Origin of the sequence: Shimia sediminis (assembly GCF_003990645.1) — a bacterium.
GTDB lineage: Bacteria > Pseudomonadota > Alphaproteobacteria > Rhodobacterales > Rhodobacteraceae > Shimia > Shimia sediminis.
This window is the reverse complement of the sequence record NZ_RYZK01000005.1, coordinates 223,861-277,558: the sequence shown is the minus strand read 5'-3', so window position 1 is coordinate 277,558 and position 53,698 is coordinate 223,861. Positions and strand designations below refer to the sequence as shown.

Here is a 53,698-nt window from a genome sequence, read left to right as displayed (position 1 = left end):
CCGGAGAAGGGTTCCCCCGGTTCGATGATTTCTTCGCCAAACTGGCGCGCAGGTCGACCGTCAGGCCGATAGAGCCCTGGGGCTTTGGCCATCGTGAATTTTCCTTGTGTGTGCGGGACAGGGCGCATGTCGCCCTGTTCCCGGCCCCCTTAACCACGAAGGCCCCGTATTTGGCAGCCCGGGTGACTTCGCGATTCGCGCCAGTGGCGCAAAAGGCAATTTTGCGGAAAATTCAGGTCATTTCTGGACGGAAATGTGGCGGGATTGGGGCGTGGTTAATCGCGCTGTGCCACCATCCGTTGTCGTGCCCTGCGGAACAGTTTGCGTGCCACGACCAGCTCGACCTTCCAATAGCGCAGGAACCGCCGCCACAGGAAGAAGCTGCCGTCGCGGGCGCGCTCGGGGCCTGTGGTCACGGCGGCAACAAGGAACAGCAGAACCGCGCAAACAAACAGGCGGACCGTGCTGAGGGGATGCAGCCACATGACCAACCCCACGAGGACCAGCGCGGCAAGGCGCGGGCGCGGCCACCTGGCGTCGAGATGGGCAGCATTTCTGGCCTGGGCGGCGCGGACCTCGGCCTCGGAAGCACCGGCGAGGTCGGGGGCGTTTTTGCGCATCACTTTCTCGACTCGCGAAAGTGCTGGCTGGGGCGCGGCGGCCTCGGCGATCTCTTCAAAGCGCTGGGCCACCTCGGCGTCCAGCCGCGCCTTTTCCGCAGGCGACTTGCGCACGGCAACGCGCTTGGCGCTGGCCTTGAAAGGTGTCAGTTCAGCCTGTTGCTTCAGGCGCTCTTCGTAAAAGTTCCAATTCTGTCCCATACATTTAACCCACAGATATGTGGCCCCCAAAAAACTAGTTACTCAGAAGGCGACAGGGCGGACGCAACATGCGCCTGCCGAATTGTCGCCACACTGGTTACGAAAGTGTAAATGGCAGGGAATCCGGAATATCGAAGGGCGGAAATAAGGTCATTTCATGCCGCGTCAGGCCACTTGGGCACAGGCCTGGTCAGTCAGCTTTTGTCTTGACGGAAAGGACCACCGGCAGGCCGGGACGCAGCACGCCCTTGGGATTGGGGAAAGAGATCAGCGCCGAGCCTTCGCCCGTCTCCGGGTCCAGTTCGAAGCCGACGGCCACGACGGTGCCGGTCAAAGGATAGTCGATGCCGTTCTTGAGCGAGAGCGCGAATGCGAGCTTTTCCACGTCTTGCAGGGTGAACTCGCCCTTTTGCAGGCGCATCAGCACGGCCTCGGGGCGCAGCGTGATGCGGACGTTGATCGGGTCGAGCTGGTGTACGGTCGCGACAGAGCCGCTTTCGGCCACGTCAAAATAGCTGCCCTTGTTGAGGCGCGGGGCCGAGATCACGCCCGAGATCGCGGCGTGGATGTCATGGGCGGCAAGGGTTTCCTGAGCCATCTGCAATTGCAGTTCGGCCAGACGCAGGTCGGACTCGGCGAGGTCGACGTCATGTTTGGCCTCGGAAAAGGCGGCCACCGAGACCGCCTCGCGTTCGATCAGCTCGCTTTGGCGCTGTAGCACCTCGCGGCGCTGTATCAGCTCGGATTGCGCGCGTGCAACGCTGGCCTGGGCAATCTCGACCTCGATCTTCTTGAAACGGCTTTCGAGAGACATCAGCAGGCCGCCCTTGGTCACGATCATGCCTTCGCTAAAGGTGATCTGCGCGATCTTGCCATCCACCGGCGCGGCGACATCCCAGCTTTCGGCCGGGACCACGACGCCCTCGGTTGACTGGGCCACGGCGGCAAGCGGTGCAAGGCCAAGTATGAGCGCGGTGAGGTGATGTCTGAGGCGCAAGGGCGTCTCCTGCGGGTCAATGGTGGAGGCTTGAGGTTCACTATACCCCTGCGCGCGGCGCTGTCCAAGAAAAGCGGCCTCGGGTGTGCTGGGGTGTCTGGACCTATGGCGTGATGCGATTGGCCCTAACCGGACTCGGGCAGGGCCCATAAGCGTTGCGCCAGGGTCCTGTCCCGCATCGGGCAGGCGGATTACGCGGAACATGGCAGGTCAACGGATGCAGGCGACATCTCATTCATACTATTCCCTGGCGGGCCTCAGGGCCTTTGTGCAGAAAAACGGGCAGGGGTTTCTGGTGTCGGCGGTGATCGCGGCAGCGGCGCAGTTCCTGTCCGAGCATCATGGCGCGCCGGCGATGCTGATGGCGTTGCTCTTGGGCATTGCCTTTCATTTCCTGGCGGAAGAGGACGGCGGCGTTTGCAAGCCGGGGATCGAGTTCACCGCCCGCACGGTGTTGCGGTTTGGGGTGGCGCTGTTGGGGGCGCGGATCTCGGTCGAGTTGATGATCGGACTGGGGCCTGAGTTGATCGCGGTGGTGATCCTGGGCGTGATCGTAACCATCCTGTTTGGCCTGGCGGGGGCGCGGGTTTTGGGGCGCGGCTGGCGGTTTGGCCTGCTCACCGGCGGCTCGGTGGCGATTTGCGGCGCCTCGGCGGCGATGGCGATTTCGGCCGTTTTGCCGCGCAACGAGCATTCCGAGCGCAACCTGATTTTCACAGTGTTGGCGGTGACGGTGATGTCGACCATCGCCATGATCGCCTATCCGATCCTGACCGAGGTGTTCGCGTTCAACGACGAGGTGTCGGGCGTGTTCCTGGGCGGTACGATCCATGACGTCGCTCAGGTGGTGGGCGCGGGGTTCTCGGTGTCCAACGAGACCGGCGAGGTGGCGACATTGGTCAAGCTGATCCGGGTGGCGATGCTGGCGCCGGTGGTGCTGGTGATCTCGGTGCTGGTGCGCCGTCACGCCGAGGGTGCCACCGAGGGCAAACGCCCGCCGATCCTGCCGGTGTTCGTGGTGGGGTTCCTGATCTTTGCCACGCTGAATTCGCTGGGGCTGATCCCGGCGGTGATGGTCGAGATGATGTCGTCAACCAGCCGCTGGGCGCTGCTGATCTCGATCGCGGCGGTGGGCATGAAAACCTCGCTCAAGCGCATTCTGGACGTGGGCGGTCAGGCCATCGCCCTGATCGTGGCCGAGACGGTGTTCATTGCGCTGGTGGTGCTGGGCGGCGTGATGCTTCTGGGGCATTAGCGCCTAGCAGCCGGGGCGGCGGTAGATCGCGAAATGCGCGATCTCGCCCACTTTTTCATAGGCGTTCCAGGCCTCGGCATAGGCCGGAACCTGGGTGAAGTGATCCAGGTAATCAAAGGGTGCCTCTTTGAAATAGAGCTTGGAGTCGGCGGTATCGACAACCACGATCTGCGGACGCACGCGCAGAAAATCGTTCACGACTTCGGTGCGGGCAAAGTCGAGGATCGCGTTGTATTTGGCGCGGGCTTCGGGGGTTGTCGCGTGGTGCAGGTTGTAGACTGCACCGGGGAAGATCCAGAGCGTTGGCGCACGGTTGGCGGGGGTGGCTTCGGCATAGTTGGCAAGCGGAAAACCGGTGGAGACGGCAGAGCTGTAGACCTGCATGGTGCGCTCGCCACGCGGGCAGGTGAAATAGGTTTCGGCCTGCTGGTAGAAACCGTTCTGGTAGGGGCCGTGGCGGAGGGCGGGCACCAGCATGGCCGCGACAGCAATCAGCGTGACAATGCCAATCAGCCGATTGTCGCGGGCCCGCGCCAGACCCAGGCCGATCCAGCCGAGGGCTAGCATGGTGTAGGACAGGGCGGGGACAAGGTGATAGCTCCAGCCCTTGGACTGCACAAAAAAGGCCACGAACCCGCCGGTTGCTGTCAGCAAAAGCACCGTGTCAGAGGCGCGTGTGGGGCGGATCAGGCGGGCCAGACCCAGGCCGAGCAGCAGGACCGCCAGCACCGGCAAGGCGACCTGGAGGACGGGGCCAAAGGGTTGCGTCGAGGTGCCATAGACGGCGATGGTCAGCGGGATCACCTTGTCAAAATAGGCCGGGTGCAGCAGCCAGCTGGTAATGACATAGCCCACCAGCAAGAGCGACGGCAGCACCACCTCGATGCGCAGAAGGCGGCGCAGGCTGCGGTCGCTGGCCATTTGCCAGAGCAGGACCAGCAGCGGCAGCACGACAAAATAGTGTTTCAGCGCGATACCGCAGGTGGCCCAGAGGCTGACCCAGCCGCGCTGGCGGCGGCTTGGTTCTGCGTTGGTCATGGACAGAACCACGTAAGGCAGGAAGAAGATCGCAAAGAGATGTTCGCGTTCGCCAAAATCCTTGAGCGGCAGCAGCACCAGCGCAAGGGCGGCAAGGGCAACAAAGATGCGGCGCGTGAGCGGCGGGATGGTGGCGTCACGCCCGAGCAGATGGTTACTGAGCACCAGCGATACGGCGGTGATCAGCAGGGTGTAGACCTGAAACGCGGTGGTGGACGAGAACCCAAAGGTCTCGGCCACCCAGACCGGCGGCACGGCGAGATAAAAGGCCCAGGGCGGGTTCAGCTCAAGCAGCTTGTCGTAAATCTCAACCCCGTCCAGCCACCAGGCGGTGGAGATCAAGTACCAGCTGGTGTCGTGATTGAGCGCGGTGCCGTACAAAACGGCAAACCCGGCCATCAGGATCAAAAGCGGCGCAAAGGCGTCACGTGTCATGGGCGGAATACAAAGAACTTCATCATCAGGAATGAACAGGAGGGGACAATCAGAAGCACCGTCATGAACGACAGCGCAGGGGTATAATTCCCCAGAACCCACGGAACCGCAATCGAGATGGTCAGGCCAAGGACGGTGACCATGAAAAAGCGCAGCGCCTCGCCGCTGATGGCGCTGTTGCTGGCAAAGGTAAAGCGGCGGTGGGCGTGGTAGCCGAACACCGCCGACAGCGCATAGGCCACGAACGAGGCGGAGATCGCTGCGAGGCCAGCAAAGCTGTGAAAGGCACTGGCGAGCAGAAAGTACATCACGGAACAGGTCACACCGACCCCGGCGAACCGGAAAATCTGGGCAAAATCTGCAAGTCTGTGCATCGGTCTGGCCTGCTGGGTTCTGCTGTCCGGTTTACCCGGCCAGCGCATTGTGCGTTTGGAACAGGCGGCGTTGGTCGGGCAGGCGGACCACTTCGTTCAGGCCAATGCTTTCCGACACGAAGTAGAGCGGACGCTGTTTGGCCTCATTATGGATACGGCCAACAAAGAGACCTATCACGCCGCTGATCAACAGGTTCATACCCGACAGGAACGACAGGATCACAACGGTCGAGGCCCAGCCATCGACAAAACGGTCGGTAAAGAGCGCCATCGAAAAGATGTAGGCCCCATAAAGCATGGCCCCCAACGACACGAGCGCACCCAGCCAGAGCGCCAGACGCAGAGGCGCGTCGGAAAAGCCGATCACGCCGTCCATTGCCAGTTTGAGCATCTTTTTCAGGGGGTATTTGGTTTCTCCGGCCTGACGTTCAGGGCGGTCGAACTGTACCAGGCACTGGCGGAAGCCGACCCAGGCGAACATGCCGCGCAGGAAGCGGTCGCGTTCTGGCATGGCGCGGATGGCGCGCACAACGCGGGCGTCCACCAGGCGGAAATCGCCGACGTCCCGCGGGATATCCACCGACGAGAGGCGCGCGAGGCCGCGATAAAACAGGTTGGCGGTGACCTTTTTGAACAGGGTTTCGCCTTCGCGGCGGCGGCGCTGGGCGTGCACGATCTCGTAGCCCTCGTGCCACTTGGCGATCAGGTCATGGGCCACTTCGGGCGGGTCCTGCAGGTCAGCGTCCATGATGATCACGGCGTCACCATTGGCCTCGTTCAGGCCTGCGGTCACGGCAATCTGGTGGCCAAAATTGCGCGACAGGCGGATCATCTTGAAGCGGGCGTCCTGACGGGCGCGCTCGGCCACGAGGGCGGCGCTGTTGTCGCGGCTGCCATCGTCGATGAACATCACTTCGGCAGGCCCGTCGAGATCGGCCATGAAGCCCTCAAGCCGGTCCATCAGCATCGGCAGGACCTCTTCTTCGTTCATGAAGGGGATGACCAGGCTGTATGTTACGTTCTTATGCATTTTTCGCCCACCTCTGTTTCACTCAGACGCGTTACAATCATGTTGATGCGGGCAAATTGATCCCGCAGCATGAGAAATGCCGGGATATTGAGGCAAGAATGGGACAAGGCGGGGGCGAGACCGTGGAAATTACCTCAACCAGAAGGAGTGTCGCGAGCTTGTCGGGATATTGGGGGGAGATGGTGCTGTGAGGGAGGATTGAACTCCCGACCTCACCCTTACCAAGGGTGCGCTCTACCACTGAGCTACCACAGCATCTGTCGTGGCGCGGGATTTAGACTCAAAGTGAGACCCATGCAACCCCAATCTGGACCCTTTTTTACAGCTCATGTAAGGAAAGGTCATGCAAAGCAATTCGCACCCCAATAAACAAAAGCCGAAACCCTCGTCGCGAGAAGACCGTCTGAAGGCGGCGCTCAAGGCAAATATGGGCCGTCGCAAGGCCCAGGCACGTGCGCGTGCCACGTCAGACGAGGACACCGGCAGCACCGAGCAGGACAAAGGGCAGAGCTGATGGATTCGATTATTGTACGCGGGAATGGTCCGCTGAGCGGGCAAATCCCGATTGCAGGTGCAAAAAATGCCTGTCTGACACTGATGCCGGCCACCCTGCTGAGCGAAGAACCGCTGACGCTGACCAATGCGCCACGGCTGTCGGATATCAAGACGATGACCGAGTTGTTGTCGTCATTGGGGGCCGAGGTCAGTGACTTGCAGGATGGCAAGGTGCAGGCGATGTCGTCGCACAACATCGACAACCACATCGCCGACTATGACATCGTGCGCAAGATGCGGGCGTCGAATCTGGTGCTGGGGCCGATGCTGGCGCGGCTGGGTCATGCGGTGGTGTCACTGCCGGGGGGCTGTGCGATTGGCGCGCGGCCCATGGATCTGCACATTCACGGGCTGGAGGCGCTGGGCGCCGAGATTGAGCTGAAAGAAGGTTACCTGCACGCCAAGGCGCCGGGCGGGCTGAAAGGCGCCGAGATCACCTTGAGCTTTGCCTCGGTCGGGGCGACGGAAAACATTCTGATGGCGGCGACACTAGCCAAGGGCACAACCGTGCTGCACAACGCCGCGCGCGAGCCGGAGATTGTCGACCTTGCCAAGTGCCTCAGCGCCATGGGCGCGCAGATTGAGGGCGCGGGCACCAGCCGGATTGAAATTCAGGGTGTCGACCGGTTGCACGGGGCGACTCATCAGGTTGTCACGGACCGGATCGAGCTGGGCACCTATATGCTGGCCCCTGCGATTTGCGGCGGCGAAGTGGAATGTCTGGGCGGGTCGATCGAGCTGGTCGGGGCCTTTTGTGAAAAGCTGGACGAGGCGGGCATACAAGTGGAAGAGACCAAGACCGGTCTCAAGGTCGCGCGCAAGAACGGGCGGGTCAAGGCTGTGAATGTCACGACCGAACCCTTCCCCGGCTTTCCAACCGATCTGCAGGCGCAGATGATGGCGCTGATGTGCACGGCCGAGGGGACCTCGGTGCTGGAAGAGAAGATTTTCGAGAACCGTTTCATGCACGCGCCGGAGCTGATGCGCATGGGGGCCGAGATCGAGGTGCATGGTGGCACGGCCACGGTGACCGGGGTGGAGCGCCTGAAGGGCGCGCCGGTGATGGCAACGGACCTGCGGGCCAGCGTGTCACTGATCCTTGCCGCGATGGCCGCCGAAGGCGAGACCGTGGTGAACCGGGTGTACCATCTGGATCGCGGCTATGAGCGGGTGGAAGAGAAACTGGGCAATCTGGGCGCCCATATTGAACGGGTCAAAGAGACATGAGCCAAGACGCACGTTTTGAGGATGCAGGCGACCGCCCCTTGAACCTAGGGGCCATGGACGGCGAGGACCTGCAAGTGATCTCGGCGCTGGCGCAGGATGCGATTTTCCCGGTGACCGAGATGCAGTGGCTGGCGGGCGAGCACCGCTTTGCGCTGTTGGTGAACCGCTTTCGCTGGGAGGATGCGCCCGCCGCGGCGCAACGTGGCCGCCCGGTGGAACGGGTGCAGTCGGTGCTGGTGGTGGACAACGTGTTGCGCGTGGCCTCGCAAGGGGTGGAGCGCGGCGACAAGGACGTGATCCTGTCGCTGTTGTCGATTGCCTTTGAGCCGGGCGAAGACGCGGCGGGCGAGGTGATCCTGACGCTGGCAGGCGACGGTGCGATCCGGCTGTCGGTGGAGGCGCTGGAAGTGACGTTGAAGGACGTGACCCGGCCCTATGTCGCGCCTTCGGGGCATACGCCGACGCACGAGGGGTAGCTGGCCAAGGCTTTCGCGAGGGTAAGCCGTTTCGAAACGGCTTGGCTAAGCGCCTTGAAAGGCGCTTGTTGAAGCAAATTCGAATTTGCTTGTCCAAAGGGTTTCGAAACCCTTTGTTGCGAGCCGTTCGAAACGCGCTGCGGCGGTGCTTTAGGCCGCGGTGCGGTCCTGTGGTCTCAGGACGAGGTTTTCAACGATGCGCGCGACAAAAGGCGCGAGGCCATCGGGGCCCGAGCTGCGGTCCTTGAGATACAGGCAGAGATCGGGGCGCATCTGGGCAATCACGCCAACAAGGTCGCCGCGGATTTTGTCATCCAGGCCAGCGCCCATAATGACACAGGAGATGCGCGGCTCGGTATCCAGCTGGCGTACCACCTCGCCATGGTCATGGGCGCCAAGCCATTGGATCGGCAGGTGGCTGAGCTCATTGGTGACGCGGCCAATGTGGGGCATCTGACCCACGATCAGGACTATAGGTTGCAAGGTTTGGCCCTCCCCTAGGTGCTTCGTAATCCGGGGAACCGGCAAGGCCGGTGTTCCGGCGGTGCAGGCAGTATATCACATTTTCACAGGCTCTGCCTGATCGGGCTGCGGGAAGCGCTTTTCACTGACGCCGAGACAGGCTAGTTAAAACCTCATGAGATGGACAATCCCCAATATCCTGTCGGTTCTGCGCCTGATCGCGGCCCCGATGGTCGCCGTGATGTTCCTGTATTTCACCCGCCCCTGGGCGGATTGGTTCGCGCTGTGCCTGTTCCTGGTGGCGTCGGTCACCGACTGGTTTGACGGCTATCTTGCCCGCGCCTGGGGGCAGGAGACCAAGATGGGGGCGATGATCGACCCGATTGCCGACAAGGCGATGGTGGTGATCGCGCTGATGGTGCTGGTGGGCTATTCCGGCGCGCATTGGACGCCCTGGCTGGTGTTGCCGGCCACGGTGATCCTGTTCCGCGAGGTGTTTGTCTCGGGGTTGCGCGAATTCCTTGGCGATGTGGCGGGGACGCTGAAGGTCACGAAACTGGCCAAGTGGAAGACCGCAACGCAGATGGTCGCCATTGCTTTCCTGTTTGGGCAGGGGGTGTTCGAGCACTATCTGGGCATGTCGGTGATCGGCATGGATCAGGAGATTGTCGACGCGGTCATGACCGGCGAGACCGAGGACCTGCTGGGCCTGCGCTGGAAGTTCGAGGGCATGGTCTGGACCGGGCGTACCGGGCTGGTGTTGTTGTGGATCGCGGCGGCGCTGACGGCGGTGACCGGGTTTGACTATTTCAAGAAGTCACTGCCGCATCTGAAGGACTGATGAGATGGCTTTGAACGTTCTCTACTTTGCATGGGTCCGCGAGCGGATCGGCGAGCCGCGCGAGAAGGTTGAGACCCAGGCCGCGACGGTGATGGAACTGATCGAAGAGCTGCGGGCGCGTGAAGAGCGTTATGCCATGGCGTTCAGCGATCTCAGCGCGCTGCGTGTGGCCGTCGATCAGGAACTGACCGAGTTTGACGCCGCGCTGGATGGCGCGCGCGAAGTGGCGTTTTTTCCGCCGATGACAGGGGGTTAACCCATGCGCATCGTGGTGCAGGCCGAGCCGTTTGATTTTGGCGCAGAGGCCAATGCCTTTGCCAGCGGGCACACCGATATGGGGGCGATTGTCACCTTTACCGGCGTGGTTCGCGACCTGCCCGGAGACCCGCTGGATCGCATGGTGATCGAACATTATCCCGGCATGACCGAGAAGGCGCTGGAGAGCATCGCGGCCGAGGCGCGGGAGCGTTGGAGCCTGGGCGATGTGCTGGTCATTCACCGTCATGGCGAGATGCGTCCGGGCGACATGATCATGATGGTCGCCACGGCTGCGCCGCACCGGGTGGATGCCTTTGCGGCGGCAGAATTCCTGATGGATTACCTCAAATCCCGCGCGCCGTTCTGGAAGCAGGAATTCACCGCAGATGGCGCGGAATGGGTGGCCTCGAAAGACGAGGACGAGGACGCGCTGAAACGCTGGTAAAGGGTTTCTTTCGCGGGCGGGCGCCGCGCCCGGTGATCCGAGCCGCGACTCGACCAGAAAACACAAGGGTTAAAGGCCAAAACCGGGGTCTGTACTGCGTCGGTATCACGTCGGTATTGCGTCGGTGCCGTCTCTGTTGTGCGGCATGGGTTAATGCAGCGCACGGTGGGGGGGTTACCCGGCAAACGCGCGGCCCCGGCATGGGTGGTCTTTCTATTGATTGCCCTGTGCGTTGCCGCCAAGGTGGGCGTCATGGACATTCTGGGAAACATCTTTTTCTGGCTCACCATGGTCGCGACAGCGGTCATGGCGGCCTCGGCAGCGATTCAGGCGCGGCGCTTTCAGCTGGACCTGTTTGGCGCGACGGTGCTGGGCGTGGTGACGGCGGTGGGTGGCGGCACGCTGCGCGACCTGTTGATCGGACGCGTGCCGGTGTTTTGGGTGGGCGACACAACCTATTTGCTGGTGGCGGTGCCAGTGGCGATTGCGAGCTATTTCGTGGCCCGCGCCATGCCGACAGGCAATGGGCAGCGGCTGCGGTTGTTGATGTATCTCGATGCCATCGGGCTGAGCCTGTTCACGCTGACCGGGGTGCAGGTGGCGATGGACGCAGGGCTGTCACCGGTGATCGCGGTGGTGGTCGGCTGTGTCACGGGCACGGCCGGAGGCATGATCCGCGATCTGTTGTGCAACATCACGCCAAGTGTCTTGCGAGAAGACCTCTATGCCACGCTGTCGCTGGCCGGGGGGGCGGTGTACCTGTTGTTGGTTGGATGGCTGGGCGATCCTGCGGCAACGCTTGTGGTCTTTGCACTGATCCTTGTGGCGCGGGTCGGGTTGTTGCTGAGGACCCCGCCGGAGGGAGGGGAAGAGAATTCGACGTGATGTGTTAACACTTGTGGCACTCCCGTCAGGGTTGCGCGTGAAAATGTGCGGGAAGGGACAGAATTCCGCCTGATTCACGGTTCATGAAGAGGCATGACCCAATCTTCTCCCTGGCAGCGGCGCCCGACTCCGATTTCAAACGCATTTTCCGCCTTGAGCTATGTTTTTTGGCGTGTCCCCAAAAGGGGCACGATGGGAGGACCAGTGGATGTGCTGGTGGCCTTGGCGATCCTGTTTGGAGTACAGCTCGGCATAAGCCGATACTGGATTGAGGGCCCGGTGGATTTCTCACTTTACGGGTTTCAACTGTGGCTTGGCGGGATGACCGCTTGGTTTGTGACACAGATGGTGGCAGCACTATGCCTGCAGCGCGGTGATCGTATTGGGCGGATGTTGGTCGTCAGTTCCATGAGCATGGCTGCGGGTTCGGTTTTGGTGGTCGTGTTGTTCGTGCAGTTGCTGTCGCACTTATCCGACCCCTACCTTGCCTATTGGTCTTATGTTTTGATTGGATTGCTGCCGGTCTACGTGGCGTTGTCCAAGTTCTTTGCGGTCCCAAAACTGCGCCATGGTCTCATCGGCCTGTGTGTTGCAGCGGCAGGGACGTTGCAAGTCCTGCTGACCGAATACCAGTTTGAGAGCGGCCAACTGTTGGTCGAAGCTGAAACCGCGACAGACGGGGAAGAGGCGCGGCGTTGGTCGCTGCCCGATCCCGAAGTTGTCTATCCTGTGCAGGAGAAACTTGTTAACGCGCAGGTTGCCGCGCTTAAGGAACAGGACTCTGAACAAGTCGACCTTTATGCGGTACTGGGTGCCGGCTATCCAACGCAGAAGATATTTCAACGGGAAGTCGTAGCTTTGTACGGGCTCTTGGAACAGCGATTTGGCGCTGAAGGGCGTATTCTGCGTTTGGGTTCGACGGTTCAGGGGCCGTTGGACATGCCACTGTTGAATCGTACCAATCTGAGAGCGGCGCTTATGGGGCTGTCCGAGCAAATGGACGTATCGCAGGACGTTGCGCTGATTTTTCTGACGTCACACGGTTTTGAAGATCATTTGTCGACATCATTTCCAGGGCTGTCTCGCAAGGAGTTGAGCGCAGCGGAAGTGGCTGCGGCGCTGGATCACTCCGGCATTCAGAACGCGGTCGTGGTTGTGTCGGCGTGTTACTCGGGGTCGTTTGTGGATGAGCTGGCAGGATCTGGTCGACTAATTGTTACGGCATCGGCGGCGGACCGCAACTCGTTCGGATGTGACGACAGTAATGAATTCACGGATTGGGGTGAGGCGTTTTTTGGTCAAGCGCTGCAGGAAACGCTGCATTTTGGCCACGCCGCAGAACGCGCGCGGTCACTAGTGACAAAACGGGAAAAAGACTCAGGTCTCACGCAATCGCTGCCTCAGATCTCGGAAGGCGAGGGGATTGGCGATGTGTTGAATAGGCTGGCGGAGCAGCTGAAACATCCGCAGGAAGCTGCCGAGGTCAAACAAACCCGCGCAAACTTGGCCGTTGACACTAACACTGTGCAACAGCTTTTGGATCGTTTGCAACGGTTGTCGGGCGACTGAAATCGGGCCCGCTACCCCGCGTTCACACGCTCGATGTAGGCGCGGAGTTCTTCGGCTTCGTGGCGGGCGTCGCGCAGGCCTTCCATGGCGGCGGAGAGCTCGGCTTCGGTCTGGGCCAGCTGGTTGGTCAGCTCGGCCTCGCGTTGTTGCAGGTAGGTGATCGCCTGATCGCGGGTTTCTTCGGCCTCGTGCAGTTCCTGGCTCATGCTTTCGAGTTGGTCGACGTCGGCCTGGGAGACGCGGGAAAAGCGGTGCACCAGCCAGTTGGCGAACCAGCCCATGCAGAAGGCCACGAAGAGAATGATTGCCGTGGTGATGATGAAATCAGTTCTGGTCATCGGTCGTCTCCTGCTGGGTCTCGGTCCCGGCGTTGTCGGGGGTTTCCGCCTCGGTCTCATCGGTCGCTTGCGCGGCCTCTTCGACGGCGGTGTCCTCGGCGGTGGCGGATGTGTCTGCGTCGCCGTCGCCTTCATCCGTGGCCTCGGGGTCGGCCTCGGGGCGCACCAGCACGAACTCGATCCGGCGGTTGGCTTCGCGGCCTTCTTCGGTGCCGTTGTCGGCAATTGGCGTGGCTTCGCCATAGCCCTGGGCGACAAAGCTGCCGGTCAGGATGCGGCGATCATGCAGGGCGTTCAGAACCGACTGGGCGCGGGTCTGGCTGAGGGCGAGATTCATTTCCTCGCGGCCCTGGCTGTCGGTGTGGCCCTGGATTTCAATCGCGACGCCGGAACACTCGGCCAGAACGGTGGCGATTTCGTCGATGATCGGTTCGGCGCTGGCGTCGAGCGTGCCGGAGCCGGGTTCAAAGCTGATTTTCTTGTCTTTCAGGACCGCGCGCACGGCCAGTTCGCAGTCTTCGGGCGTGGGCAGCTGTGCCACCGGGTCGAGCGCCTCTTGGTATGTGACGTCGATCGAGAAGGTGTCGGTCTGGGACAGGCGGTCGGCGAGCATCTGCGAGATGCGGGCGTTGACCTCGGCATCCCCCGTGGTGCCGCGCACCGAGAGGCTGTCGGGGGTGACGGTGAGCGCGCCATTGTGCAGTTGCGCCAGCGCATCCAGCCCGGCCATCACGCGCAGCGACCAGGTCATCGGCAGGCCATCGTCGAGCCGCGCGGCCATGTGCACCGCGTCACTGCCAAAGCGGGCGCGGGCATAGTTGGTGGTGGTGTCGCGGCTGAGATCGTCGCGCAGGCGGCCACGCAGTTGCAACAGCCCTTCGGGGCTGAGCGTGGCGGTGAAGTCGGGGATGGTGCCCTCTTCGTCCTCGACCTCGGGTTGTGGCAGGGTGGAGTGCAGGGCAAAGACGTCCGGCAGCGAGGTTTCCAGCTCGCCGACCACGCGGTCGAACAGGGCCTGATTGGTGCCCATGAGCGCGATCAGCGTGATGTCGGCATCCGAAAAGGTCACGGTGCCGCCGCCCAGTGCCGCAACACCGTCCAGCGCGATTTTCACCGCTTCGCCCCAGGAAGGTGTCGGCACACCAAGGCCGATGGTGCAGGTGGCCGACCCGGTGAGGCCTGCGGTGCCCGCGGCGGCGAGGATCAGGTTGCGGGCCTCTTCGGTGTCGGCGGAGCAGGCGTCAAAGCGCGCGCCGCTTTCGTCACTGACAAAGCGCAGGGTAAAGGGGGTGATGACCGGGCGCGGCGCGGAAATCGCCAGCGTCAGGTCGAGCGAGGCAGGGGCCTTGCGGCGCAGCTTGCTCTCAAGCTCTTTGCGTTCTTCGATGCTGTCGCTCATGGCGGTGACCGAGACCCGGCCTGCCTCCATCGAGATCTTGGCGCGGGGCAGGTGTTCCAGCGCGTATTGCGCAAAACTCGCCGCCTTTTGCCAGCCTTCGGGCATGTCGTAGGCGGCGGTTTCGAGGAAATCGGTGACCTCGGGGCTGCCGTCCAGGTCGCGCAGGGCCCGCAGCATGGCATTGCGGTCGGCGCTTTCGGGGATCAGGCCGATCAGCTGGATGCCGGAATCATTGCGCAGGATTTCCACGGAAAACCGCGGCGGGGCAAGGTCGGCGGTGGCCACGACCTGCATGTTGTCGATGACGCGGGCGGCGTCCACGATGCCCCCTGCGGTCGAGATGGCACGGAAGCGGTCGGCCTCGGTCGGGGCGACGCCGGTGAGGAAGACCTGAAGCCCTTCGGCATGGACTTTGGTCCACATCAGGTTCTTGTCCATCAGGGCCTGTTTGACGCTGCGTTTGGAGGTGTCCTCGATCAGGTCAGCCGAGAACATGGCCGCGACAACGCTGACAACCGCAGCAGCGGCAAAGGTTGAGGCAAGGATGGCAAGTGAGGAAAGGCGCATGCTGGGGAGCGTCTCGGAGGTGAGTTTGTGGTTATCGACGTCTTGTTACGATGTGGGGGCGGGGCATGCAATCACAGGAACCACGCAACGGCGAAAAACAGCAGAGGGATCAGGCCGGTATCGCGGTTCGAGCGGAACAGATGCATGCAGATCGTCGGGTTGTCGGTATCAAGGCGGCGCATTTGCCACTGCATGTGCCAGCCCATGGCCCAGGGACCGGCCAGCGCCACCACCAGCGACAGCGGGCTGCGGTCACTTGCGGCGAGGTAAACCGCGACAGCAAACAGCGCCACGGTGAGGATCAGGAAGCCCTGCAGCCACTTGGGCGAGTTCTCGGCAAAGAGCCGGGCGGTGGATTTCACGCCGATCAGGGCGTCGTCTTCGGTGTCCTGATGGGCATAGATGGTGTCATAGAACAGCGTCCACGAGATCCCCGCAACATACAGCACCACGGCGGGCCAGTTGAGCGTGCCGGTATGGGCGGTCCAGGCCAGAAGGGCCCCCCAGTTGAAGGCGATGCCCAGAAAGACCTGCGGCCACCAGGTAAAGCGTTTGGCAAAGGGGTAGACCACAACGGGCAAGAGCGACAGAAACCCGAGCAGGATGGCGTTGGTATGGAAGGTTAGCAGGATGGCAAAGGCAATCAGCGCCTGCAGGATCATCCAGGCGGCGGCCTGTTTGGCGCTGACCTGTCCCGAGGGGATGGGGCGCGAACGGGTGCGCTCTACCTTGGCGTCGAACTCGCGGTCTGTGATGTCGTTCCATGTGCAGCCCGCACCGCGCATCAGAAAGGCCCCGGCGCCACAGCCGAGGAAAATCCACGCGTCATGGAGGCTGGCCTGCCCGTCCCAGAGCATCGCCAGCGCAAGGCCGAACCAGCAGGGCAGCAACAAGAGCCACGTGCCGATGGGCCGATCCGCGCGGCTGAGCCGCAGGTAGGGGCGGCTGAAGGCCGGGGCGAGGTGATCGACCCAGTTGCCGGTCACGGCGTCGGAAACTTGGCCGTCTGGCTCTGGCGTTGTGGGCGTGTCGGCCATATGTAGGTTTCCATGAAACAGGCAAAAGTCAGGTTGTATGTAGAACATCCCCTTGGGGCAGGGCAATCGGTTCCTCTGGAGCGCGATTCCGCGCACTACCTTTTTGGGGTGATGCGGATGGGCGTGGGCGATCCGGTTCTGTTGTTCAATGGCAAGGATGGAGAGTGGCGGTGCACAGTCGCCGAGGCGGGCAAGCGCAAGGGTGTGTTGGTTTGCGAGGAACAGACCAAGCCGTTGCAGATGCCGCCCGATCTGTGGCTGCTGTTTGCCCCGATCAAGAAGGCGCGCACCGATTTCATCGTGGAAAAGGCCGCCGAGATGGGGGCCGCGCGGATCATGCCGGTTCAGACGGATTTCACCAATTCCGAGCGTATCCGGCAGGACCGGTTGCAGGCGCACGCGGTTGAGGCCGCTGAGCAATGTGGCGGGACGTTTGTGCCCGAGGTGACGGATTTGCAGCGGCTGGACCGGGTGTTGTCGGAGTGGCCCGAGGGGCGGCAGTTGATGTTTTGTGACGAGGCCGAGGTGGGCAGCTCTTCAGCCCTTGCGGGCTTCCTCGCGAAAAGCGAGGCGGCCGGTCACGGCCAAGGAGCGGGACCCTGGGCCATTCTGATCGGCCCCGAGGGTGGGTTTTCCGAGGCGGAACGCGCCAGGCTCAAGGCCTTGTCGTTTTCGCATGTGGTCAGCTTGGGGCCGCGTGTGTTGCGCGCCGATACCGCGGCGGTGGCGGCGATGACACTGTGGCAGCAGGCGCTGGGGGACTGGTAGGGATGTTGCTGGGCTCGCTCCTGACCAGTGCTGCCTCGGCGCGTAAGATCGAGGCCGAGCTGCGTGACGTTTATGGACCAGAGAGCGGCGCGGTGGATGAGGTTCTGAAATCCGGCGACGAGGCGCATGTTTTTGCGGGCCAATTTCAGGGGCAGGCGGCGGTTTACAAGCGGTTGATGACACCGGATGCGGCGCAAAAACTGGCAGAAACCGAGCTGGAGCTGAGGTTTCTGAGTGCGGCCCTGGCCGAGGGGCCGGCGCGGGTGGCGCCGTTTCTTGGGGTTCTGCCGGACACAGGCTGTCTGATCCTCGGACGGGCGCCGGGGGCACGGGTGAGCCTGGCGCTAAAGACCGAGGACCGCGCCGAGCGGTCGCGGGTGATGGCGCTGTGCGGGCAATGGTTGGCGGATGTCGCGGCTCTGCGGCAGGAAATACGCCCGTTCTGGTCGCGCAAGATGGTGCGCAAACTGTCCGGGGGCCTGCCGGAGACCTCGCCGCAGGCCGCGCTGTTGATCGGCGACACGCTGGCGCGGATGGAGGCGCTGGGCCTGCCGCATCGGCGCAAGCCCCTGACCCATGCCATGGCGCACGGCGATTTTGCGCCGGTGAACCTGAGCGTCGAGGGCGACACGGTCTGGGCCTATGACATTCAGGGGGGACATGTGTTGCCGCTGGCGCGCATGGCGGCGCGGTTTCTGACGGCGGCTTGTCTTTATTGGCCGGGCTTGCCGGGGCCCCTGGGGCTGGACGCCGAGGATCTGGCGGCGTTCGATATCACGCGCATCCTGCCGCCCGAAGAACAGGGCGAGATCTTTGCCTTTTTTGTTGCCGAGCAGATGCTGAGGCGGATCAGCAGCGAGAACCGCAAGGGCGAGGCGCGCGAGACCGCGCTGACGCGTTTGCAGGCGCTGCACGATCAATTGCCACCTGTGGAGGGTGTCACATGAGTTTTATCCGACCCGAGGCGCAGGCCGCGCTTTGGCGCTGGCGCGAAGTGCTGGCGGGTCTGCCGGTGCTGGCGTTGGGGCTGTTTTGGGCGACGGGCTATGGCCTGTTGCAATGGATTGGCTTTGCCGTGGGACTGGTGGGCGTGGCGCTGGTGTTGGCCGGTGTGCAGCGGGCGCGGTTTCGCTCGGCCCAAGGGGGGCCGGGGGTGGTGCAGGTGGACGAGCGGCAGATCACTTATTTCGGCCCGCTGGACGGTGGCGCGGTGGCGATCGACGAGCTGTCCGGCGTCAGCCTGGACGCGCGCAGCACGCCGCCGGTCTGGGTGTTGCGCCAGCCGGGACAGCCGGAATTGCACATTCCGGTCAATGCCGAAGGGACGGACGCGCTGTTTGATGCCTTTGCCGCCCTGCCGGGGATTCGCACCGAACACATGCTGGCGCAGCTGGCCAAGAAACCGGATCACCCTGTCGTGATCTGGTCCAAACCTGCCGCCCGGCTGCATTGACACCGGTGGCGTTTGGCTTCACCACTGGCCAGATCGAAATTCACTACCTGCGGAGATTTCGCCCATGTCCATTCCTCAGTCCGGCGGCGGTCCGATCGAACATCACGCGCAACTGGCCGAATACCTGGAGTCGGGCTGCAAGCCCAAGGACCAGTGGCGTATCGGCACCGAGCACGAGAAGTTCGGCTATTGCAAGGACACGCTGAAGGCTCTGCCTTACGAGGGCAAACGGTCGATTCTGGCGGTGCTGGAGGGGCTGCGCGATGGCCATGGCTGGTCCCCGGTAGAAGAAGGCGGCAAGCTGATCGGGCTGGAAAAGGACGGCGCGAATGTCAGCCTGGAGCCGGGCGGACAGCTGGAACTCAGTGGCGCGCCGCTGGAGAACATTCACCAGACCTGTGACGAGGTCAACCAGCACCTTGAGGATGTCAAAGACATTGCCGACCGCATTGGTGTCGGCTTTATCGGTCTTGGCGCGGCACCGATCTGGAGCCACGAAGACATGCCCCTGATGCCCAAGGGCCGTTACAAGTTGATGGACAGCTACATGAAAGAGGTCGGCACCATGGGCACCACCATGATGCGCCGCACCTGCACCGTGCAGGTGAACCTCGATTTCGCGTCCGAGGCCGACATGGTGAAGAAACTGCGCGTGGCGCTGGCGTTGCAGCCAGTGGCCACCGCATTGTTTGCCAATTCGCCGTTCCTTGAGGGCAAGCCCAACGGCCACAAGAGCTGGCGCAGTCGCGTGTGGCGCGATCTGGACCCGGCGCGGACGGGCATGCTGCCGTTTGTGTTTGAAGAGGGTTTCGGGTTCGAGGCCTGGGTGCAATACGCGCTGGATGTGCCGATGTACTTTGTCTATCGCGACGGCCAATACATCAACGCGCTGGGCATGTCGTTCCGTGACTTCCTGAAGGGTGAGCTGCCTGCGTTGCCGGGGGAAACCCCGACGCTCAGCGATTGGGCAGATCACCTGACCACCGCCTTCCCCGAAGCCCGGATCAAGAAATACATGGAGATGCGCGGGGCCGATGGCGGCCCGTGGCGGCGTCTGTGTGCGCTGCCCGCGTTCTGGGTGGGGCTGATGTACGACCAGTCGTCGCTGGATGCGGCCTGGGATCTGGTCAAGGATTGGGACGCTGAGACCCGCGAGATGCTGCGCGTGTCGGCCAGCGTGGACGGGCTGCAGGCGCAGGCGGGCAAGGTGAAGATGCACGATCTGGCGCGCGAGGTTCTGGCGATTTCCGAGGCTGGACTGGTCGCGCGTGGGCAGGCAGGCGCCGGTGGCCTGGTGCCGGATGAGACGCACTTCCTCAATGCGCTGAAAGACAGCATCGAGACCGGCAAGGTGCCGGCAGACGAGCTGTTGGAGCGTTACCACGGCGATTGGGGCGGTGATCTGACACGGATTTTCGCCGACTACAGTTACTGAGTACAGCACCTTGCGGTGCCGTAACCAAAACGAGGAGGGCAGTGCATAGCGCTGCCCTTTCGCCGTTAACCCCCCCCGTGGTTTTTGCCAGACCCGTCCCGCAACACGATGTTGCGGCGTTTCATGTCCCGTCCTATCATGCGGGGATGACGATGGCCGAGCCGAGCCGACGGGGCACGTTGTGTTGCGGCAAGACGCTGTTGAAGAGTTTGTTGTTGAATATTATATAGCAAGCAATATAAATGAGATGACAAGCAAGTGGAATGACAAGGGAGTCGCGCCATGAAGACCCGTATTCACGCAGCCGCAGGCATGATCGGACTGTTGATGATCCTCACGTTCTGGACCTCGACCGTCATATCCGAATTGTTCGGATCACATGAAACCGTCGCCATGGTGAAGGGGCTGGTTCTGAAGGGGATGTTCATCCTGATCCCGGCCATGGCCATTGCCGGTGGATCGGGCACTGTCATGGGCAAGAACCGTACGGATGCACTGGCCAGCGCCAAGAAAAAGCGCATGCCGATCATCGCCATGAATGGTCTGATTATCCTGCTGCCCTCGGCGTGGTTTCTCGCGGGCAAGTCCGCCGCCGGGGAATTCGACACCATGTTCTATCTGGTTCAGGTGTTGGAGCTGACCGCCGGTGCCGCCAACCTGACCATGATGGCATTGAATGTGCGTGATGGTCTGACCATGACCGGCAAGATCGGGGGAGGCTCTGGGTCACCCAAGGGGCCACGTCAGCCTGTCATCGAAGAGCGGGACGCAGGCCCATTGGTGGCAAAAGCCATCCCCCGTCTGACCGGCCCGTCGGGAGAAGACTTGGCGCCCCAGGCCGTTGTTGCGCTGTGCAGATGCGGTCAGTCCAAGGACAAACCTTATTGCGACGGGTCTCATAGTGCCGTGGGGTTCACGACTGACGTGTCCGCGGATCGTACGCCCGATGGGGTGCGGGTCTTTAAGGGCCAGGAGATTGACGTGCATTACAACCGGCTGTTGTGTTCTCACGCGGGCGAATGTGGCGCACGGCTGAAGAGCGTGTTTGCACCAGGCAGCGACCCATGGATCACGCCGGACAACGCCGCGCCCGAGCAGATCAAAGAGGTTGTCGGGGCATGCCCGTCCGGTGCGCTGGCCTGGAGCGATCCCGGCGCGCAGCCTCAGCATGTTGTTGCCGGGCAGCCGGGTATCACGGTTGAGCGCAACGGGCCATTCCGTGTCACGGACATCCCTCTGGCGTCCGGCGTGCAAGCCGAAGGCGCGTCGCCTGACAAATATGTCCTGTGCCGGTGTGGAGCATCCAAGAACAAGCCGTTCTGTGATGGGTCCCATTCCGACATCGGGTGGACCGACGCATAGGTCCGGAACATTTTCAAAAGGAAGAAACTCATGAAAAGCACATCAGCCAAATACGGAACCGTTGCGGTCACTATTCACTGGCTCAGCGCGGTGTTGATCCTGGTCCAGCTTGGATCCGGATTTCGCACCGCGGCCACTGTCGACAACGCAGCGAAAGAGGCGGTTCTGTCGCTACATGCCCCTTTGGGAATCCTGATCCTGGTATTGATGGTCCTGCGGCTTCTTTGGTGGATGCTTGCGGATCGAAAGCCTGATCCGATCCAGGGCGACCCGGCCTGGCAGGTGTCCTCGGCCAAGGCGGTACACGTACTGTTTTACATCGTGACCTTTGGCATGGTCGCCAGCGGTATGGGGATGATGATTGCTTCTGGTGCAAGCGCAATCCTGTCCGGGGCGGTGGATGCGCCGTTGCCTGACTTTACCAAGATCCTGCCGCGGGCGCCGCATGGGCTGGGCGCGCGTCTGATGCTGGCGCTGTTTGTCCTGCATGTCGGTGCCGCGCTGTACCATCACTACGTCAAGAAGGACGGGGTGATGGCCCGCATGTGGTACGGCAAGGGCTGACACGGCAATTGGCCCGGGACTCCGGTTTCCCGGGCCTCAACCTCTCAACACATGTTCACTCATCTTAGGAGCTAGAGACCCTATGACTGACACGACTTCGACAGACAGATCATTCCTGCATGGCCACACGGATGGCGGTGTGTGGGACAAGGCGGGCGCGCCGACGGGCGAAGATGCCTGGAAACCCAGGGCGCTGGGTCAGGGCGTTTATGCGTTGGAAGTGGAAAGCGGCAATCCCGGGGGCACAATCGGGATGCTGATTGGCGACGAAGGGTCCGTGCTGATCGACAATGGTCTGCATAAATCGTCCGCCGTGACTCTGGCGGCGACACAAGAGCTGGCGGGTGGTCCGGTAGATTTCCTGATCAGCACGCACCTTCATGCCGATCACGTGGGCTGCAACGCTGAGTATGCAGCGGCAGGCACCAGGATTGTGTCGCATGAAGACACCCGGCGCGCGTTGAGTGTGGATGATACCTTTGACCAGGCCGGTCTGCCGGTTTTTACCTTCAATGATCGGGCGACCTTTCATCTGAATGGTCAAACGCTGGAGATCATCCCCTTTGCCAATGCGCACACAGTCAACGACACCATCGTGCATTTTGTCGAAGCAAACGTGATTCACGCGGGCGATCTGTTTTTCAACAAGATCTACCCCTTTGTCGATCTGGACAATGGCGGCGACATTGATGGGTTCATTGCGGCGCAGAGGCAGATCATCGAGATGGCCAATGATGACACGGTGCTTATCGCGGGCCACGGGCCGATCGGAAACAAGGCGGAACTGGCCGCTGCGGTAGATTTGCTGGAGGCGATCAAGGCCACCATGCAACCGTTGATCGAACAGGGCATGTCGATGCAAGAGGTGGTCGAAGCCAACCCGCTGTCCATCTTTGAAAAGTTTGCCTGGTTCCACATCACCACGGAGCGCATGACCAAGATCGTCTATTACTTGCTGACAGAAGGCAAAAACCGGTCATCGTGATAAGGGACACAGTGGCTGGGTGCGTTTCCTGGGCTGAAACCCAGCATCTCGGACTCTCGCGGCAACAATAAGCAGGCCTTGTGGAGAGCTCACCTTTTTCGGCGGATTGCAATTGTGCGATCCGCCGATTTGGTTTTTTGGTGCTCAGGGGTGCTGTGAACGGTGGAGTTGGCGTGACTTAGGTGTTGCATAGCGCACTATTAAATAATATATAGCAAGCAATGTAATTGGAATCACACTGGAGCCCAGCTATGAAAACCCGTGTTCACGCCATCGCAGGAGGCATCGGATTGTTGATGATCCTGACCTTCTGGACCTCGACCGTCATTTCCGAGTTGTTCGGATCACATGAAACCGTTGCCATGGTAAAAGGGCTGGTTCTGAAGGGGATGTTCATCCTGATCCCGGCCATGGCCATTGTGGGCGCGTCTGGCGCGTCGCTAGGCAAGGGGCGCAGCGATGCACTGGTGTCGGCCAAGATGAAGCGGATGCCGATCATCGCCGCCAACGGGTTGCTGATCCTTGTGCCCATGGCTTTCCTGTTGGAATCCCGCGCTTCGGCCGGCAACTTTGATACGACGTTCTACCTGCTGCAATGCGTGGAGTTGATCGCCGGTGCGACCAACCTGACGCTGATGGGGTTGAACATGCGCGACGGTATGCGCCTGACGGGCAAGGGCGCTTCGAAAGATGGCGTCAAACTGATCGGTCGGGAAACGGTGGCCGAGGGCACGATGGCCTTTCACATGACCAAACCGGTCGGTTTCAACCATCAGCCGGGCCAATGGGTGCGCATCACCCTGCCCACCAATGGCGAGGCCCGTGTGCTGTCGATTGTCAGCGCACCGTTGGACGCAAAGCTGACCGTGGCCACGCGCATCTCTGACAGTGCGTTCAAAACCTCCCTGAGGGATCTGCCCGATGGGGCCGAGGTACAGGTTGCGGGTCCAAATGGCAGCTTTACCCTGCATCAGGATGCGGCGCGTCCGGCGGTCATGATTGCGGGCGGCATCGGGATCACGCCGTTTGTCTCGATGATCCGTCATGCGGTCGCACAGGGCTCGACCCAGAAAATCACGCTGTTCTATTCCAACCGCAACCCGGCGTCGGCTGCTTATCTGAGCGAGTTGCAAGAGATGGCAAAGGCCAACCTGAACTTTGAGTTGGTTGCAACCATGACCGGGCTTGAAGGGGACACCACGGCCTGGGCTGGTGAGACTGATCTGATAGATCGCGAGATGCTTGCGCGGCACCTGCCGGATCTGAACGCGCCCGTCTACTACTGTGTCGGTCCTGCCGGGATGGTGAGCGCGACCAAGGAGATGCTTCAAGGGGCGTCAATCCCTGCCGATCAGATGCGGTTTGAGAAATTCACCGGCTACTGATGGCCAGCTCAGACCAATAAACAGCGCAGAAACCCCCGGTCAGACTGGCCGGGGTTTTTTTGTTAGGTCGGGGCTTCTTTGAGGCGCAGCGGGCGGTGCGCAATCAAGTCTTTTGCAGGGTTCGGATGACGCGCTGCATGAAGGTGATGAACAACTCGCGCTCTTCCGGCGAAAAGCCTGCCAATGCCGTGTCATTGACCGATGAGGCCGCGACATAGGCATCGTCCCGGATTGCGCGCGCCTTTTCGGTGAGGCAGATGACCTTGGCACGCCCGTCCGTCGGGTGGTCCCGGCGTTGGATCAAGCCGTCGCGTTCCATCCGGTTCAGAGTGTTGGCCATTGTGGCCTGTTCGACGTCCAGTTTTTCGACCAATTCCCGCTGTGTTTGTCCGTCCTGTTGCCACAGGGCCAAAAGCGCCGGAAACTGCCCGGGGACAATCCCCAGAGGGTCAATCTCTTTGCGCAGAGCCTCGAAAAACAGCCGTGCAATATGGTTGACGAGATAGCCAGCAGATTTGGAATGATTGAAAGTCATGAGACTTTGTAGGGTTGCGCAGGACGGAAGGCAACCAGCGACGTCATGCGTGATCCGTGCCGGCCACGTCTTGTGATTGCTGGGCTTCAAAGGCATCAATCGCCTTGGAGACCAATTGCACAACCTGATTTTGTTCCTCGGCGCTGAGCCCGGCCAGCACCAAGGCATTCTGCGTCACCGCGACCGTCAATGCAGGGTCGCGCAATGTCTCGCCGTGCTGCGTCAGCCATGCGCGCCGAACGCGCCGGTCATCCTTATCAGCACGCCTCAGGATCAGGTTGTCACGCTCCATACGGGCGAGGGTTTTGGCCATCGTGGCCTGTTCTATGCCGACGCGGTCCACCAGTTCTTTCTGTGTCAGCCCATCCTGATCCCAGAGGTGCACCATGATCGGAAAGACACCGGTAGAAAGGCCAAGCGGCTTTATGCCCTCCTGCAGGGCCCCGGCAAACAGTCTGGCGAGATGGTTGATAAGGTAACCGGATGAGGTCTGTCGGGAGAAGGTCATACAGAATTCGATTCTTTACATAGCGGACTATACAATATCTATATAGCGTGCTATATAAGGCTTGGCAATGAGTCGTTTTGCGGCGATTCATATAAATAAACATAGTCAGCTATGCAAATAGGCAATGGGAAAGGAGATATCTTGTGACCATCAACTCTCATCCGGGTACTGCTTCGCCCTCGCTTTTTCAGCGCGGTGCGGAAGGGGTGACCATCGTTGCTTCGGGCATGTTCGCCGGTGTCATGCTGTTTATCGGGATCACGTTGGGTGGGTTTTACCAAAGCCTGCCGCCGCAGCAGTTCCTGAACTGGTTTGCCACCAACAACGGCTTCATTCAGGACACGATCCCGCTGGTGTCCATGCCTGCTCTGCTCGGAACCATCCTGTGCACGGTGCTGTTCTGGCGCCGTCCCGCGCGCAAATGGTGGGTGGCGACCCTGTCGTGCTGGCTTGGCGTCGCGGTGCTGACATTCGGATTTTTCGTTCCGACAAACTCGGCGTTTGCCGCGGGGAACATGCCGATCGCTGATGCCCCGGAAACATTGGCGTTGTGGCTGCAGATTCACTGGATCCGCTTTGTTCTGGGCATGGTCGCAACGGCCTTTGCCTACATGGCTGTCAGCCGGGGCTGACCCACTCACACCAACCACAAAAGGAAGAGAAAATCATGAAACGAGCCCTTATCCTGACGGTTGCAATGGTCGCCGCATCGGCTGCAAATGCAGCTCCGGCCTATCGGACCGTCAAAGAAGCCAAGGCCGCGCTGACCGGCGCACCGGCAGAACGCCTGGAAACCTGCATAGGAAAGCCCGCGGCACTGACCACGCAGGATGGCCAGACGATTGCCATCTACAGTTCCGTGCAGGAGCGCGGCGCAGATGGCCTGACCCTGGCTACGCCAGGTGCCGCAGATGCGCCCAAGGCCTGTGTTTTCACGTTCACCATCAAAGACGGTGTGATCACCAAAGTAGACAGCAAGAACCGCGCCGGATGGGGCGGTGGCAGCATCACCAAATGCGCAGACCTCGTAAAGGCCTGCACCAACATCCAGAAATAACCAGAAATAAGAGGACTATCTGATGACACTTCAATTGATCTCAATGTTTCGCAAGGCGTCCGCAGCGGTCGCGGTTGGCCTGATGGCGACCACGTCTGTACAGGCCGCGGGTTCTGACACGTTCAAATCCGTCTGTTCCGAATGCCACACCGGCGGCTTCAAGGGCTTCATGTCAGGCGCCCCCAATGTTGAGAAACCCGCCACGTGGCAGAAGTATCTGGCGCGGGATTCCAAGGCGCAGATGCAAGAGACCGTGCTGCGTGGCACCAAGGACCACAAGGCAAAAGGCGGCTGCGCCAGCTGTTCGGATCAGCAGATCATCGACGCCATCGACTACATGCTGAAGCGCGTGCAGTAACCATGCAACGGTTTCATCCATCTGTTGTGACACTGCATTGGGTGATGGCGCTGCTGATCATCATCGCATTGCTGTCTGGAGGCTACGTGCCTTTGAACTTTCATCTGATCAGCGGTCTGGTGATTTCTGCACTGCTCGTGCTGCGGGTAGTCTCGCGGGCGACCACCCGCAAGGTGCAGCCCCCGGCAGGGCAGGGTGGGCTGATGACCAAGGCGGCGCATTGGATGCATCTGGGGCTCTATGGGCTGGTGGCCGTGGTTGTCGCCACCGGCCTGGGAATGGCGGTTCAGGGCAACCTGTTTCAGGTGGCGCTGGGCGGTGGTCCATTGCCGGTCGGTTTTGCGGAGAGCGCTCTGCACAAGGCCCATGCGCTGGCCACCCAATTGTTGTTGATCGCGGTTGCGGGGCATGCTTTGGCTGCGCTTTGGCATCAGTTCATCCGGCGGGATCACTTGTTCTCGCGGATGTGGTTTGCCAGGGGCCGCGACCGGAACGCGATCAACAATTCTCATGCCTGACGCGCAGGCCCTCGGGCCTCGCCCCCACATGTTAACCGGAGGCTACACGTGAAACTTTATGTGTTCGAATCCTGCCCCTATTGCATCCGCACACGGATCATGGCGGGGTGGCAAAACCTGCACCCGGAGATCATCCCTCTTGCGCCCGGAAGCTTCCCGGACGACTTGGCCAAACGCGTGCCCGAGCGCACGGTTCCGGTTCTGGTTGATGGGGATGTGGTTCTGCAGGACAGTGCCGAGATTGTCCGGCATTTTGATCGTAAGGGCAGGCCGCTTTTGTCCAGCTATCGGACCAGTGCCGACTTTGACGACCTTTTGGAAAAGCTGTCGGTGCCGGTGAATGCACTGTGTTATCCCCGCATACCGCACCTGGGTGTTGCCGAGTTGGCCGCACCCCAGGCACGCCAGTTTTTTGAGACGGAAATACCGCGCAGGATTGGCCTGAGTTTTGCCGAAGCATTGGCGCGGACCGATGAGTTTGTTTCCGAAATACAACGACTGTTGCCTGACCTGCTTCGCTACCTGAACAAGGATGCGCTCAGTTTCGATACGGTCGTAGCGCTGGCCCTTTTGCATAATTTGACCATGGTGGCCGAATTCTCCCTGCCCAAGGGGATGTCCGAACAGATAGGGGGCTTGATGCCCACAAGCGCCTTGCCGAGGTACACAGCTATCAGCAAATCCGTCACTGGGTAGGTGGGCAGGAAACTCCTGCCCGTTTGGTGTAGGCACAGTGCCTGCGAAAAAGGCGACCCCGAGGGGCCGCCTTTTGATGTGGTGCACAAGACCCGGCGCACGGCTGTGCTCCGGGTATGAGACGTCTTATTGCTGCAGCTCTGCCGGGGCTTTGTCCTCGATGTCGACCCAATTGGCGTCGGCCTTTTCGATAAAGCCGGGGATGTCTTTTTCCCAACGCTGCTGAACGCCGGTTGCGAGGTTCAGGAACAGCTCGCCGTCGACGATCTTCCACACGGTCGGATCGCCGTCGAACTTAAAGCCCATGGCCGTTCCAAAGGCGCAGTAACCGCCGTATTGCGGGGCGTAGGCCGCCGGGTCGGCATCAAACTTGGCCTTGTTCTCTTCCGAGGCAAAACGATAGGTCGCCTCGTTGTAGGTCGAGGTGATCTGAAAGTCGCCTTTGGTTGGTTCACCCACGGTGTGATAGGCGACCGGGTCATAGCCCTGAAGCGCGAGGCCGGTGGGCGTGGCGTTGACGTCGACACCGGCGGCAAAGGCCGAGCTGACCATGGTGACGGCGAGTGCTGCGCCGACGATGAGCGATTTGAAAGATGACATGGGTTCTTCCCTTTTGGTCTGTGAGAGGCGCGCGGCAGAAATTTCCAGCGGCCCGAGGTATGATAAGGCGGCATCGGTATTGCGGTGCCGTGCCCTCGATTTGGGAAAAGCCGCGTTCACGTTCAAAGCAACAAAAGGTGTATGTGTCTGGCTGCAGAACCCATGTGGAAAAATGCGCAGCGTGGCGCGATCTTTTGGGCGCATGCGCCCTCGGGGGATGAGAGGGCGCTGTGGGCGGCGGTGTCAGCTCAGGCGCTGTGTTTGCGACGCAAGCACGCGGCTTTTGTAGTAGTCGTGGATGTTGGCCTGCCGTGCGGCGATCATCTCGGGGGTCGGTTCCTGCCTGATGCGTTCCAGAACGGCATAGCCCTGCATCGGATCGTGGCGTCGCCGCGAGTCCTGGGCGTGCAGCGGGCGGCGGCGTGACGGGCCCGGCCCACCATAGGGACCGTAGATGTTATCGTCCTTTTCCGAGGGCAGGACCATCAGGAACAGGAACCAGAGCGGGCCGACAATAGGCACCATGGTGATGAGATACCAAAAGCCCGAGCGCCCGGAATCATGCAGGCGACGGATTGTGACGGTAAAATTCGGAATGAGGGTCAGCAGCAAGAAATACGGCGATTTGAACCCCGAGGCGCTGGCCAGCGCGGGGGCGTCAGGATTGATGGACATGACATCCAGAACGATAAGTCCTGTCAGCACCAGAAACTGAAACAACCCCCACCACCAGTATTCCGCCCGTGTGGCGCGACCGCGCAGTCTGAAATACTTAAAAATCACGGATTCAATGGCGGCAAACGGACCCATCATGAGCACTCTCCAAAAACGGAACTTGTTTAAAAAATCCACGTCAGAATGTTGGGAGATTCGTGCAATTTTGTGGCCGGTTTCGATTGGTTTCGCGGCAAATGCTGCGCGCGCGAAAAAGACGCCTGACTGCCGCCCTGTGGGTCGGTCAGGGTAGACGCGGTCGGAACTTGGCCGATGGCAGTGGTGCGAGGTGTTACTTGGCGCCGATCTTGGGTTCTTCCCCCGCACGCAGGCGGCGGATGTTGTCCTTGTGACGCCAGAACACCAGAAGCGTTGTCGCGATCCCGAGAAAAAACGCGTTGCCCGCACCCAGGAAGAGCATCCAGAAGGTCGAAGAGGCGGCAGAGACCAGCGCCGAGAGTGACGAGATGCGCGACACCAGCGCGGTGACAAGCCAGGTCAGGCAACAGGCGATACCCACGGGCCAGGCCAATGCCAGCAACAGCCCGAGAAAGGTGGCGACACCCTTGCCGCCCTTGAAGCCCAGCCAGATCGGGAAACAGTGGCCGATGAACGCCATGAGCCCCGCGATCTGTGCCGCGTCTTCGCCTGCAACGGCACGACCGATCAGCACAGCGGCGGCACCTTTGCCGCCATCAAGGATCAGGGTCAGAGCTGCGGCGCCTTTGCTGCCGGTGCGCAGCACATTGGTTGTGCCGATGTTGCCCGAACCGATATCGCGCAGATTGCCAAGGCCAAAAGCCTTGGTCACGAGGATGCCAAAGGGCACTGACCCAAGGAGGTAGCCAAGCGCGGCCCAGATCAAAAGGACGGGCAGGGTATGGGTGATCTCGGGCATCAGTCTCTCGTATAAACGGCTTGGCCAGCGACATAGGTTGCCAGCACCTTACCCTGCATCGTGCGCCCGTCAAACGGGGTGTTTTTGGATTTCGAATTCAGTTTGAAGCGGTCCAGAACAAAAGGGGCGTCCGCGTCAAAAAGCACCAGATCGGCTGGCGCCCCTGCCGAGAGACGCCCGCAGGGCAGACCGAGGCGTCGGGCGGGATTGAGAGACATGGCGCGCCAAAGTTCGGACAGGGTCAGATAGCCGTTGTGATAGAGCGACATGGCGGCGGGCAGGAGGGTCTCCAGCGCGACCGCCCCGCTGGCGGCCTCTTCAAAGGGCAGGCGTTTGCTTTCCTCGTCCTGCGGGGTGTGCATCGACGAGATGGTGTCGATTAGCCCGGTGCGCACGGCCTCGATAATGGCCACACGGTCGTCTTCGGACCGCAGGGGCGGCTTGATCTTGAAAAAGGTGCGATAGTCCGCGACGTCCAGTTCGTTCAGCGTCAGGTGGTGGATCGAAGTGCCGGCGGTGACGTCAAAGCCGTTGTTCTTGGCGCGTTCCAGTGCGGGCAGGGCGCGGGCGCAGGTGATCTGGTCGGCGTGGTACTTGACGCCGGTCATTTCCACGAGCGCGATGTCGCGGTCCAGTCCCATACGTTCCGCCATGGGCGAGACCGCAGGCAGGCCGCGCAGGGCGGCGAATTTGCCCGAGGTGGCGGCGGCCCCGCCGGAGAGCGTGGGTTCCTGCGGGTGGGCGATGACCAGCGCACCGAGAGCGCGGGCATAGGTCATGGCGCGGGTCAGGACCTTGGTGTCGGTGACCACGTGGTCGCAATCGGTAAAGGCCACGGCCCCGGCGTCCATGAGAAAACCGATCTCGGTCATCTCGCGCCCCTCGCGGCCCTTGGTGAGCGCGGCCATGGGCAGGACGTTCACGGGGGCTGCTTCGTTCGCGCGACGCTCGACGAATTCCAGCGCCTCGGGGGTGTCGAGTGCGGGCAGGGTGTCGGGGCGGGTGATCATGGTGGTGACGCCGCCTGCCGCTGCCGCAAGGCCTGCGGTCTTGTAGCTTTCCTTGTGTCGTTCACCCGGCTCGCACACCTTGACGCCGATGTCGACGATGCCGGGGGCAAGGCATTTGCCCATACAGTCGATGGTTTTGGCAGGGTGCTCTTCCAGCCCTTGCGGGCTGTTCTCGCCCCGGGCGGTGATTGTGCCATCGCGGACCATGAGCCAGCCCACGGCGTCGGTGCCGGTTTCCGGGTCGATCAGGCGGGCGTTGGTGAAGAGGGTGGTCATTGTGGGCCTCTTGAAGTGATTTTTTCCTGGCGCATGTCGCGCTGCAAGTCCTGGACCATTTGCCAGACTTCGGGCGCCTCTGCAAATCGCATGAACCCAACGGCAAAGAGTTGGGGCACGTTGTTGACCTGAACGCCCTGATCTTCGTAGTCGAAGACGATTGAGCCGATGGGGCCGGGGATGAACTCGTAGGTCGCCTCGGGCTGAATGTCGAAGAACTTCAGTGTCCGCTTGCGACGGGGCAGGGCGAGGCCGAGGATCGCGCGCTGGTTGGTCAGGCTGTAGAAGGTGTGGCGGCGTTTGTAGTTGGGCCAAAGCGACTGGCCAAGGGTCAGCGTCAGGCTGATGGCCAGAAAGAGCAAGGCAAACAGGATCATCGGGATTTCGGCAATGATGAGGCCCAAGGCGAGCAGGGTGAGACCGATCGCGGTGAAGAACGCGCCCACGACAAAGGTCTTGCGTCGGCTGGGGTGGATGTAGAACCCGTCGTCTGGTTTTCCCTGCCAAAGGACGACCTCACCGTCGCGCAGGATGCCGTCCCATTCGTCACTCATGCGCTGCCTCTTTCGTCGCCCGACCTTCCTGAATGTCGCGCATCATGCGCAGGACGTCACGGCCCTGTTCGATGCGCTCAAAGCCGATCTTGACCGTTCTGGTGCCGTTCTTTGTGCGCTTGGCGGTGCTGGCGAACCAGAGGGTGTCAAGTGGTCCCTCTTGCAGGCTCATGGAAGTTGACCGGGTGATCGGGTAGGAGCCCAGCGACCTACCCCTGATCGGCATATCGGTGGCGATAAAGGCGCGGCGGTTGGTCAGCGTGTACCACGTGTGACGGCGGCGGAAGGCGCTGTAAAAGGTGGGGCCGATGGCGACGGCGAGGCCAACGAAGAAATGCAAGAGGCCGAACATCCAGAAGACCCCGCCCGCCTGTGACGCCATGATCATCCAGAACAGGGCAAAGCCTGCAAAGAAAAGGCCAAAGATCAGGGCAAAGATATTGCCGGTGTCAAAGGTCAGAGCCCCATCCGGGCGTCCCTGCCAGAGGATTGCTTCGTCGTCGTCCAGTATGCCGTCCCAGCCGTCGGTCAAATCTGCCCTCCGACCTGTGCGGATTTGATCTGGCGGATCGTTTCATCGACGTTGCCCTGGTATTTCAACAGGTATTTGTTACCCGAAGATGTCACCACCTGCACCACATTGCCCAGCTTGTTCAACTGCTTGATCTCACCCAGCCGGATGGCGCGGTCCATCGGCCCAAGCAGGCGTTGATTGGTGAGATCCCAGCGCTCGGTCAGTGCTTCGGACATCAGGTAAAAGGCGCGCACTGCGACCGCGAGCAGCCCGCCGATTGCGCCGGTCCAGACGTGCGGATTGCCGAGCATCCACAGAACCGCCATGCCGCCACCCATGGCTGCGACCGCCATCCATGTGTTCGAGCGGACATAGGTGGTGCGGTCGGCGCGGAAGCTGGTCAGCACCTCTTCGCCTTCGGCGAGAGGCGTTTGAGGTGTCATGCGGTGTTCGCTCATCGGGTTACTCCGTAGATCACGGCCCCGACGATCAGGGCGAGGACGGGCAGGGCAAGGAGTGCCCACAAGAGGGTAAGGTGCGGGTTGGCGGTTTTGGGGGGTGCGGCGCTGAGAATGCCCTTGGCCGCATCGGTTGGCAGGGGTTGAAACCGGACATGTGCGGCCTCTTCGGCATAGGTGCCGATCCAGCGCAGGGGCGCGCGGGGGGTGAGGGACTGTGCGGTGCTGCGGAAAGCCGCCGAAAACACGATCAGAACGTGGCCGGTCAGGCCATCCAATCGGGCGGCGTCTGTGGCGAGGTCACTTGCAGCAATGCCGAGACCTTCGGTCATGTAGCCGGTCAGACCCAGCTCATCGAGATCTGCGACATCAAACAACTCGACGCGCGCCGGGTCGAGGTCGCTGGCGCCGAGCGCCTCTTGTACCGGCCAGACCGCGTCGTCGGTATGGGTGTGAAAGGGTTTGATGTCCTCGAGCGGCAGGTCAACCGCGAACAGGCGGATCAGCCCGTGTTCGGTGGGGGTGACCTGCATCCGGGTCATCAGGCGATCCAGACGATCAGACCAACAAAGGCGAACATCACGATCAGCGCGATTGTGGCGACACGGCCGGACATTTTTGGGTCTTTGGGGTCTTCCATCGGCTCAGACCTCTACTGGTTCCGCGGCGCGCGACGCCCGCAGGTTGCGCGCCAGGAGGTCCATCGCAGCCATACGCACGGCAACACCCATCTCGACCTGTTCCTGAATGACCGAACGATTGATGTCGTCGGCAATCTCGCCGTCGATCTCGACCCCTCGGTTCATCGGACCGGGATGCATGACGATGGCGTCGGGCTTGGCGTTCGAGAGCTTCTCGGCGTCCAGCCCGTAGCGGTGATAGTATTCGCGTTCGGACGGGATAAAACCGCCGTCCATGCGTTCGCGCTGGAGGCGCAGCATCATGACGACATCGACGTCTTTCAGCCCTTCGGCCATATCTTCGTAGATTTCGGCGCCGAACTCGGCGAATTGGGCAGGGACCAGTGTAGGCGGGCCGACAAGGCGGACGCGGTTCTCCATCTTGCCCAAGAGGATCAGGTTCGAGCGCGCCACGCGGCTATGGGCGACGTCGCCGCAGATGGCCACGTTCAGCCGGTGCAGACGCCCTTTGGCGCGGCGGATGGTGAGGGCGTCGAGCAGCGCCTGCGTCGGGTGTTCGTGACGGCCATCACCGGCGTTCAGCACGGCGCAGTTGACCTTTTGGCTGAGCAGATCCACCGCCCCGGAATGCGGGTGGCGCACCACCAGCAAATCGGGATGCATGGCATTCAGCGTCATCGCCGTGTCGATCAGGGTCTCGCCCTTTTTGATCGAACTGGCCTGCATGGCCATGTTCATGACGTCCGCGCCAAGCCGCTTGCCGGCCAGCTCGAAACTGGCCTGTGTGCGGGTGGAGTTCTCAAAGAACATGTTGATCTGGGTCAGCCCGGTCAGGGCGTCGGCGTGTTTCACATCGCGCCGGTTCAGATCAACGTATTGGTCTGCCAGATCAAGGATCGCCGTGATCTCGTCAGGACGCAGATGCTCGATCCCCAGAAGATGCTTCTGACTGAACCCCATAGACTCGCTCCTGTGCAGATTTTCATCTGCTTATAAGAAGGCCGAGATGGGGGGGCAAGCGACAGATCGTTTCAGCTGCCCGTCTTGATAAAGTTCATGGCGGTGCTTTGGTGTGTTCGCAGCGTTTCGAATTGGGTCTCATACTCGGCAAGCTTCATGCCAAAGACCTGCTGAAAAGCCTCGTCCCAGTCCAGGCCGGTCCCGATTGCTTGCCAATACTCCAGAAGGGACTGAATGCCGAAGCGTTCTGCCAGCAGATACGCGGCAAACAGGCTGATGCTGTATTCTTCTTCGGTTGTGATGTCGCCCAGATCGGCCAGTTTCAGGGCCGAGGCCCGCGCCGGGGATTGCAAGCGAAAGAACGAAGGCATGCCCTGGCCTTCGAAGTTGCGAAATGCATAGTCCAGCTCTACCACCATGGCAGTGCCCTCCATCATCCACTCTGGCCCGGAAACCCGACGCCCGTCAGGGCGTTTGTACAGACGGGTTTTTGCCAGAGTGTATTCGGTTTGCATGGTGTGGATATGTTCATGCACCAAAATCGCGGTCATGCGTTTGCGGTTCTGTTTGGCCCAGTCCGCACCATAGGTGTCCTGTTGGGGCCAACAAATGAAGATCTGATTGTAAAAGGCTGCTGCTGCCCAGCGGTCTTTGTCGCTGCAGCGTTTGCGCACCCGGGCGCGCGTATCGACAATCGGATCGCCTCTGGACCGACGCAGCGTGACGATGTTAGCGGCAACCTGTTTCGCGTCCCTGCCTGCGGCAATGTCGACGCGGCCTGCAATACTGACCCCAAAGCGCAGATACAAATACCGGCGTGCATCCTTGTCCGCGCCGAGCACCAGCGCTTTTTCAGTTGGGCTGGCATCCTTGTCGAACAGGATATTCGGTTTCTCTGCTGAAGGTCGGAAGGCGCGCGCTACGCCGCGGCGTTTGCCCAGGATGCGACACCAGGAAATTGCTGAAACCCGGCGCGGCTCCTGCAGCATCGGTTCGGATTGCAACTCGGGGTGTTGTTGCATCAGGCCAAGCGCGGCCGCCTTGGTTTTCCGGCCCCAGAGCCCGTCGTGCGGCCCCGGGTCTTGTCCAAGTGCACTCAGCTGTTTTTGCAAACATAAAACATACTCTCCCGCGGTGGCCGGTGCAGAGGTGGCCAACAAGAAGACAAGAAAACAGGCATTCTTGAGAAGTGCGGAGAAACCGAGCGCGCGCATGAGGCCACTCTACCCAAGGCTGTAGTTGCTGCAACACCTGATTGGGGTGCTCTCGCCGGTGCGGCAGCATGGGGGCTGCTTCTTTTGGCCAGAAATATCCCGGGGTGAATGGGCCAGGGGCCCAGAGGGGCTGGCCCCTCTCTTTCCCCCCTCCTGCGATGCAGATAGGGTAGCGCCATGGAATCGGCCCTCGACTATCATACGGCGCGTGCGCTTTTGGACTGGCAGATGGAACTCGGTGCGACCGAGGCCATGCTGGACGCGCCGGTTGACCGCTATGAAGCGCCGGTCAAGGCGGAAAAACCCAAACCCGCGCCTGTGGCCGAAGCGCCCCGTCCAAGGGGCAATGAGGTTGACCCGGTGCTGGTGGCGACCGAAGCCGCCAGGGCGGCGGGGGACCTAGAGGCATTGCGGGCCGCGATGGCGGCGTTTGAGTTGTGTGATTTGAAACGCGGCGCGCGCAGTCTGGTGTTTTCGGACGGCAACCCAGCCGCGCGGGTGATGATTATCGGCGAGGCTCCGGGCCGGGACGAGGACCGCGAAGGCAAACCCTTTGTAGGCCGGGCCGGGCAATTGTTGGACAAGATGCTGGCGGCGATTGATATGGGCCGGGCGCATGATCTGTCGGCCCAGTCGGTCTATATCACCAACGTCCTGCCTTGGCGTCCACCGCAGAACCGCGACCCCGAGGCGATAGAAATCCAGATGCTGCTGCCCTTTCTCAAGCGCCACGTCGAGATCGTTGCGCCCGAGGTGATCGTGCTGATGGGCAATATCTCGTGCCAGGCCATGTTGGGACGGCGCGGCATCACGCGCCTGCGTGGAACCTGGGCCGAGGCGCTGGGCAAACCGGTGCTGCCAATGTTCCATCCCGCCTATTTGCTGCGCCAACCCTCGGCCAAACGCGAGGCCTGGGCGGATCTCTTGAGCCTCAAGGCCAAGCTGCGCGAGTTGGGTTGATGCGCTGGGCGGTGGCAATGCTGCTGCTGTCAGGTGCGGCACAGGCGGATCCGCTGGGGGCCAATGACTATGCCGCGATGTTCGAAGAGTACGCCGATCAGGTGGTGACAGACGCCGGGGGGGCTCGGGCCCTGGAGCGTGACGACGGGGTGACCGTATACGAGACCATTGATGGTGACACGCGGCTCTATGCCGGGGTGGATTTCCACAAGGGCGGCCCCGTCGGCTGTCTGACATCGTTTTATGCCGAAACGCTGAGCTTTGTGCAGGCCTGCCCTGATCTGGCGCCGACACCCAACCCAGAGCATCTGGCGCGCTTGCTGGTGTTCTACGCCGAGAATGCCGCGCCTCCGGCTGATCCTGCCGTACTAAAGGCCCGGTTTGACGCGCTTGTTGCCCAACACAGCGACCAGATCACGCAGTGCGTCCCGAACTCGGTCATGATCGACTATGCCAAGGTCCTGATGGGAGAGGGTGCGGATGAGCTGTTCGACACAGTTCTCGCAACCCCTCGCCTGCCGGTGACACAACCTTGCCCCTGAGGAGTGGCCATGCCCCGTTTTGACGAAAGCAAAGAGTTTATCCCTGTCCGCATTGCTGTGCTCACCGTGAGCGACACGCGGGGGCTGGATCAGGACAGGTCCGGTGACACGCTGGTGGGGCGCATCGAGGGGGCGGGGCATATCCTTGCCGATCGCAAGATCATCCGCGATGAGCGCGACCAAATCGCCGACCAGCTGCGCAGATGGTGTGCGGACAAAGCGGTGGACGTGATAATTTCGACCGGCGGCACCGGTCTGACCGGGCGGGATGTGACGGTCGAGGCCCATCGTGACGTCTATGAAAAAGAGATCGAAGCCTTTGGCACCGTCTTCACCATGGTGTCGATGAACAAAATCGGCACCTCAGCCGTGCAAAGCCGCGCCACGGGGGGTGTTGCCAACGGCACTTATCTCTTTGCGCTGCCCGGTTCGACCGGCGCCTGCAAGGATGCCTGGGACGAGATTTTGCAGTATCAGCTGGATTACCGGCACCTGCCGTGCAACTTCGTCGAGATTTTCCCGCGATTGGACGAACATTTGCGACGGAAATGACGCGGGGGGCCGTTTAATCTCACGTGTTGGTGTGAATGCTTGGCTTTTCAGGCGTTTGGGCCAATTATGTATAGCGGACCCAGCCAAGCGGAGAGCCAAGCTACATGCGTTTCCTCAGACAAAGCCTGACAGGATTGTTCCTGCTTTCGGTGACGGTCGCGCTGGTGCTGGTGGCGGGCCAGATGATGTACGGCGCAATTTCCGAACGGTTGGCGCGGGAGTCCCGCCCGCCGCAAGGCAACGAACGGGTGTTTGCGGTGAACGTGCAAGTGGCCGAGCCGGGGCGCGTCGCCCCCGATTTGGTGGCCTTTGGCGAAGTGCGCAGTCGCCGCAGTCTCGAGGTGCGATCGCGGCTGGCGGGGACCATCACGTCGCTGTCGCCGGACTTTGAAGAAGGTGGTCAGGTGCGTCAGGGCGACGTGCTGGTTCAGATTGATCCCGTGCCCGCAGAATTTGCCCTGACACGCGCGCAGAACGACCTGTTGGATGCCCAAGCCGAGCAGCGGGATGCCGCGCGGGTGCTGGAATTGGCCGGTGCCGAGCTGGGCGCGGCCGAGGCACAGGCCCGTTTGCGGCAAAAGGCGCTGGACCGGCAACTGGATTTGCTGGCGCGCGAGGTGACGACCTCGGCTGCCGTGGAAACAGCGGAACTCGCCGTGGCCTCGGCCAATCAGGCGGTTGTCGCGCGGCGCCAGTCGGTGGCACAGTCCGAGGCGCGGGTGGATCAGGCGGTGACGCGACTGGAGCGTGCCCGCGTGGCTGTGGCCGAGGCCGAACGCGCGCTGGCTGAAACCACGATCACAGCGGATTTTTCCGGCACCCTCTCCGAGGTGACCGTGGTCAAGGGGCGCTTTGTCTCGACCAATGAAAAGATGGCCTCGCTGATTGATGCAGAGGCGCTGGAACTGGTGTTTCGCATTTCAACCCCGCAGTATGTGCGGCTGTTGGGCGACGACGGACGCCTGCCGCTGGCCGAGGTCACTGCCACGCTTGACGTGATGGGCCAGGATCTGGTGGCCACGGGCGTGATCTCGCGCGAGAGCGCGGTGGTGGGAGACGGCGAAACCGGTCGCAAGATTTTTGCACGCCTCGACTCGCCGCGGGGGCTGAAGCCCGGCGATTTTGTCACCGTGCGCGTGCGTGAAAAGCCATTGGAGAGCGTGGTCAAGCTGCCGGCAACGGCGCTGGACACACAGGGGCGGGTGATGGCGATCGATGAAAACAGCCGTCTCGAGGCGATCCCGGTGACTTTGCTGCGTCGCCAGGGTGATGAGATCATCGTGGCGGGCGATGCCATTGCCGGACGTCAGATCGTGACGCGGCTGACCCCGCTGTTGGGGCCAGGTGTTCAGGTCAAGCCATTGGCCTCTGGCGATGCTGCGGTGCCTGCTGCGCCCGAAATGGTTGCGCTGGACGACGCCACTCGGGCGCGTTTGATTGCCGCCATCGAAGGCAATGCCCAAATGCCCGCCGAGGCCAAGACGCGGGTTCTGGAGATGCTGGCCAAACCCGAGGTGCCTGCCCGCCTGCTTGAGCGGATCAAATCGCGGATGGGGGGCTAGCCCATGCGGCGCGTCTCCGGACCTGCGGGGGGCTTGTTGTCCTATTTCACCCGTCACGGGACGGCTGCGAACCTCTTGCTGGTGGTGCTAATCGTTGCAGGGTTGATTGCCGCGCCCCGGATGCGGGCTCAGTTTTTTCCGGATGTCATCATCGACAACGTCAGCGTCACGGTTCTGTGGGAAGGCGCGGGGGCTGCGGATGTGGATGCGGGGATCGTACAGGTGCTGGAGCCTGCGCTGCTGTCCGTGGAGGGCGTGGAAAGCACCGCGGCGCGGTCGCTTGAGGGCAACGCCCGTATCACACTGGATTTTGAGCCGGGCTGGGACATGGCCCGCGCGGCAGATGATGTTCAGGCCGCCGTGGATGCGGTGACCACCCTGCCGGAAGAAGCCGAAGACCCCAAGGTCTCGCGCGGGGTGTGGCGGGATCGTGTGACCGACGTGGTGGTGACCGGACCGGTCGATCCGGCGCAGCTGGCGCGGTATACGGATGAGTTTGTCACGCGGTTGTTTGTCGAAGGGGTGACCCGCACCACCATTCGCGGGCTGGCCGCACCTCAGACCCTGGTCGAGGTGTCGACCGTGGATCTGATGACCCACGATGTGACCATCGAACAGATCGCCAATGCCATCAAACAAGAGGTCGATGCAGACCCGGCAGGTGATGTTGAGGGGGCCAACGCCCGAGTGCGCACAGGCGTTGAAAAACGCGCGCCGGATCAGATTGCCGCCATTGTGCTGCGGTCGAACCCGGACCGCTCCAAGCTTTTGGTTGGCGATGTTGCGACCGTCACGGTCGAGGGCCCAACCCGCGCGCGGTCTTACTTTGTCGGCGACAACCCTGCCATGTCGGTGCGGGTGGATCGCAGCGACAAGGGCGACGCGATTGCCATTCAGGCGACAGTGGAAAAGGTGGCTGCCGACATGCAAACCACCCTGCCGCAGGGTGTCACAGTTGAGCTGATCCGCACGCGGGCTGAGGCAATCTCGAGCCGTCTGACGCTGTTGTTGGACAACGGGTTGATGGGGCTGGGGTTGGTGGTGACGCTGTTGTTCCTGTTCCTCAATGCCCGCACGGCGATCTGGGTGGCGGCAGGCATTCCGGTGGCAATGCTGGCGACCATAGCGCTGATGTATGCCGGTGGGCTGACGATCAACATGATCTCGCTGTTTGCGCTGATCATCACGCTGGGGATCGTGGTGGATGACGCCATCGTGGTGGGCGAGCACGCCGACCACCGCGCGCGACACCTCGGAGAGCCTCCGGTGGTGGCGGCGGAAAATGCTGCGCGGCGCATGTCGATGCCGGTTTTCTCGGCAACGCTGACCACGGTGATCGCCTTTTTTGGCCTCACCTTTATCTCGGGTCGCTTTGGCGAGATGATCGCAGACATCCCGTTTACCGTGATCATGGTCCTGTTGGCGTCGCTGGTTGAGTGTTTTCTGATCCTGCCCAACCACATGGCCCACGCGTTGAAGCATTCGGCCAAGGAACACTGGTATGACCTGCCCAGTCGTGTGGTCAATCGCGGCTTTCGCTGGTTCCGAACGCGGCTGTTCCGGCCTTTCATGGGGCTGATCGTCTGGGCGCGGTATCCGGTTTTGGGCGTCGCGACAGTGATCCTGGCCAGCCAGTTGGCGCTGTTTGTGAGCGGCGATGTGAAATGGCGGTTCTTTAACGCGCCGGAGCGCGGGTCGGTCACGGGCAACTTTTTCATGCTGCCCTCGGCCAAGCGCGAAGACACGCTGGCGATGATGCGCGAAATGCAGCGCGCCACCGAGGAATTGGGCAAGGAATACGAAGAACGTTACGGGCGCAATCCGCTGGATTACGTCATGGCCGAGATCGGTGGCAATTCGGGGCGCTATCTGGCCGGGGCCGAAACGCTGGACGTCGACCTGAAGGGCGCCATTGCGATTGAGTTGATCGACGCTGATCTGCGTCCCTATTCCAGCTTTGCCTTTGTCGGCGAATTGCAGGACCGCGTGCAGCGCCATCCGCTGGCGGAAACCGTGACCTTCCGGGGGTGGCGCTCGGGGCCCGGTGGCGATGCGCTGGATGTGCAGTTCTTTGGGGCGTCGTCTGAGACCTTGAAAGCTGCTGCCGAGGCGTTGAAAACCGCTGTGTCGGCCTTTCCCGAGGTGTCGGCGGTCGAAGACACGCTGGCCTATGACAAGGAAGAGCTGATCCTGGAACTGACCCCGCAAGGCCACGCGCTGGGGTTCGAAATCGACGCGTTGGGGCGCATGTTGCGCCATCGGTTGAACGGGCTTGAGGCGGCGACCTATCCTGAAGGGCCGCGCTCGGCCACGATCCGGGTGGAAGTGCCCAGTGATGAGCTGACGGCGAACTTTCTCGAAGGCAGCCTGATGCGCACACCCCAGGGCAAATACGTGCCGCTGGCTGATCTGGTCACCGTGGATCGCCGAACCGGGTTTTCAACGGTGCGCCGCGAGAACAGTATTCGCACCGTCAGTGTTACGGGCGACATTTCCGAGGATGATCCGGCGCGGGCCGAAGAGATCAGCAAACTGCTGGAAACCGAGATCCTGCCTCAGATCGCTTCTGAGCAGCAGGTGGACTGGCGGATGTCCGGCCTGTCCGAACAGGAAGACACGTTCTTGAGCGACGCTCTTCTGGGGCTGATGATGTGTCTGGTGGGTATTTACATTGTGCTGGCCTGGGTGTTTGCCAGCTGGCTCAGGCCGTTGGTGGTGATGGCGATCATTCCTTTCGGGCTGATCGGCACCATCTATGGGCACCACTATCATGATGTGCCCTTGTCGATGTTCACGGTTGTCGGGCTGTTGGGGCTTACCGGCATCATCATCAACGATTCCATCGTTCTGGTGAGCACGGTTGATGAATATGCCGAAACCCGAGGGTTGGTGCCGTCGATCATCGACGGGGCGGCAGACAGGTTGCGGCCGGTGATGCTGACTTCGGCAACCACTGTTCTGGGGCTCGCGCCTTTGCTGTTCGAACGGTCACAACAGGCGCAGTTTCTCAAGCCCACGGTGATTACGCTGGTCTATGGCCTGGGTTTTGGTCTGATCCTCGTGTTGCTGGTCATCCCGGCGCTGATCGCCGTGCAAGAGGATGTCACACGGCAATTCCACGCGCTGCGCCGCAGTTTGCGTAGCACCAAGACCCGCCCAACCATGGCTGTGGCAACGGTGCTGATGGCCGCGTGGTTGGCGGCGACGGTTGGGTTTGCGGTTTTGACCGGTGGCGTTTATCCGCCTTTGGCCGAGGTCCTGCCGGTCCTCGCTGGCACGCCGCATATTGCGCTGGTGGTGGTCGCATTTTTCCTGGGCGCCTGGGCCATGACTACACTGGTGTTTGCCATTTCAGGACTGCGTATGGCACTGCATCGCAGGCGAGTGGCGCAGGGCTGATCAGCCCGCCGAACAGCCCTGAATATCTACCGCATGGCGGCTGCCAAACACCGTAAAGCGCAAAGCGGATCTATCCACCATAAAGCTTGATCCGTCCACGTGCATCATGTCGCTTTTGGCGATCAGAACGCCACCTTCGCGACGGGTCTTGGCCTCGCTTACCCAGACCTTGGGGTTGTTGAATTCCATCACCGCGACTTCGTTGCCACCCGATTTGGGCAGGTGCAGTCGCGCTTCGACCCGCATGCCTTCGCTGATCGGCGAGATGCGGCAGGTTGCCTTGCGCACCCCGGCCTCGTTGGCGGTGAGGGGGCGCGAGGCGATGGCCGCGGCAATCCGCGGGTCGCGCGCACCACTGCCCGCAGGGATCTTGGCGGACACCTTGAGGCGCTGAGGAACGCAGATGTCACGGCAAACACCGATGTCCAGCACCGCCTTGAGCCGGATCGGTTTGTTCACGTGTTTGGGATCAATCTGGATCGGCAGAATGACTTCCTGTTCATAGCCTATCGAGCGTATGCCGTTTTGCGAAAACACTTGTGGCGTGGGCCAGGTGACCGCAACGCCGCTTAGGTTGCCGGAGCCGCTCCAGTCAAAGCGCGGCGGAATGCCCGCATCACCCGGCGCGCGCCAGTAGGTTTTCCAGCCCGGATTGAGTGTGATCCGCACTGCGGCCAGACGGCTGCCGTCCTTGCCCTGCCAGCCTGGCAGGATTTCGGCCTGGACCACGCCGTCAAAGGATTGCGCCTGGGCCGGGGCCGAAAGGCCTGCAAGGGCGAAGAGAGAGAGGGTCAAAGCTTTCCACATGAGGTTTATGTGCGCCATGAGGCGACAAATGCCAACTCACTTCTGGGCGAGAAATCGTGTGTGCTCTGTAACATCTGGCCGCACAAAGCGCCGCAGAGGGCTTGCGCGTTGGCGCCGGGGCGCTCATCTTGGAGGTGAGAAACGAGGAGTGTTGGTGTGTGAGCGAAGAGCCAGACAGCGAGATGAACCTGACCGGCCAGATGTTGATTGCCATGCCGGGCATGGGCGATCCGCGCTTTGCCCATTCCGTGGTGATCCTGTGCGCCCATTCCAGCGATGGTGCCATGGGGCTGATTGTCAACAAATCGGTTGACGGCATGGCGCTTGGTGCCCTGTTCGATCAGCTTTCGATCGATACGCAAGGGGCTGCCGGCAAGGAGCGGGTGTTCTTTGGCGGACCGGTCGAGACCGGGCGCGGGTTTGTCCTGCACACGCCTGATTATCGCTCGGACCTGTCGACACTCGACATCGACGGGCGGTTTGCCATGACGGCAACACAGGACATCCTGGAAGATATCGCCATTGGCAGAGGGCCTTCCGGAGCCTTGGTGGCACTGGGGTATTCGGGCTGGGGACCTGGGCAGTTGGAAGATGAAATCGCGGCCAATGGCTGGCTCATGGGGGAGCCGAGTCAGGCGCTGGTCTTCCACACCGAAGAGGGTGAGATCTGGGGTGAGGCGATGAAGTCATTGGGGATTGATCCGATCACCCTGTCGGCCGCTGCGGGCCGGGCCTGAGGCGTGGTGAGGGGCGCTGCCCCTCTTGGCCCTGGAGAGGGCCAATTCACCCCGGAGTATTTTTGGCAAGATGAAGCGGCGGGTTGCGATGCTGGCAGGGGTTGAGGCCTTGGCAGCGGGGCGGTATTGAGCGATCAAAGGAGAGCCCCATGCCCCAGTTTCTCGATGCCAGCGCCCCCGATTTTGAAGACCGCTTTGTTGCCCTTTTGGGCGCCAAGCGCGAGGACAGCCCGGATGTGGACGCTGTTGTGGCGGGGATCATTGAGGATGTGCGTGCCCGCGGCGACGCGGCAGTGATCGAGTTGACGGCCAAGTTTGACAGGCTGGAGTTGACGCCCGAGACGCTGGCGTTTTCCGAAGCAGAAATCGAAGCCTGTTGTGCCGATGTAAGCGCGCAGGATCGCGCGGCGCTGGAATTGGCCGCCGAGCGCATCCGTGCCTATCACACGCGCCAGATGCCGGCAGATGAAAGCTGGACCGACGACAGCGGCGCCATGCTGGGCTGGCGTTGGAGCCCTGTATCGGCGGCGGGCCTGTATGTGCCGGGGGGGCTGGCATCCTATCCGTCTTCGGTTCTCATGAATGCCATTCCCGCCAAGGTGGCCGGGGTGGAGCGGCTTGCCATCATGGTGCCGACGCCTGACGGGGTGGCCAATCCGCTGGTTCTGCTGGCGGCTCGGCTGGCGGGCGTCGATGAGATCTACCGTATCGGGGGCGCGCAGGCTGTGGCGGCCCTGGCATATGGCACCGAGACCATTCCGCCGGTCGACAAGATCACCGGCCCCGGCAATGCCTTTGTTGCCGCCGCCAAGCGCCGGGTGTTTGGCAAGGTGGGGATCGACATGATCGCAGGGCCGTCGGAAATCCTGGTGATCGCCGACAAGGACAACAACCCGGACTGGATTGCGCTGGATCTGCTCAGCCAGGCCGAACATGACGAAAGCGCCCAGTCGATCCTGATCACCGATGATGCGGATTTTGGGCGCGCCGTGGCCGAAGCTGTGGACAGGCGGTTGGAAACGCTGGAGCGTCGCGCCATTGCGGGGGTCAGCTGGCGGGACTTTGGCGCGGTGATTACGGTGGCGGATCTTGCCCAGGCGGCGAAACTGTCGAACCGTGTCGCCCCTGAGCACCTCGAGCTATGCGTCGCGGATCCGGATGGGCTATCGGAAAAGATCACCCACGCCGGTGCGATCTTTTTGGGGCAATACACGCCAGAGGCCATTGGAGATTATGTCGGGGGACCAAACCACGTGCTGCCAACCGCACGTTCGGCGCGATTCTCATCGGGTTTGAGCGTGATGGATTTTGTCAAACGCACGACGTTGTCGAAAATGACACCCGAGGCCCTGCGCGCTATTGGGCCTGCGGCGGAGACACTGGCGATCTCGGAGAGCCTCGAGGCGCACGGGCTGTCCGTCCGGGCCCGGCTCGACGCGCTGAACGAGTAGGGGGGCCAGCCCCCCACGTTGCCCCCAATGGGGCAACGCTCCCCCCGGGATATTTCTGGCCAAAAGAAGCAATGGGTGTGGCCCCGGGCGGCGGGGTGCATTGCAATGGGACGTGTTTGGGTGCTGGTGGGCGTGCAGAGCGCTAACCATGGGGCGCCGGAGGCTAGTGGAGCGTTGCCGTTTCGGGTCAGGCCGCATCTTTGATCTCGCACCGGATTGCCGAAAGGCTTGGGCTGGGGTAGGGAGTTGGCCAAAGCCAGCAAGAGATCCGACATGTCCCGTATCAGCAAGATCGAAATCGACGACCGTAACCTGCCGCCTCCGACCCCGGAGATTGAGCAAGAGCGCAAGGTCGCCATGTTTGACCTGTTGGAAGAGAACAGCTTTGATCTGCCCAAGCGCGACGATCGGCTGGTGCCGGACGGGCCCTTTGGCGTGGACCTGTCGATCCGCGACAAGCGGCTGGTCTTTGATGTGGCCACCGAGGGCGGTGACCGGGCGGCAGAGTTTCACCTGTCGCTGTCGCCGTTTCGTCAGGTCGTCAAAGACTATTGGGCAATTTGCGAGAGCTACTATGACGCGGTCAAGAACATGCCGCCCAGCCAGATCGAGACAATCGACATGGCCCGGCGCGGCATCCATGACGAGGGCGCGCGCATTCTGAGCGAACGGCTGGAAGGCAAGGCGACAATCGACCATGACACCGCGCGGCGTCTGTTCACCCTGATCTGCGTGTTGCATTTCGGGGGCTGATGCGCGTGGCTTTGGAGCTTCCTCAATCGGTGCTGTTCTGTTGCGACCACAACGCGGTCCGCTCGCCGATGGCCGAGGGCATCATGAAGAAGTTTTATGGCGAAGACACCTATGTGCAGTCCGCCGGGATCAAGAATGATCTTGAGATCGACGGCTTTGCCATCGCCGTGTGTCAGGAGCTGGAGGTGGAGCTGTCGCGCCATCGCTCGCGCAGTTTTGAAGAGATGGAGAAATGGGGTGACCACCTGTCATCCTTTGATCTGGTGGTGGCCCTGACACCGGCTTCGCGCCGCGAGGTGCAGGATCTGACGCGGTATTATCACCTTGAGGTCGAGTATTGGCCCATTTCGGACCCCTGCGGCATTGGCGAGACCCGCGATGCCCGGCTGGTGGCCTATCGGCAGAGTCGTGATGAGATTATCGCCCGCCTGACCGCGCGCTGGGGCGATCCACGCGGCTGATTTTTCCTTCCAAGACGTCGCAAATGGCATGGCAACCAAAGTGCCAATGGCTACTCTCGCCGGAAATTCATCCAAGAGGGTTCCCATGAGCACCGAGACCATCCAACGCTACTACGATGCCTTCAACGCGGGTGATCTCGACGGTATGATCGACTGCCTGTCCGACGACTTTGTCCATGACGTGAACGAAGGCGACCGCCGCAACGGGAAAGAGGCCTTTGCTGCGTTCTGCACCCACATGAACGCCTGCTACAAAGAAGAACTCACCGACCTCGTGGTGATGGCCAGCGCCGACGGCACCCGCGGTGCCGCCGAGTTCATCGTCAACGGCACCTATCTCAAGACTGATGGCGACCTGCCCGAAGCACGCGGCCAGACCTATCGCCTGCCCGGTGGCGGGTTTCTCTCGCTGAAAGACGGCAAGATCACCCGCGTCACCACCTACTACAATCTCGCCGAATGGGTCCGGCAGGTATCATGACCGAGACCCGCGTTCTCACGGGAGAGGCGCTGGATGCGGCCCTTGATGACGTGGCAAAGCTGCGTATTGAGGTGTTCCGCGCCTTTCCCTATCTCTATGACGGCGATCTGGCCTATGAGAGGGACTATCTCCAGACCTACCGCGACAGCGACAGGGCGGTCCTGGTCGGGGCGTTTGATGGTGACCGTCTGATCGGGGCGGCGACCGGAGCGCCGCTGGCCGATCACGCCGAGGATTTTGGGGCCGCCTTTGCCGGGACCGGTCTGGTGCTTGACACCATCTTTTGTTGCGCCGAGTCCGTTTTGCTGCCCACCTATCGAGGGCAGGGGATTGGGCATGCCTTTTTTGATCGTCGCGAGGCCCATGCCCGTGCTCATGGGTTTCAGAAAGCTGCCTTTTGTGGAGTGGTGCGCCCCGTAGACCATCCTTTGCGGCCTGCGCATTATGCGCCGCTGGACCCGTTCTGGCAAAAACGGGGCTACGCGCCCCTGCCCGGTGTGGTGGCTGCGTTCCGCTGGAAAGACATTGACCAATCAGAAGAGACTGCCAAACCGCTGCAATTCTGGATCCGTGACCTGTGATCCCTTGCCCTCTGGTCCTTGGCGCAAAAGGGGCTTAAATAGCGGTCAATGAAGTTTCTATGGAGCAGGCTCAAGATGATGGGCAAAGGCCGCCAGACCCGCGATGGGATCAGGATCTATGAAGACGCGGATTTCGCGGGCATGCACAAGGCTGGTGATCTGGCCGCGCGCATTCTTGACGAGATTGCCGAGCATGTCTTTCCCGGTCAGACCACCGGCGAGCTGGACCGGCTGATCGAGGCCAAGGTGGATGACGCCGGTGCGACCTCGGCCACCATCGGCTATCGCGGTTACAAACACGCCAGCTGTATCAGCGTGAACCACGTTGTGTGTCACGGCATTCCCGGCGACAAGAAGCTCAAGGATGGCGACATCCTGAACATCGACGTCACCGTGATTGTCGATGGGTGGTACGGCGACACCAGCCGCATGTATGTGGCGGGCAAACTGGGTCGCAAGGCCGAACGTCTGATCCAGGTGACGCATGATTCCCTGATGAAGGGCATCGAGGCGGTGAAACCCGGCAACACCTTTGGCGATATTGGCCACGCCATCCAGACCTTTGTGGAAGGCAATCGCATGTCCGTTGTGCGCGATTTCTGCGGTCATGGGCTGGGCCGTGTGTTCCACTCGCCGCCCAACGTGCTGCACTATGGTCGCCCGGGCACCGGCGCTGTGCTGGAAGAGGGCATGTTCTTTACCATCGAGCCGATGGTGAACCTGGGCCGTCCGGAAACCAAAGTGCTGGCGGATGACTGGACCGCGGTGACCCGTGACAAATCGCTGAGTGCACAGTTTGAGCATTCGGTGGGCGTGACGGCGGACGGGGTTGAGATCTTTACGCTTTCGCCATCGGGCAAATTTCACCCGACCTGGGGATAAGCGGGGATAAGGGGCGCTGCCCCTCTTGGCCCCATGGGGCCAATTCACCCCGGAGTATTTTTGGCAAGATGAAGCCTGATGTTACGCAGGCTCAACAATAGTGACATGCGTATCGCCGTATTTCCGGGTGTCCAGCAGCGTGAAGCCGGTCGGGGGCTGTTGGGCTGCGTTTTCCTCCCAGACGATCAGGGCGTCGGGCGCGATCCAGCCTTGGTGGTGCGCGCTGTCCAGCGCCTTTTGGCCCATGGATTTGCCGTAGGGCGGGTCGAGGAAGATCAGGGTTGCCGGGTCGCTGTCGCAAGGCGGCAGGCGCGTGGCGTCGCGCGTGATGATACGGGTTGCCGCCTTGCTGCGGGTAAGGCGGATGTTTTCGCGGATCAGGCTGGTGGCCTTGCGGCCATCGTCGACAAAGGTCACATGGGACGCCCCCCGCGACAGCGCCTCAAGCCCCAGCGCGCCAGTGCCCGCAAACAGGTCCAGAACCACCGCATCGGTGATCGGATCGCCAAACCTGCCACCCATCAGAACGTTGAACAGGCTTTCGCGCACACGGTCGGTGGTGGGGCGCAGGTGCGCGCCCGCGTCGCCCTTGCCCACGCTGGTCAGGGCCGTGCCCCGAAACTGTCCGGCGATGATCCTCACAGGCGCATCAGGGCTTTCATGTCGGTTTCGGGGTCGGCAATCGCCGCGGGTGCGGGCGATTTGCCGCCTTCGATCAGGCGCTTGCCGATCATGTAGTCGCGCGGCGCGTTCATGGCATCGACCGCCAGCAATGTGTCGCCCTGATAGTACCAGAACGACACGGAGCCTTGGTCTCCCTGACGCGTGACCACGGTGTCATAGCCGGTGTTGAGGCCCGCAATCTGCAGTTTCACGTCATACTGATCCGACCAGAACCACGGTTTGGCCACATAGTCCTTGCCCGCGCCCATGATGTTTTCAGCCACGCATTCGGCCTGATCGATGGCGTTGGGCACGCTTTCCAACCGAATGCGCCCGTCTTTGTAGGGGAAGGACGCACAGTCCCCCGCTGCCCAGACATTCGGGGCAGAGGTGCGGCCCTGAGCGTCGGTCCTGATGCCGTTGTCCAGCGCGATCCCGGCAGCTTCGGCCAGGGCGGTGCCTGGCATGATGCCGACACCCACGATGACAAAATCCAGGTCCATCTGAGAGCCATCGGTCAGCTTTGCACCGGTGACGTGCCCGTCGCCGGTCAGGTGGTCGAGGCCGACACCCTCGATGATGTTGACGCCATGGGATTGGTGCAGGGTGCGGAAGTAATCGCTGGTCTCGGGTGCTGCGACCCGTTGCAGGATGCGGTCGGCCATCTCGACAAGGGTCACGTTCAGGCCGCGTGATGCGGCCACGGCGGCGGCCTCGAGACCGATGTACCCACCGCCGACGATCAGCACGCGCTTGCCTTCGGTGAACTCAGGCGCCATCCCGTCGACGTCCTTGAGGTCACGCACCACAAAAACGCCGTCCAGCGCACCCCCGATGGCGGCAGGCAAATAGCGTGGCGCCGAGCCGGTGGTCAGGACCAGTTCGTCATAAGACAGGGTCTCGCCGTCCGCAGTGACGGTCTTGGCGCTGGTATCAATTGCGGTGACCTTTTCACTCAGCCGCATGGTGATGTCGTTGTCGCCATAAAACGCCTCGGGGCGCAGGAACAGACGCTCAAGATCCATGTCGCCCAGCAGGTACTTCTTGGAGAGGGGGGGGCGCTGGTAAGGCGGCACAGGTTCCTCGCCAATCAGCGTAATCTGCCCTTCGAAACCGCCATTGCGCAATTTCGCCACCAAGGATGAGCCCGCCTGGCCCGCTCCGATCACAACAACGTGGGTCATGCAACCCTCCCGATATTAGTCATTGTCCATTCTTCGCTGGACCCTATATCGACGAGTCCAGATAAGGCAATCAGTGAGATGATTAACATGACAATTAACGTAGGTCAAAAGCTGCCTGACGGCGTTTTTATGCACCTTAACGACGGAGTTCCGACCCCTGTCAACGTGGCTGAGCTGACTAAGGGGCGCAAGGTCGCGCTGTTTGGCCTGCCGGGAGCGTTTACCTCGACCTGTTCCATGGCGCATTTGCCGAGCTTCATGCGCAATGTCGATGCGCTAAAGGCCAAAGGCGTGGATGAGATCATCTGTATGGCAGTGAACGATCCCTTCGTGATGGACGCCTGGGACAAGGCCACCGGCGCGAGCGAAGCCGGGGTCACCATGATGACTGATCCCGATGGGTCGCTGACCAAGGCGATGGGGCTGGATTTCTCGGTTGAGGCGATTGGCTTTGTTGACCGCACCCGTCGTTTCGCGGCGATTGTCGAAGACGGCACCGTGACCTGGTTACAGGAAGAAGTTGAAAAAGGAGTCTGCGATCTGACTGGGGGTGAAACCCTGCTTGACGCGCTCTGAAGACGGCTACACCCAGAACAACGACGGACCGGGATACAGACATGTTTCCGGTCCGTTTTGCGTTTTAGACCCGCCCACTTTTCAAAGACTGTCGAGTTTGCGCGCGAGCTTGGCATCCAGTGCGCTCAGGCCATCGACGTCATGCGTCGTCAGCACCACATCCACGCGGTTGTAGACATTGCTCCATTCCGGGTGGTGGTTCCATTTCTCGGCCCAGAGTGCGGCGCGCGTCATCCAGCCGAACGCCTCGACAAAGCTGCCAAAGCGATAGGTTTTGTGGATCGCATCACGCGCTTCGACCATGGACCAGCCGCTTTCGAACAGAGGTCCGAGCACGGCGTCTCTTGCGGCGGCGCTGAGTTTCTCGGTCAATCGTGATCCTCCCTGTTGTCCTTGCGAAACGGGCCGTACGACGTCAACACTTCGATCTCTTCCGCCACCGCTTCGCGTTCGGCATGCACGAACCGCGCGACCGCATCTGCAAAGCCCGGATCAGCGATCCAGTGCAGGGAATGGGTTGTCACCGGCAGATAGCCACGCGCCAGCTTGTGTTCGCCCTGCGCTCCGGCCTCGACCCGCGCCAGCCCGTGTGAAATGGCCCAATCCATGGCCTGATAGTAGCACAGTTCGAAATGCAGGCAGGGATGATCCTCGATGCAGCCCCAATACCGGCCAAAAAGCGCCTCTTGGCCAATCATGTTCATCGCGCCCGCCACCGGCATGCCGTCACGCAGGGCAAAGATCAGCAGAATGTCGTCGCGCAGAGTCTCATGGGCAATGTCGAAGAATGCGCGCTCCAGATAGGGCGTGCCCCATTTGCGCGCCCCGGTGTCCTGATAGAACATCCACATGGCGTCCCAGTGTTCGGGGCGGATGTCGTTGCCCGTCAGCGCGACGATCTCGCCGCCGAAACCATGCGCCCGCTCCCGTTCCTTGCGGATGTTCTTGCGCTTGCGCGAAGACAGCGTGGTCAGGAAACCATCAAAACTGTCGTATCCCTCGTTCAGCCAGTGAAACTGCTGACCGGTGCGGTGCATCAGGCCCATTTGCTGCCCTGCGATGGCTTCGTCCTCAGCACAGAATGTCAGGTGCAGTGAGGACAGCTGGTTGTCAGAGGCAATCTGAACCGCGCCCTGGATCAATGCGTTGATGCCCATCACCTCGAACCCCGGCCGGGTCAGAAATCTGCGCCCGGTGACCGGTGTAAAGGGCACGGCGGCCTGCAGTTTCGGATAATAGCGCCCGCCCGCGCGCTCGTAGGCGTGGGCCCAGCTGTAGTCAAAGACATACTCACCCTGACTGTGACCCTTGGCATAGAGTGGCATCACCGCGATGGTGTCGCCATCCGTCCGCGCACTCAGGTATTGCGGTTGCCAGCCCGAGCCGGGGCCAACCGAGCCGCTGTCCTCGATGGCTTTCAGAAAGCGATAGGTGGTGAAGGGGTCGATCGGGCGGTCCCCTGCGGCGGTCTCAGGGCAGGCACAGGCATCCCACGTGGCCTTGCCGATCGAGTCCAGACTGCGGTGCAGTTCAATTTCGATGCTCGCGCCGTCCATGCTGTTCTCCTGTCCGCCCTGTCATATTTGGCGTGCGCTGGACAAGGATCAAGCCGTAAACGCAGCGAGGTAGCCTTCAAAGGTGATGTTATCGGCAATCCTGCGCGCCTCTGCCTCTTGTTCGGGCGAGCGTACGGTCCAGCACAGGATCGGCGCGCCCGTGGCCTTGATCTCGGCCACGCGGGGGCGGTTCAGGTCGTTGACGCCATGGCTGATGAAACACGCACCGGTGCGATCGAAATCCGGAATGTCGCGCAGGTGCGTGCGGGTGTTTTCCGGCAGCAGTGCCCAATTTTCAGCCTTGTAGCCATCGGTGACAAGGCCACGCGGCACATCCGGCGCAAGGCACGCGAGCCGCGCAACGCTGTTGGGGTTGAAAGACATAAAGGCCAGCGGTCCTTCATAGTTCTGCACAGCGGCGGCTGAGGCTTCTTCCAGCGGCCCGAGGTTGTCACCCATCGCTCCATCCTGATCCTTGAGTTCCACCAGCAGCGGCACCCGACCCGCCACCAAATCCAGCACTTCGGCAAAGGTGGGAATGCCCTCGTTCCCTCCGTCCAAAACGATCTGGCCCAACTCGGCAGCCGTGCGTCCCCGCACCGGGCCGCGTTCATGCGTCAGCCGATCCAGCATGTAGTCATGGAACACCATGGCCTGTCCGTCCTTGGACAGTTGCAGGTCAATCTCGATGCCATAGCCGGCGTCCATGGCCGCGCGGATAGCCGCGCGGCTGTTTTCGGGACGCCCATCGGCCACGTCATGCAGGGCCCGATGCGCCAGAGGCACGGACAAAAAGGAAGAGGGCAGCATATAGGTTTACTTGACCTGGAAAATGCCTTCGATCTCAACCGCCACGCCAAAGGGCAAGGAGGCGGCAGAGACTGCGGAACGAGAGTGGCGACCGGCATCGCCCAAGGCTTCCACCAGGAAGTCCGAGGCGCCATTGATCACCTTAGGCTGATCGCCATAGTCGCCGGTCGAATTCACGAAACCGGTCAGCTTGACCACACGCACAAGACGATCCAGATCACCACCACAGGCGGCTTTCACCTGCGCCAGAAGACCGATGGCGCAGGTCC

At 61.5% G+C, this 53,698-nt stretch carries 64 protein-coding genes and 1 tRNA gene (2 of these 65 running past the window's edge); 35 read left to right on the top strand and 30 right to left on the bottom strand.

Going from position 1 to position 53,698, the window contains the following annotated elements:
* The 3 genes from EK369_RS13470 to EK369_RS13460 form a co-directional block, all read right to left on the bottom strand.
* A protein-coding gene (locus EK369_RS13470; protein WP_127114778.1) for a hypothetical protein crosses the window boundary here: on the bottom strand, window positions 1–92 show its 5' end (the start). Its footprint begins 769 nt before the window's first position; only the first 92 of its 861 coding nucleotides appear in the window; its start codon is at window positions 90–92; its stop codon lies off the left edge, out of view.
* A 183-nt stretch (window positions 93–275) separates the two neighbouring features.
* On the bottom strand, window positions 276–821 hold the full coding sequence (locus EK369_RS13465; protein ID WP_127114777.1) for a hypothetical protein: 546 nt from the start codon (window positions 819–821) through the stop codon (window positions 276–278).
* A 190-nt stretch (window positions 822–1,011) separates the two neighbouring features.
* Window positions 1,012–1,818 carry an efflux RND transporter periplasmic adaptor subunit gene (locus tag EK369_RS13460; RefSeq protein WP_164727000.1) on the bottom strand — a complete coding sequence of 269 codons (807 nt, stop codon included), beginning with the start codon at window positions 1,816–1,818 and terminating at the stop codon, window positions 1,012–1,014.
* A 217-nt stretch (window positions 1,819–2,035) separates the two neighbouring features.
* Between EK369_RS13460 and EK369_RS13455 the strand changes: the two genes are divergently transcribed.
* Complete coding sequence (locus EK369_RS13455) at window positions 2,036–3,073, top strand: YeiH family protein (protein ID WP_127114775.1); 1,038 nt, start codon at window positions 2,036–2,038, stop codon at window positions 3,071–3,073.
* A 3-nt stretch (window positions 3,074–3,076) separates the two neighbouring features.
* Here the strand turns inward: EK369_RS13455 and EK369_RS13450 are convergent, their stop codons facing one another.
* The 4 genes from EK369_RS13450 to EK369_RS13435 all read right to left on the bottom strand — a co-directional run bounded on the left by EK369_RS13450 (window position 3,077) and on the right by EK369_RS13435 (window position 6,205).
* Complete coding sequence (locus EK369_RS13450; RefSeq protein WP_127114774.1) at window positions 3,077–4,546, bottom strand: hypothetical protein; 1,470 nt, start codon at window positions 4,544–4,546, stop codon at window positions 3,077–3,079.
* Window positions 4,543–4,920 carry a GtrA family protein gene (locus EK369_RS13445; protein ID WP_164726999.1) on the bottom strand — a complete coding sequence of 126 codons (378 nt, stop codon included), beginning with the start codon at window positions 4,918–4,920 and terminating at the stop codon, window positions 4,543–4,545. The genes EK369_RS13450 and EK369_RS13445 overlap by 4 nt, the downstream gene beginning before the upstream one ends.
* A 31-nt stretch (window positions 4,921–4,951) precedes the next feature.
* Window positions 4,952–5,950, bottom strand: coding sequence for a glycosyltransferase family 2 protein (locus tag EK369_RS13440; RefSeq protein ID WP_127114772.1), 999 nt, complete (start codon window positions 5,948–5,950; stop codon window positions 4,952–4,954).
* A gap of 180 nt (window positions 5,951–6,130) precedes the next feature.
* A tRNA-Thr gene (locus EK369_RS13435) sits at window positions 6,131–6,205 on the bottom strand.
* Between the two features lie 88 nt (window positions 6,206–6,293).
* On the opposite strand from EK369_RS13435, the gene EK369_RS21810 reads away from it, so the two are divergent.
* From EK369_RS21810 to EK369_RS13425, 3 genes are read left to right on the top strand one after another with little or no spacing between them, the layout of a single operon-like run.
* Window positions 6,294–6,464: a hypothetical protein gene (locus EK369_RS21810; RefSeq protein ID WP_164726998.1), complete on the top strand. Its 171-nt coding sequence runs from the start codon at window positions 6,294–6,296 to the stop codon at window positions 6,462–6,464.
* Entirely contained in the window at window positions 6,464–7,732 is a 1,269-nt protein-coding gene (gene murA / locus EK369_RS13430) for a UDP-N-acetylglucosamine 1-carboxyvinyltransferase (protein WP_127114771.1), read from the top strand. Before EK369_RS21810 ends, murA begins: the two co-directional genes overlap by 1 nt.
* Window positions 7,729–8,208, top strand: a complete 480-nt coding sequence (locus EK369_RS13425) for a DUF2948 family protein (protein WP_127114770.1) — start codon at window positions 7,729–7,731, stop codon at window positions 8,206–8,208. Before murA ends, EK369_RS13425 begins: the two co-directional genes overlap by 4 nt.
* Window positions 8,209–8,358: 150 nt before the next feature.
* Here EK369_RS13425 and EK369_RS13420 read toward each other — a convergent pair whose 3' ends face one another.
* On the bottom strand, window positions 8,359–8,661 hold the full coding sequence (locus EK369_RS13420) for a hypothetical protein (protein WP_306461217.1): 303 nt from the start codon (window positions 8,659–8,661) through the stop codon (window positions 8,359–8,361).
* A 184-nt stretch (window positions 8,662–8,845) separates the two neighbouring features.
* On the opposite strand from EK369_RS13420, the gene pgsA reads away from it, so the two are divergent.
* The 5 genes from pgsA (at window position 8,846) to EK369_RS13395 (ending at window position 12,668) form a co-directional block, all read left to right on the top strand.
* On the top strand, window positions 8,846–9,511 hold the full coding sequence (gene pgsA, locus EK369_RS13415) for a CDP-diacylglycerol--glycerol-3-phosphate 3-phosphatidyltransferase (RefSeq protein WP_127114768.1): 666 nt from the start codon (window positions 8,846–8,848) through the stop codon (window positions 9,509–9,511).
* Window positions 9,512–9,515: 4 nt separating this feature from the next.
* Window positions 9,516–9,767 carry a molybdopterin converting factor subunit 1 gene (gene moaD / locus EK369_RS13410; protein WP_206198088.1) on the top strand — a complete coding sequence of 84 codons (252 nt, stop codon included), beginning with the start codon at window positions 9,516–9,518 and terminating at the stop codon, window positions 9,765–9,767.
* A gap of 3 nt (window positions 9,768–9,770) precedes the next feature.
* Window positions 9,771–10,214, top strand: a complete 444-nt coding sequence (locus EK369_RS13405; protein WP_127114767.1) for a molybdenum cofactor biosynthesis protein MoaE — start codon at window positions 9,771–9,773, stop codon at window positions 10,212–10,214.
* A 153-nt stretch (window positions 10,215–10,367) separates the two neighbouring features.
* On the top strand, window positions 10,368–11,099 hold the full coding sequence (locus EK369_RS13400) for a trimeric intracellular cation channel family protein (RefSeq protein ID WP_235871426.1): 732 nt from the start codon (window positions 10,368–10,370) through the stop codon (window positions 11,097–11,099).
* Between the two features lie 192 nt (window positions 11,100–11,291).
* Window positions 11,292–12,668: a C13 family peptidase gene (locus EK369_RS13395; RefSeq protein ID WP_164726997.1), complete on the top strand. Its 1,377-nt coding sequence runs from the start codon at window positions 11,292–11,294 to the stop codon at window positions 12,666–12,668.
* Window positions 12,669–12,679: 11 nt separating this feature from the next.
* On the opposite strand, the gene EK369_RS13390 is transcribed toward EK369_RS13395, so the two are convergent.
* The 3 genes from EK369_RS13390 to ubiA form a co-directional block, all read right to left on the bottom strand.
* Window positions 12,680–13,006: a hypothetical protein gene (locus EK369_RS13390; protein WP_127114765.1), complete on the bottom strand. Its 327-nt coding sequence runs from the start codon at window positions 13,004–13,006 to the stop codon at window positions 12,680–12,682.
* Window positions 12,993–14,972 (bottom strand): OmpA family protein, encoded by a 1,980-nt coding sequence (locus EK369_RS13385; RefSeq protein WP_127114764.1) that lies wholly within the window; start codon window positions 14,970–14,972, stop codon window positions 12,993–12,995. Before EK369_RS13385 ends, EK369_RS13390 begins: the two co-directional genes overlap by 14 nt.
* A gap of 71 nt (window positions 14,973–15,043) precedes the next feature.
* Entirely contained in the window at window positions 15,044–16,009 is a 966-nt protein-coding gene (gene ubiA / locus EK369_RS13380) for a 4-hydroxybenzoate octaprenyltransferase (RefSeq protein ID WP_235871425.1), read from the bottom strand.
* A 12-nt stretch (window positions 16,010–16,021) separates the two neighbouring features.
* On the opposite strand from ubiA, the gene EK369_RS13375 reads away from it, so the two are divergent.
* The 8 genes from EK369_RS13375 to EK369_RS13340 all read left to right on the top strand — a co-directional run bounded on the left by EK369_RS13375 (window position 16,022) and on the right by EK369_RS13340 (window position 23,961).
* Window positions 16,022–16,777 (top strand): 16S rRNA (uracil(1498)-N(3))-methyltransferase, encoded by a 756-nt coding sequence (locus EK369_RS13375; protein WP_127114762.1) that lies wholly within the window; start codon window positions 16,022–16,024, stop codon window positions 16,775–16,777.
* Window positions 16,778–16,779: 2 nt separating this feature from the next.
* On the top strand, window positions 16,780–17,724 hold the full coding sequence (locus tag EK369_RS13370; protein WP_127114761.1) for a hypothetical protein: 945 nt from the start codon (window positions 16,780–16,782) through the stop codon (window positions 17,722–17,724).
* A complete protein-coding gene (locus tag EK369_RS13365; RefSeq protein WP_127114760.1) occupies window positions 17,721–18,230 on the top strand; it encodes a hypothetical protein in 510 nt (169 codons plus the stop codon). The genes EK369_RS13370 and EK369_RS13365 overlap by 4 nt, the downstream gene beginning before the upstream one ends.
* Window positions 18,231–18,294: 64 nt before the next feature.
* Window positions 18,295–19,665 carry a glutamate--cysteine ligase gene (locus EK369_RS13360; protein ID WP_127114759.1) on the top strand — a complete coding sequence of 457 codons (1,371 nt, stop codon included), beginning with the start codon at window positions 18,295–18,297 and terminating at the stop codon, window positions 19,663–19,665.
* A gap of 282 nt (window positions 19,666–19,947) precedes the next feature.
* The gene (locus EK369_RS13355; protein ID WP_127114758.1) at window positions 19,948–21,027 is read left to right on the top strand and encodes a CDGSH iron-sulfur domain-containing protein; all 1,080 of its coding nucleotides are present in this window, start codon (window positions 19,948–19,950) and stop codon (window positions 21,025–21,027) included.
* Window positions 21,028–21,057: 30 nt separating this feature from the next.
* Window positions 21,058–21,591, top strand: a complete 534-nt coding sequence (locus EK369_RS13350; protein WP_127114757.1) for a cytochrome b — start codon at window positions 21,058–21,060, stop codon at window positions 21,589–21,591.
* Window positions 21,592–21,673: 82 nt separating this feature from the next.
* Window positions 21,674–22,576, top strand: coding sequence for an MBL fold metallo-hydrolase (locus EK369_RS13345; protein ID WP_127114756.1), 903 nt, complete (start codon window positions 21,674–21,676; stop codon window positions 22,574–22,576).
* A gap of 251 nt (window positions 22,577–22,827) precedes the next feature.
* On the top strand, window positions 22,828–23,961 hold the full coding sequence (locus EK369_RS13340; protein ID WP_127114755.1) for a ferredoxin--NADP reductase: 1,134 nt from the start codon (window positions 22,828–22,830) through the stop codon (window positions 23,959–23,961).
* Window positions 23,962–24,064: 103 nt separating this feature from the next.
* Here EK369_RS13340 and EK369_RS13335 read toward each other — a convergent pair whose 3' ends face one another.
* Both EK369_RS13335 and EK369_RS13330 read right to left on the bottom strand, forming a co-directional pair.
* Window positions 24,065–24,496: a MarR family winged helix-turn-helix transcriptional regulator gene (locus tag EK369_RS13335; RefSeq protein WP_127114754.1), complete on the bottom strand. Its 432-nt coding sequence runs from the start codon at window positions 24,494–24,496 to the stop codon at window positions 24,065–24,067.
* Window positions 24,497–24,539: 43 nt separating this feature from the next.
* Window positions 24,540–25,004, bottom strand: coding sequence for a MarR family winged helix-turn-helix transcriptional regulator (locus EK369_RS13330; protein ID WP_127114753.1), 465 nt, complete (start codon window positions 25,002–25,004; stop codon window positions 24,540–24,542).
* A 143-nt stretch (window positions 25,005–25,147) separates the two neighbouring features.
* Here EK369_RS13330 and EK369_RS13325 point away from each other — a divergent pair, with 143 nt between their 5' ends.
* Genes EK369_RS13325 through EK369_RS13305 form a run of 5 tightly spaced genes read left to right on the top strand, consistent with a single transcriptional unit; the run spans window position 25,148 to window position 27,633 of the window.
* Complete coding sequence (locus EK369_RS13325; protein ID WP_127114752.1) at window positions 25,148–25,636, top strand: anthrone oxygenase family protein; 489 nt, start codon at window positions 25,148–25,150, stop codon at window positions 25,634–25,636.
* Window positions 25,637–25,671: 35 nt separating this feature from the next.
* The gene (locus tag EK369_RS13320) at window positions 25,672–26,061 is read left to right on the top strand and encodes a hypothetical protein (protein WP_127114751.1); all 390 of its coding nucleotides are present in this window, start codon (window positions 25,672–25,674) and stop codon (window positions 26,059–26,061) included.
* A gap of 22 nt (window positions 26,062–26,083) precedes the next feature.
* On the top strand, window positions 26,084–26,419 hold the full coding sequence (locus EK369_RS13315) for a c-type cytochrome (protein WP_127114750.1): 336 nt from the start codon (window positions 26,084–26,086) through the stop codon (window positions 26,417–26,419).
* A gap of 2 nt (window positions 26,420–26,421) precedes the next feature.
* Entirely contained in the window at window positions 26,422–26,937 is a 516-nt protein-coding gene (locus EK369_RS13310) for a cytochrome b (RefSeq protein WP_127114749.1), read from the top strand.
* A gap of 48 nt (window positions 26,938–26,985) precedes the next feature.
* Complete coding sequence (locus tag EK369_RS13305; protein ID WP_127114748.1) at window positions 26,986–27,633, top strand: glutathione S-transferase N-terminal domain-containing protein; 648 nt, start codon at window positions 26,986–26,988, stop codon at window positions 27,631–27,633.
* Window positions 27,634–27,759: 126 nt separating this feature from the next.
* On the opposite strand, the gene EK369_RS13300 is transcribed toward EK369_RS13305, so the two are convergent.
* The 10 genes from EK369_RS13300 to EK369_RS13255 all read right to left on the bottom strand — a co-directional run bounded on the left by EK369_RS13300 (window position 27,760) and on the right by EK369_RS13255 (window position 35,370).
* Complete coding sequence (locus EK369_RS13300; RefSeq protein WP_127114747.1) at window positions 27,760–28,233, bottom strand: YHS domain-containing (seleno)protein; 474 nt, start codon at window positions 28,231–28,233, stop codon at window positions 27,760–27,762.
* 243 nt (window positions 28,234–28,476) lie between these two features.
* On the bottom strand, window positions 28,477–29,046 hold the full coding sequence (locus EK369_RS13295) for a DUF805 domain-containing protein (RefSeq protein WP_127114746.1): 570 nt from the start codon (window positions 29,044–29,046) through the stop codon (window positions 28,477–28,479).
* A gap of 193 nt (window positions 29,047–29,239) precedes the next feature.
* A complete protein-coding gene (plsY, locus tag EK369_RS13290) occupies window positions 29,240–29,845 on the bottom strand; it encodes a glycerol-3-phosphate 1-O-acyltransferase PlsY (protein ID WP_127114745.1) in 606 nt (201 codons plus the stop codon).
* Entirely contained in the window at window positions 29,845–31,131 is a 1,287-nt protein-coding gene (gene pyrC / locus EK369_RS13285) for a dihydroorotase (protein ID WP_127114744.1), read from the bottom strand. The genes plsY and pyrC overlap by 1 nt, the downstream gene beginning before the upstream one ends.
* A complete protein-coding gene (locus EK369_RS13280; protein ID WP_127114743.1) occupies window positions 31,128–31,685 on the bottom strand; it encodes a hypothetical protein in 558 nt (185 codons plus the stop codon). The genes pyrC and EK369_RS13280 overlap by 4 nt, the downstream gene beginning before the upstream one ends.
* The gene (locus EK369_RS13275) at window positions 31,678–32,217 is read right to left on the bottom strand and encodes an aspartate carbamoyltransferase catalytic subunit (protein WP_235871424.1); all 540 of its coding nucleotides are present in this window, start codon (window positions 32,215–32,217) and stop codon (window positions 31,678–31,680) included. Before EK369_RS13275 ends, EK369_RS13280 begins: the two co-directional genes overlap by 8 nt.
* Window positions 32,214–32,657 (bottom strand): hypothetical protein, encoded by a 444-nt coding sequence (locus tag EK369_RS13270; RefSeq protein WP_127114741.1) that lies wholly within the window; start codon window positions 32,655–32,657, stop codon window positions 32,214–32,216. The genes EK369_RS13275 and EK369_RS13270 overlap by 4 nt, the downstream gene beginning before the upstream one ends.
* Window positions 32,654–33,199, bottom strand: a complete 546-nt coding sequence (locus EK369_RS13265) for a hypothetical protein (RefSeq protein ID WP_127114740.1) — start codon at window positions 33,197–33,199, stop codon at window positions 32,654–32,656. The genes EK369_RS13270 and EK369_RS13265 overlap by 4 nt, the downstream gene beginning before the upstream one ends.
* 102 nt (window positions 33,200–33,301) lie before the next feature.
* The gene (locus EK369_RS13260) at window positions 33,302–34,258 is read right to left on the bottom strand and encodes an aspartate carbamoyltransferase catalytic subunit (RefSeq protein WP_127114739.1); all 957 of its coding nucleotides are present in this window, start codon (window positions 34,256–34,258) and stop codon (window positions 33,302–33,304) included.
* A gap of 71 nt (window positions 34,259–34,329) precedes the next feature.
* On the bottom strand, window positions 34,330–35,370 hold the full coding sequence (locus tag EK369_RS13255) for a hypothetical protein (RefSeq protein ID WP_164726996.1): 1,041 nt from the start codon (window positions 35,368–35,370) through the stop codon (window positions 34,330–34,332).
* A 279-nt stretch (window positions 35,371–35,649) separates the two neighbouring features.
* Between EK369_RS13255 and EK369_RS13250 the strand changes: the two genes are divergently transcribed.
* From EK369_RS13250 to EK369_RS13230, 5 genes are all read left to right on the top strand, one after another.
* Window positions 35,650–36,432, top strand: a complete 783-nt coding sequence (locus EK369_RS13250) for a uracil-DNA glycosylase (RefSeq protein WP_127114737.1) — start codon at window positions 35,650–35,652, stop codon at window positions 36,430–36,432.
* Complete coding sequence (locus EK369_RS13245; RefSeq protein WP_127114736.1) at window positions 36,432–36,974, top strand: hypothetical protein; 543 nt, start codon at window positions 36,432–36,434, stop codon at window positions 36,972–36,974. The genes EK369_RS13250 and EK369_RS13245 overlap by 1 nt, the downstream gene beginning before the upstream one ends.
* A gap of 9 nt (window positions 36,975–36,983) precedes the next feature.
* The gene (gene moaB, locus EK369_RS13240; RefSeq protein WP_127114735.1) at window positions 36,984–37,526 is read left to right on the top strand and encodes a molybdenum cofactor biosynthesis protein B; all 543 of its coding nucleotides are present in this window, start codon (window positions 36,984–36,986) and stop codon (window positions 37,524–37,526) included.
* Window positions 37,527–37,630: 104 nt separating this feature from the next.
* On the top strand, window positions 37,631–39,088 hold the full coding sequence (locus tag EK369_RS13235) for an efflux RND transporter periplasmic adaptor subunit (protein ID WP_127114734.1): 1,458 nt from the start codon (window positions 37,631–37,633) through the stop codon (window positions 39,086–39,088).
* Window positions 39,089–39,091: 3 nt separating this feature from the next.
* The gene (locus EK369_RS13230) at window positions 39,092–42,487 is read left to right on the top strand and encodes an efflux RND transporter permease subunit (protein ID WP_127114733.1); all 3,396 of its coding nucleotides are present in this window, start codon (window positions 39,092–39,094) and stop codon (window positions 42,485–42,487) included.
* On the opposite strand, the gene EK369_RS13225 is transcribed toward EK369_RS13230, so the two are convergent.
* Window positions 42,488–43,312, bottom strand: a complete 825-nt coding sequence (locus EK369_RS13225) for a protein-disulfide reductase DsbD domain-containing protein (protein ID WP_235871423.1) — start codon at window positions 43,310–43,312, stop codon at window positions 42,488–42,490.
* Window positions 43,313–43,476: 164 nt separating this feature from the next.
* Between EK369_RS13225 and EK369_RS13220 the strand changes: the two genes are divergently transcribed.
* The 7 genes from EK369_RS13220 to map all read left to right on the top strand — a co-directional run bounded on the left by EK369_RS13220 (window position 43,477) and on the right by map (window position 48,640).
* Window positions 43,477–44,031: a YqgE/AlgH family protein gene (locus EK369_RS13220; RefSeq protein ID WP_127114800.1), complete on the top strand. Its 555-nt coding sequence runs from the start codon at window positions 43,477–43,479 to the stop codon at window positions 44,029–44,031.
* Between the two features lie 149 nt (window positions 44,032–44,180).
* Window positions 44,181–45,482 carry a histidinol dehydrogenase gene (hisD, locus tag EK369_RS13215; protein ID WP_127114732.1) on the top strand — a complete coding sequence of 434 codons (1,302 nt, stop codon included), beginning with the start codon at window positions 44,181–44,183 and terminating at the stop codon, window positions 45,480–45,482.
* Window positions 45,483–45,755: 273 nt separating this feature from the next.
* Window positions 45,756–46,235 carry a UPF0262 family protein gene (locus EK369_RS13210; protein WP_127114731.1) on the top strand — a complete coding sequence of 160 codons (480 nt, stop codon included), beginning with the start codon at window positions 45,756–45,758 and terminating at the stop codon, window positions 46,233–46,235.
* Window positions 46,235–46,696, top strand: a complete 462-nt coding sequence (locus EK369_RS13205; RefSeq protein ID WP_127114730.1) for an arsenate-mycothiol transferase ArsC — start codon at window positions 46,235–46,237, stop codon at window positions 46,694–46,696. The genes EK369_RS13210 and EK369_RS13205 overlap by 1 nt, the downstream gene beginning before the upstream one ends.
* An 85-nt stretch (window positions 46,697–46,781) precedes the next feature.
* Complete coding sequence (locus EK369_RS13200; RefSeq protein ID WP_127114729.1) at window positions 46,782–47,177, top strand: ketosteroid isomerase-related protein; 396 nt, start codon at window positions 46,782–46,784, stop codon at window positions 47,175–47,177.
* Window positions 47,174–47,758, top strand: a complete 585-nt coding sequence (locus tag EK369_RS13195) for a GNAT family N-acetyltransferase (RefSeq protein WP_127114728.1) — start codon at window positions 47,174–47,176, stop codon at window positions 47,756–47,758. Before EK369_RS13200 ends, EK369_RS13195 begins: the two co-directional genes overlap by 4 nt.
* A gap of 48 nt (window positions 47,759–47,806) precedes the next feature.
* A complete protein-coding gene (gene map / locus EK369_RS13190; protein WP_235871422.1) occupies window positions 47,807–48,640 on the top strand; it encodes a type I methionyl aminopeptidase in 834 nt (277 codons plus the stop codon).
* 81 nt (window positions 48,641–48,721) lie between these two features.
* On the opposite strand, the gene rsmD is transcribed toward map, so the two are convergent.
* A complete protein-coding gene (rsmD, locus tag EK369_RS13185; RefSeq protein WP_127114727.1) occupies window positions 48,722–49,282 on the bottom strand; it encodes a 16S rRNA (guanine(966)-N(2))-methyltransferase RsmD in 561 nt (186 codons plus the stop codon).
* A complete protein-coding gene (locus tag EK369_RS13180) occupies window positions 49,279–50,487 on the bottom strand; it encodes an NAD(P)/FAD-dependent oxidoreductase (RefSeq protein ID WP_127114726.1) in 1,209 nt (402 codons plus the stop codon). Before EK369_RS13180 ends, rsmD begins: the two co-directional genes overlap by 4 nt.
* Before the next feature lie 87 nt (window positions 50,488–50,574).
* Between EK369_RS13180 and EK369_RS13175 the strand changes: the two genes are divergently transcribed.
* Entirely contained in the window at window positions 50,575–51,063 is a 489-nt protein-coding gene (locus tag EK369_RS13175) for a peroxiredoxin (protein WP_127114725.1), read from the top strand.
* An 81-nt stretch (window positions 51,064–51,144) separates the two neighbouring features.
* Here the strand turns inward: EK369_RS13175 and EK369_RS13170 are convergent, their stop codons facing one another.
* The 4 genes in view from EK369_RS13170 to EK369_RS13155 are tightly spaced (at most 48 nt apart) and all read right to left on the bottom strand, a layout consistent with a single transcriptional unit that may run on beyond the window.
* Window positions 51,145–51,435 (bottom strand): 4a-hydroxytetrahydrobiopterin dehydratase, encoded by a 291-nt coding sequence (locus EK369_RS13170; protein WP_127114724.1) that lies wholly within the window; start codon window positions 51,433–51,435, stop codon window positions 51,145–51,147.
* Window positions 51,432–52,619, bottom strand: coding sequence for a GNAT family N-acetyltransferase (locus tag EK369_RS13165; RefSeq protein WP_127114723.1), 1,188 nt, complete (start codon window positions 52,617–52,619; stop codon window positions 51,432–51,434). Before EK369_RS13165 ends, EK369_RS13170 begins: the two co-directional genes overlap by 4 nt.
* 48 nt (window positions 52,620–52,667) lie before the next feature.
* Window positions 52,668–53,429 (bottom strand): glycerophosphodiester phosphodiesterase family protein, encoded by a 762-nt coding sequence (locus tag EK369_RS13160; RefSeq protein WP_127114722.1) that lies wholly within the window; start codon window positions 53,427–53,429, stop codon window positions 52,668–52,670.
* Window positions 53,430–53,435: 6 nt separating this feature from the next.
* Window positions 53,436–53,698, bottom strand: the 3' portion of a protein-coding gene (locus EK369_RS13155; RefSeq protein ID WP_127114721.1) for a RidA family protein. The gene runs 199 nt beyond the window's last position; only the last 263 of its 462 coding nucleotides appear in the window; its start codon lies beyond the right edge, outside the window — the gene reads right to left on this strand; the stop codon is at window positions 53,436–53,438.

Bases quoted from the DNA above. Each gene is read 5' to 3' on its own strand.
- EK369_RS13310 (WP_127114749.1), top strand. From the start codon at position 26,422: ATGCAACGGTTTCATCCATCTGTTGTGACACTGCATTGGGTGATGGCG.
- EK369_RS13360 (WP_127114759.1), top strand. From the start codon at position 18,295: ATGTCCATTCCTCAGTCCGGCGGCGGTCCGATCGAACATCACGCGCAA.
- EK369_RS13440 (WP_127114772.1), bottom strand. From the start codon at position 5,950: ATGCATAAGAACGTAACATACAGCCTGGTCATCCCCTTCATGAACGAA.
- EK369_RS13165 (WP_127114723.1), bottom strand. From the start codon at position 52,619: ATGGACGGCGCGAGCATCGAAATTGAACTGCACCGCAGTCTGGACTCG.
- EK369_RS13445 (WP_164726999.1), bottom strand. From the start codon at position 4,920: ATGCACAGACTTGCAGATTTTGCCCAGATTTTCCGGTTCGCCGGGGTC.
- EK369_RS13270 (WP_127114741.1), bottom strand. From the start codon at position 32,657: ATGAGCGAACACCGCATGACACCTCAAACGCCTCTCGCCGAAGGCGAA.
- EK369_RS13210 (WP_127114731.1), top strand. From the start codon at position 45,756: ATGTCCCGTATCAGCAAGATCGAAATCGACGACCGTAACCTGCCGCCT.
- EK369_RS13300 (WP_127114747.1), bottom strand. From the start codon at position 28,233: ATGTCATCTTTCAAATCGCTCATCGTCGGCGCAGCACTCGCCGTCACC.
- EK369_RS13365 (WP_127114760.1), top strand. From the start codon at position 17,721: ATGAGTTTTATCCGACCCGAGGCGCAGGCCGCGCTTTGGCGCTGGCGC.
- plsY (WP_127114745.1), bottom strand. From the start codon at position 29,845: ATGCCCGAGATCACCCATACCCTGCCCGTCCTTTTGATCTGGGCCGCG.
- EK369_RS13395 (WP_164726997.1), top strand. From the start codon at position 11,292: ATGGGAGGACCAGTGGATGTGCTGGTGGCCTTGGCGATCCTGTTTGGA.
- EK369_RS13420 (WP_306461217.1), bottom strand. From the start codon at position 8,661: ATGCCCCACATTGGCCGCGTCACCAATGAGCTCAGCCACCTGCCGATC.
- EK369_RS13265 (WP_127114740.1), bottom strand. From the start codon at position 33,199: ATGACCCGGATGCAGGTCACCCCCACCGAACACGGGCTGATCCGCCTG.
- EK369_RS13390 (WP_127114765.1), bottom strand. From the start codon at position 13,006: ATGACCAGAACTGATTTCATCATCACCACGGCAATCATTCTCTTCGTG.
- EK369_RS13465 (WP_127114777.1), bottom strand. From the start codon at position 821: ATGGGACAGAATTGGAACTTTTACGAAGAGCGCCTGAAGCAACAGGCT.
- EK369_RS13345 (WP_127114756.1), top strand. From the start codon at position 21,674: ATGACTGACACGACTTCGACAGACAGATCATTCCTGCATGGCCACACG.
- moaD (WP_206198088.1), top strand. From the start codon at position 9,516: ATGGCTTTGAACGTTCTCTACTTTGCATGGGTCCGCGAGCGGATCGGC.
- EK369_RS13375 (WP_127114762.1), top strand. From the start codon at position 16,022: ATGAAACAGGCAAAAGTCAGGTTGTATGTAGAACATCCCCTTGGGGCA.
- EK369_RS13160 (WP_127114722.1), bottom strand. From the start codon at position 53,429: ATGCTGCCCTCTTCCTTTTTGTCCGTGCCTCTGGCGCATCGGGCCCTG.
- EK369_RS13235 (WP_127114734.1), top strand. From the start codon at position 37,631: ATGCGTTTCCTCAGACAAAGCCTGACAGGATTGTTCCTGCTTTCGGTG.
- EK369_RS13320 (WP_127114751.1), top strand. From the start codon at position 25,672: ATGAAACGAGCCCTTATCCTGACGGTTGCAATGGTCGCCGCATCGGCT.
- EK369_RS13205 (WP_127114730.1), top strand. From the start codon at position 46,235: ATGCGCGTGGCTTTGGAGCTTCCTCAATCGGTGCTGTTCTGTTGCGAC.
- EK369_RS21810 (WP_164726998.1), top strand. From the start codon at position 6,294: ATGCAAAGCAATTCGCACCCCAATAAACAAAAGCCGAAACCCTCGTCG.
- EK369_RS13225 (WP_235871423.1), bottom strand. From the start codon at position 43,312: ATGGCGCACATAAACCTCATGTGGAAAGCTTTGACCCTCTCTCTCTTC.
- EK369_RS13260 (WP_127114739.1), bottom strand. From the start codon at position 34,258: ATGGGGTTCAGTCAGAAGCATCTTCTGGGGATCGAGCATCTGCGTCCT.
- EK369_RS13450 (WP_127114774.1), bottom strand. From the start codon at position 4,546: ATGACACGTGACGCCTTTGCGCCGCTTTTGATCCTGATGGCCGGGTTT.
- EK369_RS13335 (WP_127114754.1), bottom strand. From the start codon at position 24,496: ATGACTTTCAATCATTCCAAATCTGCTGGCTATCTCGTCAACCATATT.
- moaB (WP_127114735.1), top strand. From the start codon at position 36,984: ATGCCCCGTTTTGACGAAAGCAAAGAGTTTATCCCTGTCCGCATTGCT.
- EK369_RS13385 (WP_127114764.1), bottom strand. From the start codon at position 14,972: ATGCGCCTTTCCTCACTTGCCATCCTTGCCTCAACCTTTGCCGCTGCT.
- EK369_RS13355 (WP_127114758.1), top strand. From the start codon at position 19,948: ATGAAGACCCGTATTCACGCAGCCGCAGGCATGATCGGACTGTTGATG.
- EK369_RS13315 (WP_127114750.1), top strand. From the start codon at position 26,084: ATGACACTTCAATTGATCTCAATGTTTCGCAAGGCGTCCGCAGCGGTC.
- EK369_RS13245 (WP_127114736.1), top strand. From the start codon at position 36,432: ATGCGCTGGGCGGTGGCAATGCTGCTGCTGTCAGGTGCGGCACAGGCG.
- EK369_RS13280 (WP_127114743.1), bottom strand. From the start codon at position 31,685: ATGAGTGACGAATGGGACGGCATCCTGCGCGACGGTGAGGTCGTCCTT.
- EK369_RS13230 (WP_127114733.1), top strand. From the start codon at position 39,092: ATGCGGCGCGTCTCCGGACCTGCGGGGGGCTTGTTGTCCTATTTCACC.
- EK369_RS13455 (WP_127114775.1), top strand. From the start codon at position 2,036: ATGCAGGCGACATCTCATTCATACTATTCCCTGGCGGGCCTCAGGGCC.
- EK369_RS13330 (WP_127114753.1), bottom strand. From the start codon at position 25,004: ATGACCTTCTCCCGACAGACCTCATCCGGTTACCTTATCAACCATCTC.
- EK369_RS13200 (WP_127114729.1), top strand. From the start codon at position 46,782: ATGAGCACCGAGACCATCCAACGCTACTACGATGCCTTCAACGCGGGT.
- EK369_RS13350 (WP_127114757.1), top strand. From the start codon at position 21,058: ATGAAAAGCACATCAGCCAAATACGGAACCGTTGCGGTCACTATTCAC.
- EK369_RS13195 (WP_127114728.1), top strand. From the start codon at position 47,174: ATGACCGAGACCCGCGTTCTCACGGGAGAGGCGCTGGATGCGGCCCTT.
- EK369_RS13405 (WP_127114767.1), top strand. From the start codon at position 9,771: ATGCGCATCGTGGTGCAGGCCGAGCCGTTTGATTTTGGCGCAGAGGCC.
- pgsA (WP_127114768.1), top strand. From the start codon at position 8,846: ATGAGATGGACAATCCCCAATATCCTGTCGGTTCTGCGCCTGATCGCG.
- EK369_RS13370 (WP_127114761.1), top strand. From the start codon at position 16,780: ATGTTGCTGGGCTCGCTCCTGACCAGTGCTGCCTCGGCGCGTAAGATC.
- EK369_RS13175 (WP_127114725.1), top strand. From the start codon at position 50,575: ATGACAATTAACGTAGGTCAAAAGCTGCCTGACGGCGTTTTTATGCAC.
- EK369_RS13220 (WP_127114800.1), top strand. From the start codon at position 43,477: ATGAACCTGACCGGCCAGATGTTGATTGCCATGCCGGGCATGGGCGAT.
- EK369_RS13400 (WP_235871426.1), top strand. From the start codon at position 10,368: ATGCAGCGCACGGTGGGGGGGTTACCCGGCAAACGCGCGGCCCCGGCA.
- ubiA (WP_235871425.1), bottom strand. From the start codon at position 16,009: ATGGCCGACACGCCCACAACGCCAGAGCCAGACGGCCAAGTTTCCGAC.
- EK369_RS13180 (WP_127114726.1), bottom strand. From the start codon at position 50,487: ATGACCCACGTTGTTGTGATCGGAGCGGGCCAGGCGGGCTCATCCTTG.
- EK369_RS13295 (WP_127114746.1), bottom strand. From the start codon at position 29,046: ATGATGGGTCCGTTTGCCGCCATTGAATCCGTGATTTTTAAGTATTTC.
- hisD (WP_127114732.1), top strand. From the start codon at position 44,181: ATGCCCCAGTTTCTCGATGCCAGCGCCCCCGATTTTGAAGACCGCTTT.
- EK369_RS13340 (WP_127114755.1), top strand. From the start codon at position 22,828: ATGAAAACCCGTGTTCACGCCATCGCAGGAGGCATCGGATTGTTGATG.
- EK369_RS13425 (WP_127114770.1), top strand. From the start codon at position 7,729: ATGAGCCAAGACGCACGTTTTGAGGATGCAGGCGACCGCCCCTTGAAC.
- pyrC (WP_127114744.1), bottom strand. From the start codon at position 31,131: ATGACCACCCTCTTCACCAACGCCCGCCTGATCGACCCGGAAACCGGC.
- EK369_RS13250 (WP_127114737.1), top strand. From the start codon at position 35,650: ATGGAATCGGCCCTCGACTATCATACGGCGCGTGCGCTTTTGGACTGG.
- murA (WP_127114771.1), top strand. From the start codon at position 6,464: ATGGATTCGATTATTGTACGCGGGAATGGTCCGCTGAGCGGGCAAATC.
- map (WP_235871422.1), top strand. From the start codon at position 47,807: ATGAAGTTTCTATGGAGCAGGCTCAAGATGATGGGCAAAGGCCGCCAG.